Here is a 57,671-nt window from a genome sequence, read left to right as displayed (position 1 = left end):
GAAACAAGCTTGTTTGCTGTTACTGCGTTACTCGCAACTTGCTTTGTCTTAATTACGCGATTACAAAAACGCAGTTTTCCAAAAATGGAAACTGAAAATGTCTTACAAAGTCTGACTGATGGATTCCGTTTTATTTGGAAAACTAAAATTGTTTTATGGGCCATTTCTTTAGATCTGATTTCAGTTCTATTTGGTGGAGTGATTGCCCTGCTACCTATTTTTGCTGAAGAAATTTTAAAAGTTGGTCCTGAAGGTTTAGGCTATCTCAGAGCTGCACCATCAATTGGTGCACTGATTACCATGATCGTGCTTACCAAATTTCCACCGATGCATCACGCATGGCGTAATATGCTTTTAGCCGTTGCTGGTTTTGGTATTTTTACGATCTTATTTGCATTCTCAAATAACATGTGGCTATCACTTTTTGCACTTGCTATGACTGGTGCGTGTGATAGTGTTTCTGTTGTAGTTCGTCAAACTGTTTTACAAATTTTCCCTCCGGAGAATATGCGAGGTCGTGTCGCTGCAGTCAATGGCATGTTCGTTTCCTCAAGCAATGAACTCGGTGCTTTTGAGTCTGGTTTAGCAGCTAAATATATGGGAACCATAACTGCAACCATTTTTGGCGGATGCATGACCCTAGCTGTTGTAACCTATTGTTGGTTTAAAACCAGTGACCTATTTAAAGTAGATATCACCAAAGGGTCTGATCATTAGATAAATAATAAAGGGAAGATTAAACACTTCCCTTTATTTTAAAAAATACCTAAATACAGCACATACAAAGTTAAATATCGCCCACCTTTGGCAATCGTGATGATCAATAAGAATCGCCAAAAATTTTCTTTCATTAAGCCTGCGATTAAAGTAATCGGATCTCCGATTAAAGGTGTCCAACTTAATAGCAATGAGTAAAAGCCATATTTATGATAAATCTGTTGTGCTTGTACTAAACGCTGTTCAGAAACAGGAAACCATTTTTTATCTTTAAAATGTTCGATTTTCAGACCTAGCCACCAGTTCACACATGAACCAAGCACATTACCTAAAGTAGCGACGATAAGCAGATAAATAGGATTTGCCAAACCTTTTACAAGCAGAGCCATTAAAACTGCTTCTGACTGTAATGGTAATAAAGTTGCAGCCCCAAAAGCCGATATAAATAACAACCAATAACTCATGAGGCTTACACAGACATAGTAGAAAATTAGACTTGAATCGACAAAGCTTTTTGAATTGCAGGACGTGCTGTTAAACGCTCGATATAGTCTTGGACGTAAGGATAATCTTCAAGCTGAATCCCCTGCCATTCGTAACGCAGTGCCCAAGGTAGGATTGCCATATCTGCAATTGAATATTCACCAGCAACAAACTTCTGACCAATTAACTGTTTATTTAACACAGCATACAAGCGCTTAGTCTCATTCACATAGCGCTCTATTGCATAAGGAATATGTTCTTTAGCAAACTTATTAAAGTGATGATTCTGCCCTAGCATTGGACCAAAGCCCCCCATCTGCCACATCAACCACTGTTCAACTTCAACACGCTCTTGTTCATCAGTTGGATAAAATAAACCAGTTTTTCGACCTAAATATTGTAGGATCGCACCCGATTCAAAGACGGAGATTGGCTCTCCACGAGGGCCATTTTGATCCACAATCGCTGGAATTTTATTGTTTGGAGAGATTTTTAGAAAATCAGGTTGGAACTGATCATTTTCTAAAATATTGATGGGGAAAATTTTATATTCGAGTCCCATTTCTTCTAAAGCAATTGTTATTTTATGCCCATTGGGAGTGCCCCAATAATATAAGTCAATCATTTATGTTGCCCTATTCATCTTTATTTTGACTGTTGTTGCGTTATAGCACACTTCACTTATCACGATCAGTAAACAAGCACGAAAAGAAACAATAAAAATGTTCTTAAATAGCATGTTATGCAAATTACGCTTGGCTTTCCAAAAATGCTTTTGCTTTTTCTCCAACAAACCTACGCCCGAGATTATCGCCTTGAATCCATTCATCAACAGAAAACAATTCAAACATCCCAACTTTGAATAGCGTTGGGATTGCGAGTATGAGTTCATCCTCAACTTCACCACGAACACCAGTGTTATACAAATTGATATTGTGCAACATTGTTGCGACTGTACCCGTTTGCACACGACTACCATCTTTAAGTTTTACTTGAGGTAAAATCTCACCATCTTGAACAACTTTTTGATTAATTTCGGAGAGTTCAGTTGACCCTGTTATTACTGTCATTTATTTCTCCTTTCTAAAATAGTGTAATTATCAACTAATATTATCATATTTAGATTTGCTTTATTTTCTTTACTCACAAGACTTGCGAACATAAAAAAGCACCGCAATAGCGGTGCTTTTTTATTAAGAAAAAATTATTTTTTCTTTTTCGGACCAAGTAACATGCCCATTTGACGACCTTCCATCTTTGGTGCTTGTTCAACAACACCAAACTCAGCAACGTCAGCCTCAATTTTCTGTAATTGAGCCAAACCAAGCTGCTGATGCGCCATTTCACGACCACGGAAACGCAAGGTAATTTTCACCTTATTTCCTTCTTCAAGGAAACGTAAAATTGCACGCAATTTTACTTGGTAATCACCTACATCCGTTGCAGGACGTAATTTGATTTCTTTCACTTGCACTTGATGCTGTTTTTTCTTCGCATCTTTTTGCTTTTGTTTCAAGTCAAATAAGTGCTTGTTGTAGTCCATGATTTTACAAACAGGCGGTTCTGCATTAGCAACAATCTCAACAAGGTCAAGATTTGCCTCTTCAGCAGCACGTAATGCTTCATTTAATGAAACGACACCTTTTTGTTCTCCATCTGCAGCAACGAGGCGTACTTCTTTTGCACGGATCTCGTCGTTAATTGCAGGACGGTTACTTTTAGCACCTTGTTGTTGGTTACGGTCAGGCTGTTTAATCTTTATTACTCCACAATGTACCGGCCGCGTTCGGCAACGGCAGATTTCACTAGGTCAATAAATGCATCTACTGACATAGTACCTAAATTTTTTCCTGAGCGAGTACGCACATTGACTGTACCTTCTTCAACTTCTCGGTCACCAAGAACTAGAAGGTATGGAATACGCTCTAGAGTACGCTCACGAATCTTAAATCCGATTTTTTCATTTCTCAAGTCAGAAATAGCACGTAGACCATTTTCTTTGAGTTTTGCGACCACTTGCTCGCTTGCTTCAGCTTGTGAATCGGTAATGTTCATTACACAAGCTTGGATTGGTGCAAGCCAAGGTGGCATGAAGCCCGCATAGTGTTCAATTAGTATACCAATAAAACGCTCAAAACTGCCAAGAATTGCACGATGCAACATGACTGGTTGATCACGATCATTGTCTTCAGTGACATAAGAAGCATCTAAACGGATTGGCAAGTTGAAGTCACATTGGATCGTACCACACTGCCATACACGGCCTAAGCAGTCTTTCAATGAGAATTCAATCTTCGGTCCATAGAATGCACCTTCACCTGGTTGTAAGTCCCAAGCTAAGCCAGCATCGTCTAAAGCATCTGCCAAAGATTTTTCAGCCAAGTCCCAAAGTGCATCGTCACCTACACGTTTTTCTGGACGTGTAGAAAGTTTCATTTGCACTTCTTCAAAACCGAAATCTTTATAAACATCTAAAGTCAATTTAATGAAGTCAGCAACTTCTTTACCAATTTGTTCTTTAGTACAGAAAATATGCGCATCATCTTGTGTAAAGCCACGAACACGCATAATACCGTGTAAAGAACCTGATGGTTCGTTACGGTGACATGAACCAAACTCCGCTAAGCGAATTGGTAAATCACGGTATGATTTCAAACCTTGGTTAAAGACTTGCACGTGACAAGGACAGTTCATTGGCTTCACTGCATAGTTACGACTTTCTGAATGTGTCGTAAACATATTCTCAGCATAGTTTGCCGCATGTCCTGATTTTTCCCACAAAGTAAAATCAACAATTTGTGGTGTCTTAATTTCTTGATAACCATTATCTTGTTGAACTTTACGCATGTATTGTTCAAGTACTTGGTAAATCGTCCAACCATTCGCATGCCAGAACACCATACCCGGTGCTTCTTCTTGCATATGGAATAAGTCTAATGCTTTACCAATTTTACGGTGGTCACGCTTTTCAGCTTCTTCGATACGTTTGATATATGCTGCAAGCTGTTTCTTATCAGCCCAAGCAGTACCATAAATACGTTGTAACTGTTCATTCTTTGCATCACCACGCCAGTAAGCGCCAGAGATTTTTGTGAGCTTGAATGACTTTAAGAATTTAGTATTGGGTACGTGCGGACCACGGCACATATCCAAATAATCTTGATGGTAGTACAAGCCCATTTGAGTTTCCTCTGGCATGTCTGCAATCAAGCGTAGTTTGTATTCTTCTCCGCGCGCAGTAAATTCAGCAACCACTTCATCGCGAGGTGTCATCATTTTAATGACATCATAATCTTGATCGATGAGCTTTTTCATACGCTCTTCAATCGCTGCCATATCATCCAAAGTAAATGGACGAGGCATCCAGATGTCGTAATAGAAACCTTCTTCGATCACAGGACCGATCACCATTTTCGCTTCTGGGAACAATTGCTTAACTGCATGTCCTACCAAGTGCGCACAAGAGTGACGAATGATTTCTAAACCTTCTTCATCTTTAGGGGTAATAATCTGAACTGTTGCGTCTTCTGTGATTAAATCACAAGCATCCACCAAGCGATCATTGATACGACCTGCAACGGTATTTTTTGCAAGACCCGGACCAATGCTTTGAGCAAGTTCCATCACGGAAATCGGTTGATCAAACTGTTTTTGATCACCATTTGGTAAAGTAATGATTGGCATAATAAAATCCTTAAGGAGTGATGCCCCGCACAATGGAGCATATCACCGCGAGATTATGTATTGAGGAGAACCTCAAAAGATAAAAAACGGCGGATAAAAAAGTATCCAAGATTTTACACAGGTTTAGCTGAGGATGAAACCTCTGAATCAGAAAAACCCATATACAAGACTAAAGCCTAAATGATTTAGACTAAACGACACACTATGTTTATATAGATATAAAAGACAAGAACACAAATGGAGTTAACACATGGTTAGTGCATATGATGAGTTACCGCGGACACCCGCGAATTTTGTTGCCTTATCCCCATTACGTTATTTAGAACGTGCTGCTTATATTTACCCTAATCAAGCAGCGATCATTCATGGTCAACGACATCTTACATGGCAACAAACCTATCAGCGCTGCCGTCAATTTGCACATCAACTCTCTAATCTTGGCATAAAAAAGAACGATACGGTTTCCGTATTACTTCCAAATGTGCCTGCAATGATTGAAGCACACTTTGCTGTGCCGATGAGTGGTGCTGTTTTAAATACACTCAATACTCGCCTAGAAGCGAAAACGATTGCCTTCATGCTGCAACATGCAGAAACCAAAGTCCTGCTAGTCGACCCTGAGTTCAGAGCAATCGCAGAAGAAGCACTGACACTTGTCACGCGACAAATTATTGTGATTGATGTATTTGATCAAGAGTATGAAGGCGAACAGATTGCACTTGGACAATATGAGTATGAATCATGGTTAGCAGAAGGCAATCCAGAGTTTGATTGGTTATTACCTCAAGATGAATGGGATGCGATTAGTCTCAACTATACCTCAGGTACTACGGGCAACCCTAAAGGCGTGGTTTATCATCATCGTGGCGCTTATCTAAATGCAGCAAGTAATATCTTGGCCTGTGGCATGAAACCTCGTGCAGTTTACCTTTGGACATTACCATTATTTCATTGCAATGGTTGGTGCTTTGCATGGTCAATTGCAGCCAGTGGTGGAACCAACATTTGTTTGCGCCGTGTAGATCCAGCACTCATTTTCAAATATATCGCTGAACATAAAGTCGATTATTTCTGTGGTGCACCGATTGTGTTATCCATGCTAATCAATGCTCCGCAAGAACAAAAAATTGCTTTTGAACATCATGTTGAAGTCATGGTCGCTGGAGCTGCCCCACCCGTAGCAATCATTGAAGGTATGCGAAATATTGGTATTAACGTCAACCATGTTTATGGGTTAACTGAAACCTATGGCCCTTCTGCACTTTGCGCATCACAAGCTGGATGGAGTGATTTATCTATTCAAGAACAAGCGCAACTGCATTCTCGTCAAGGTGTCCCTTATCCATTACAAGACAGTATGCGCGTTCTTGATCCAGAGACTATGCAGCCAGTTCCAAATGATGGTGAAACCATGGGTGAAATTATGTTCCGCGGCAATATCGTGATGAAAGGTTATTTAAAAAACCCTCAAGCAACAGAAGATGCTTTTAAAGGTGGTTGGTTCCACACAGGTGATTTAGCCGTTTGCCACCCTGATGGTTATGCCAAAATCACAGATCGCTCTAAAGATATTATTATCTCAGGTGGCGAAAACATTTCATCATTAGAAGTTGAAGATGTACTGTATCGCCATCCAGCAGTTCTTACAGCAGCGGTTGTTGCAAAACCTGATGAACGCTGGCAAGAAGTGCCATGTGCATTTATTGAGTTAAAACAAGGTGCTTCTGCATCATCTGAGGAAATTATTGCACACTGCCAAAAAGAGCTTGCACGATTTAAAGTCCCAAAAGATGTTGTGATTACAGAGATTCCAAAAACATCGACAGGAAAATTGCAAAAATTTATTTTAAGAGAATGGGCAAAACAAAGAGCGACAGGCGAGTTTGGTCATTGATAGACAAAAAAAGAAGTTTCCTCGGAAACTTCTTTTTATTTAACCTTGATCAGAAAGTAATGCCACTTGCTGTACATAGTTCACAAATTTGAGCTTCGAAGCTGCAAGTTCTTCCTCACTCACTTCTTTTTTCATATCTCGATGAATACGCAATACATGCTGGCGTAAAGTATGGCGTTCAGAAGCATTAAATACTTTACTAAACTCATTAATTACAGGATCGCCTTGTTCGATCATGCGATCAACCCAACGCATCAATTGCATTTGCTTTTTTGCGCCTTGTTGCGGCGTTAGATAAGATAAAATCGTGCTTTCATCTTCATTACGCAATAGCTTGCCAACACGTTGAAACTGACGACGACGTGCTTCAAATGAACTGATTCTCTGCACTTCTAATAGTGCATCAATTAAACGCTCATCGACAGGAAGCTTTTGAATTTGCTTTGGATTAAGTTGAGCCAATTGCTCACCCAAAGCTGCCATGCGCTGTACTGCTTTTTTTTGCTCAGTTCTGCTCGCACGTCCTTCTAACGATTCAAAATCTTCATCGGTATAACGTTGTGTGCCACGTGCCACTATTTACTCTGCCTCATAAAATTTTGCTGCGAACAGCGTTTGAATTTCTTCCAATGCTTTATCTTCATCTGCACCGTCAATGACTAAACGAAGCGTTGTGCCCTTACCAGCACCTAACATCAACAAAGACATAATATTTTTTGCATCAACTAATTTATCGCCCTTACCAATTTGAATAGAAGAACGAAATTTGCTTGTCACCTCGATGAGTTTACCAGACGCACGAGCATGTAAGCCGAGTTTGTTAATTACATCAATTGTTGTGTCTATCATGACCAGTGCTTCATTTCTCTATGTAAGATTTGGACAGACCATTTTGCCTCAAGGGCCTGTTTGAGTCTATCCACAATATAAACCGAACGATGCTGACCACCTGTGCAACCGACAGAAATAGTCATGTAATGCCGATGCCCTTCTGCAAAAGCAGGTAACCATTTTTCCAAGAAAACATAAATATCCTCAAACATCTCATTGGTTTGTTGACTGCTTTCTAAAAACTGGCGTACAGGCTCATCTAAACCCGAAAAGCGGCGTAATTCTAAATCCCAATGTGGATTTGGTAAATGGCGTACATCAAAAACATAGTCCGCATCTAACGGAATGCCATGCTTATAGCCGAATGATTGTAAAATGACAATCAAATTATCAGACTGCCCAAGTTTAGACAGCAAGATATGTTTTAAATCATGGACACTTTTATCTGTTGTATCAATATGCACTGTGGAGCGAAATTGTATCGGAATTAAAAGCTGTTTTTCTTCCTGTATACATTGCAACAAGCTATTGAAACGACTTGCTAATGGATGAGGTCTTCGTGATGCACTAAAACGTGCAATCAAATCCTGATCCTGAGTAGTCAAATAGATAATATCGACTGAACCATGTTTTTTTAATTGCTCAAAAACTAGATCAAACTCTTGCATATCTGCACGGGTACTTCGAATATCGACCCCAAGTGCAAGTTGCTCAAGATTATTTTCATGATCCAGCTTTGCCACAATTTCAGGCAGCAACGCCAAAGGTAAGTTATCTATACAATAATAGCCCAAATCTTCAAGCACTTGTAACGCAGAGGATTTACCAGAGCCAGATTGTCCTGTCACGATAAGAATACGCTTCATGGCGTTTTGCCCTTTGTTTTTTATGTTTTAAAGTCAACTTCTAAATTATCAATTAAACGCGTTGAACCTAATTTTGCTGCAACAAATAAAACCAAATTTCGATCAAATTGTTCTACAGACTGCAAGTTAGGCTGACGCGCCTCCACATAATCCACAACAAAACCAGCTTGTGTCAATTGAGCAGAGATATTTGCTAACACTTCAGAAAGGGCTTTCCCCTCTTGCAATGATTGCTCTGCTTGCTTTAACAAACGGTAAATCGTTGGTGCAATCTCTCGTTGTTCAGCAGACAAATATCCATTGCGTGAACTAAGTGCTAAACCATCTTCAGCGCGTACAATTGGGACACCAATGACTTCAAGCGGAATATTTAAATCTTGTACGAACTGACGAATAACAGCAAGTTGCTGATAATCTTTCTGTCCAAAGAAGGCATAGTCAGGCTGTACAATATTAAATAATTTCGTCACCACCACAGCAACACCATCAAAATGCCCTGGACGAGACTTACCGCATAAATCATCAGTGATTTGACCCACACTGATATTGGTCAAACGTGGCTGTGAACCGTACATTTGCTCAACTGAAGGTGCAAAGATAATATCGCAACCTACATCAGCCAATAAACGGCTATCTTGCTCTAACGTTCGTGGATAGCTATCAAAGTCTTCACCAGCACCAAACTGAATTGGATTCACAAAAATACTCACCACGACGATGTCGCAGATCTTTTTCGCTGCACGCACTAAGGTTAAATGACCTTCATGCAAGTTACCCATTGTCGGTACAAAACCGATCATTTTTTTGGTATTACGTGCAGGTGCAAGCGAAGCAGTTAAGCCTTGTATCGTTGTTTCTGTTTTCATGAATTAAAGCTCAACTTGGAAAGTATGTTCTTTTGCTGGAAAAGACTGATCTTGCACCGCAGCATGATACGCTTTAATTGCATCTACAATTGCCGTTTCACCCGCTTGCTCTTTCATGAAATTACGAACAAAACGTGCAACTTTACCAAAGGTAAGACCTAACATGTCTTGGACAACGAGAACTTGGCCATCTGTTTCATGACCCGCACCAATTCCAATCACAGGTGTATTCGGGAATAACTCTGCAATTTCTTTACCTAATTGTGCTGGAACACATTCAAGCAAAAGTACTGCTGCACCCGCATCGACAACCGCTTGGCAATCAGCAATCAATTGATTTGCTGCTTCGCGAGTTCTCGCTTGAAGTTTATAACCGCCAAAAACATGTACAGATTGTGGTGTTAAACCTAAATGCACACATACAGGAATACCATTGCGAGTAAGGACTTGAATAAGATCACTTAACCAAGCACCACCTTCAATTTTTACCATTTGTGCGCCGACTTGCATGACGGCTTTAGCACTTTTTAAGCCATCTTCAACAGTTGCATAACTCATGAAAGGTAAATCGGTCATGATTAATGCATGTGCATTACCACGGCGAACCGCCGCAGTATGGTAAGCCATATCTTCTACCGTTACAGGAAGCGTCGAATCTCTTCCTTGGATCGCCATTCCTAGAGAGTCACCGATTAAAATCGTATCAATTTCAGCCAATTCCATAGCTTTAGCCATACTTGCATCGTAACAAGTGAGGCATGAGAACTTGCGTCCTTCGGCTTTAAACTTTCTTAAGTCACTTAGACTAATCATGATGATGTCCTCTACAGGCGTTTCCAGAACGAAACAGTCTTAAGCGGTTGCCCAAGACTGGTCTGCTATTACAGTCAAGTTTGCTTGCTGTACCAGTTCTAAATCTTTTAAAGAATGACCATTTAACTGTAAATGAGCATCTAAATCTAATAAGGGAATAATGACAAAGTCACGATCTAAAATACCAATATGCGGCACGGTAAGACGTTCATTTTGGATCTGCTCTTGACCATAGATCAATAAATCAAGATCTAAGGTTCTTTCGCCCCAACGTCGTAAACGAACACGTCCAGCGTCTTGCTCAAACTGCTGTAACTGATCTAACAATGCTAAAGGCTCAAGCATCGTATCTAATCGCACAACTGCATTTAAGTAATGTGGTTGATCTTGTGGCCCCATAGGAGGGCTTTGATACAGTCTAGACACCTGAACAGAACCCAATGTTGCCAATTTCTCAACTGCTTCTCGGAGAATTTGCTCAGAATAACCCAAGTTACTACCAAGACCGATATAACTACGAACCGTCATTGTGTTGGCCCAAAAATAACTTGGCTTAAATCACGTTGTACACGTTTACGCTTCAATATTGGATGATCAGCATTTATTTGCCCTGAATCTGCTGTTGCTTTTTCAATAAAACGGTTTGCTGATTCATCTACACGCACACGTTCTTTTTTCGCGCGACGACTTCTTGGCTCTGGTACATTGACCAAAGGTTCGATTTCAGTCGTTTTGGGTTCATCAGCTTCGACAGCTTTGCGACGACTCTTACTACGCTGACGATTATATTGACGAATTGCAGCTTCTTTTTGATCCATGGTCATTTCTTGGTAGTTTTCCCACCAAATGCCCATTCCGTCAGTGCTATTATCGCCAGATTTCTCACGCAATAGCAGAAAGTCAAATCCTGCACGGAAACGTGCATGCCCAGCGAGTGCTTCAATTTGCTGAGGTTTTGGATTGAGTAAGCGAGTTTGCATTTCCCAAACTTCACGAATAAAAGTTTCAGCGAACCGTGGAATGATGGTCCGCGTTGCTTGACGCTTTAATACATCCAGTCCAGCTTGCGCACGCGCTTCAGCGGGCACAACACCTTTGTTGAGATAAAAATCACAACGCTCTAAGAAAGGCTTCCACAATAACACTGCATAAAAGAATGCAGGGTTAATGGTTTTACCGACTTGAATACGTTGATCTGTATTTCTTGCAGCTCGATCGATAAATGCTGTGATCTCAGGACGAATTTCTGCAAATAATTGCTTCCAAACACCAAACTCAATCAACATTGGTAGCACACGACTGAGATGCCCCATCGTGAATAGCTTTTGAGATTCATCATATAAACGATGAGGAGAGACATCACGCAATAACTGCGTCATTTCAATATCAAAAACATCGAGAATAGATGGATCAATATCGAAGTTGAGTTTCGCAGCAAAACGTAAAGCACGTAACATTCGCACAGGATCTTCTTCAAAACGCTGTGCTGGCTCACCTAGAAAACGTAATGTGCGTGTTTTAATATCATCAACCGCATGACAGAAATCAAGCACCACACCTTTACGAGGTTGGTAATACAAAGTATTGATTGAAAAATCTCGACGAGCAAAATCCTGCTCTATCGTTCCCCAGTTATTATCACGCAGAATCATACCAGATGCGCTAGTGACTGCTTTTTTAGGGGGAGCACGGAAAGTTGCAACTTCAATTAACTCTCGACCAGAGTAAACATGGGCTAACTCGAAACGTCGTCCGATGATACGGCAACGTCGACCAAAAACCTCTTTGACTTGAGCTGGAGTTGCATTAGTTACAGCATCAAAGTCCTTAGGATTTAAACCTAACATCATATCGCGAACACCACCGCCCACAATATATGCCTCATAGCCGGCTTTAGTCAGGCTATCAATTACATCTAGAATAGAGGATGGAAGTTGAGTTGTGGACAAACCACATTTTGACGCGCGCAAAGTTTGCAAAAGACACTGTCTCCTACGTCAGGACGTAAATAACAATTTGTCGCTAATCATAGCTCTAACGCTCACAAAGGGCAATTTATTCTGTTGAAGTTTCAACAGATCAGCAGCGATGATTAGCAACGGCATTTCATTTTTTCTCTTATAAAATGAGTCGAGCTTTATTCTTTTCAAGCAATTTCGGCCCAATTCCTTTGACATTTACCAGCTCATCAATCGTTTTAAAACCACCATTCTTTTGGCGATATTCCATAATGGCTTGTGCCTTTTTTGCCCCAACCCCACTTAGACTTTGCAATTGTGCTAAGTTCGCTTGATTTAAACTAATTTTATCGCCTGAAATATTTACAGAAGATGAAAGTTGTTTATTTGTTTGCTGTTGGCTTGGTCTAGATAAATAATAATTATTGTTGGGTTGTTTTGCCAATTGCTGATCTCGTGCTTGCTGCTGTGCTTTCCACTTTTCATAGGATTGATCAAACTGTTGTGCATACACTTGAGAAAAACATCCCAACCATAAAACAATGATAAATAAAAAATTAGGTTTGCTGCGTAGCTGCGGCAAATTCATTCGATGTCCCCTGATGTTTTAATTGTACTTTTGCTTGCTCCCAAAGTTCATCCATCTCTGCCAAACTCATTTCTTGCAAGTCTTTATGTTGTCGTTGTGCTTGTTGTTCTATAAAAGCGAAACGGCTTCTAAATTTATGAATCGTTGCTAACAATGCGGTCTCACTCGACAGGCCAAGTTTACGTCCAACATTAATCAAAGAAAATAGGCAATCACCAAATTCTTCTTCGATTTCATCGGCTTTTTGTGTTTTTATCGCGTGCTGCAACTCACCCAACTCTTCATCTAACTTTCCATAAGCATCTTCTACTGTTTCAAAATCAAAACCCAGTTGCGCAGCTTTCTTTTGTATTTCCTGAGCTTGTACTAAGGCTGGCGCATGTTTGACTTCATCTAATCGAGATTGTGCTTTACCTTGTTTTTCTTGTTGCTTGATTTGCTTCCATAATTCACTGACTTGTTCGGGATTTAAATTTTGATATTGTTCTGCTTGGAAAACGTGAGGATGGCGGCGAATCAACTTTTCACTAATCGCCTCAACGACATCTTGAAAATTAAAAGCGCCCTGCTCACTATACATCTGAGATTGGAATACAACCTGTAAAAGTAAATCGCCCAATTCATTACGGATTTCATCGAGATCACCGACTCGAATCGCAGCCTCTACCTCATAAGCTTCCTCTATCGCATAACGCGTCAAACTACTTGGTGTTTGTTGTTGATCCCATGGACATTTCTGTCTTAACTCTTGCATGATATTTAACAATTTTTCCATGATCGACTCCAAACTAAAGCAAATTGTTGCAGCTTAAAGCCGCATATGCGTAATATACACGTACTCAAGAAGTATCAATATAAAGTAAGGGAAAGTAATGCAACATAGTGTTTTTATTAGTGGGGCTGCACAAGGAATTGGTGCTGAAATCGCGCGTTTATTTCACAAAAATGGCTATAAAGTAGGAATCTATGACATTAATGAGGAACAAGCCCAAGCCTTAGCAGCAGAACTCGGTACAGATGCAAAGGCAGGTTATCTTGATGTCAGTAATTATCGCCAGTGGCAGATTGCACTTCAGGAGTTTAAAAACTGGGCTGGTGAACTCAATATTTTAGTGAATAATGCAGGAATTTTATATTCAGGGCCATTTGAAAATACGACGATCCAATCTCATCACCGCACAGTAGATATTAATATCAAAGGTGTTTTAAATGGTTGTCATACAGCTTTAGCTCATCTGAAAGAAGCTAGTTTTGCACGAGTAATCAACCTCTCCTCAGCTTCTGCTATTTATGGCCAAGCAGATTTGGCTTCTTATTCCGCAAGCAAGTTTGCAGTGCGTGGTTTAACCGAAGCCCTTGATGTGGAATGGCAAAAACATCATATTCGTGTACTCGATGTTATGCCTTTATTTGTGCAAACCAATATGGTGAAAAATATGGATGCAGGGAGCATTCAAAATATTGGTGTGGATTTAACCCCTGCCGATGTGGCGAAGCAGGTGCTGCATTTGGCACAACAAAAAGATCATGCCCTGATTCCTACACATACCCCTGTAGGTATCAAAACTAAGCTGATGTATCAATTGTCGAGTATTAGTCCACAGTTCTTAAATCGACTCACCAATATTTTCTTATCGAAACGTTCTTAATAAAAAAAAGCTGCATTTACATGCAGCTTTTTTGTTAACTTCCCTGAACCAAGCGTCTTGCGCTAATAATTCCGGGTTGCTGTTCTAAACGAGCAAGCAAGCGAGATAATTGAGCCAAGCCTTTCACTTCGATCAACAATTTCATATTGGCAATCCCATCTGCTTCAGAAATGGTATTGACCTGACGGATATTAATTTGATCGGAGAAGATCACTTGCGTTAAGTCTTTGAGTAAGCCGCGACGATCATATGCTTCAACCACGATTTGTACACTCTGACCACGCGTTGGCTGCATTTCCCAATCCGCTTCAACAGCTCGCTCAGGTTCTTGTGTCGTCATACGAATATAATCAGGACAAGCAACTTTATGAATGCTTACACCACGATTCAACGTAATATAACCACCAATCGACTCACCATGTACTGGCTGACAACACTGAGCAATATGCAGTTCAACGTTATCCAAACCATCAATTAAGATGCCATGCGCAGATAACGTATGACTAGCACGAGGATTTAACGCAGGTTTTAAAACAAGTTCTGGCTCATCTTGATCCAAATGCATCTGACGATTAACTTGATTAATCAACGCATGCAGACTGATATCACCACTGACCAACGCAACTAAAATATCATCGCCAGATTTAAAATTAAAATGTGAGCAATAATCTTTTAGATCAATACTTTTTGGGTGAATCGCTAAACGAGCAAGTTCTTTGTTTAACAGCTCACGCCCAACTTCTATATTCTTACTGCGATCTTGTTGTCTGAACCAATGACGTAGCTTGTCACGTGCACGGGCTGTTTTAATATAACCTAAAGAATTTACCAACCAATCACGATTTGGCTCGCGATCTTTCTTGGTTAAAATCTCAACCTGCTCACCTGTTTTAAGCGTATAGGTTAATGGTACATAACGTTGGTTGACACGCGCAGCGTAACACTTATTACCCACTTCTGTATGCACATGATAGGCAAAATCAAGAACTGTCGAACCGCGTGGTAATTCTTTGATGTCACCATCACGGCTGAACACATAAATCTTTTCAAAATTTTCAAAATCTTGAATCTGATCTATACCATTTGACTCTTCATCTTCAGCATGTGGCGTCGTCTCTGTGCGTTCTTGATAATGTTCAAGAACTGCACGTAAAGAATGCAAACGATGGTTAAATGAATGGTCTGTATTTTTCTCACCTTCTTTATAATTAAAGTGAGAGCAAACGCCAAGCTCAGCCTCATCGTGCATCTCAAAAGTACGGATTTGTACTTCCAAAGATTTATTTTCAGCAATTACAGCCGTATGCAATGAACGATAGCCATTGGCTTTTGGATTGGTGACATAATCATCAAACTGGTTCGGAATATGACGCCAGATTTGGTGCACGATGCCCAAAGCATGATAACAATCAGGTACGTTTTTTACGAGCACGCGAACCGCACGAATATCATAGAGCTGATCAAAGCTCAGATTCTTGCTTTTCATTTTTCGATAAATCGAATAAATGTGCTTCACTCGTCCTGTTATTTCAGATTGGATGTCATTTTCACTTAATTCATTTTTAAGCTTATCAATCACAAACTGGATATATTGCTCACGCTCTAAACGCTTTTCATTAAGTAATGATGCAATTTCTTTATAACGTTCAGGCGCTAAATAGCGGAATGCAAGATCTTCAAGCTCCCACTTAAGTTGTGCAATGCCTAATCGATGCGCCAGTGGCGAGTAGATGGTCAGAATTTCACGCGCAACACGCTCTTGACGTTCTTTACTTGCTGTTGCAAGTTCACGCAGTGCATAGGTTCGTTCTGCCAATTTGATTAAAACAACGCGTACATCTTCTGTGACCGAAATCAGCATTTTATAAATGCCGCTTAAATGCTCTCGTTGATTATTATTGAAATGATCTTCTAATCGTTTGTTCTTTTCAATTAACTCAGACAGTTTACCCATCGCAAGCGTACCTTTTACAAGGCTTAAAACTTGCTCGCCAAAATGCGCTTGAATATCCTCTAAAGTAATGAACCCTTCACGCACACTACGATATAACACTGCCGCTGACAATGTGTCTTCATCGACGTGTAAATGCGCCAAAATATCTGCCATACCAATCCCTGTACTAAAGGTATTGGTACGATGATTAACCGTGGACTCCAACTCTCTTTCCAAGGTGAGCTGTGCAACTTTTTCAAGCTGTTTTAGCTCTGCCCCTTCCAAGATATCACGCACTCGATCTAGCCAAGACACTAGACCACTTTGCGCTTCAGCGGCATGTTCTACAGTCGTTTCCTCGGACAACTCATGGAGCGGTCCAGGTAACTGCTCACGTACTGTGACCATACCATTCTCCTCTGGATATGTAACTCATTTTCTAATCGTTTATCTCTTCGATCTTTTCAAGCTGCTCATTTTTTTCAAATAAGGCAATTGATTCAACATGTTCAGTATGCGTAAACATGTCCATCACTGCGGCTTTTTTGAGCTGATAGCCATATTGTGCCAGTACACCTGCATCCCTTGCCAGTGTAGATGGGTTACATGAAACATAAACGATTCTTTTCGCTCCAAAATTCGGTACATATTGCATAACCTCAAAAGCACCTGATCGTGGAGGATCAATTAATAATGCATCAAATCCTTGCTTCGCCCAAGAATGATGCGAAAAGTCTTTTGTTAAATCTTGTGAAAAGAACACGGCTTGAGTGTACTGGTTTGCTTTCGCATTCTCAGTTGCTCTATGTACCATCTCATCACTCGCCTCAACACCAACGACTTGACCAGTCTCACCAACACAACGTGCTAAAGGTAAAGAAAAATTACCTAATCCACAAAATAGATCAAGAACCCTTTCACCTTCTTGTAAATTAAGCAATTCACATGCCAAATGAACCATTCTTGCATTTACTTCACTATTTACCTGAGTAAAATCGAGTGGAGAGAACGCAAATTTGACTGCAAAATCGTCCAAACTGTAGTGCAAACGCATCTCAGCCTGAGAATCATCAACGCGATGTAAACTCTCTATACCTTTCGGTTGAAAGTATAACTGCCACCCTCTGAGTAACGAAAATTGACGCAATTGGTTGACATCCGACACATTTAATTCATCTAAGTGACGAATTAATAACGCAACCTCATGATCGCCCATGGCTAATTCTATATGACCAATATGCGCTTTGCCTGTTAGACTTTCGAGTAATTTTCGCAACTCTGGCAACGCATCAGACAAAGTTTGATCAAGTACTTTACACTGTTGAATTGCAGTTAAATGATTACTGTGATGTTCACGAAAACCCATCACCAATCGATTCTGTTTCGCGATATAACGAACACCAATTCTTGCACGACGACGATAGTCTGTTTTAGTTGCGCGAATAGGCTCTAACCAGTGTTCAGGTTGCAAACCTGCAAAATGCTGCAAATGCGACTGCAAAACATTTTGCTTTAAACGAATCTGCTCAGTTGGATCTATATGTTGCAAACTACAACCACCACAAGTCCCAAAATGCTGACAAATTGGGTCAATCCGTGAGACAGCTGGTTCACTTTCTAATTTCACCATCTCAGCTTCTTCAAGTCGACTGGTCTGATGTGTTACTTTCGCCTGAACCGTCTCACCGACTAAAGCATAGCGAATGAAAACTTTCTTACCATGCTTTTCTTTAGGATGATCAGGATGCGTACCATAATGCGCAATCCCTCGCCCCTCATGCGAAAAGGCTTCAATCTGAAAGGTATAAATAGGATTTTGGACTGGTCGATGTTTCGCTTTATGTTTCAAAAGATGAACCTAAATTTGGGGCGCAAAAGTTTGAGCGGTGAATACAGTATATTGCGATGTTTGTTGCCATACCTGTAAAAAATCTGATTGTTGCGTTTGAGTTTGTAAATAATCAATCGTTGCTTGCATAAGCTGTTGATGATCTTGTTGATTCAGTTGACCTTTCAGTAATAACCAACGTAAGTAAACCAACCATGTATTAAGCACATCACCCTCACAATAGCTCGTTAATTTTAACCATTGTTCAGTTCGTACATATTCAGGCACATGATAACCCGATTCACCACGCTTACCCGGAAAGCCCAGAAGACAAGCAATATCATCTAATTTTTGGAAATTACGGCCATTAAACATTGCCATCACATCCATCAAGTCAACATGACGATGATGATAACGATTTTGATAGTTATTGAAGCGCTTCTGGTTATCAATTTCACCTTGGTCAAAAAGACTCGGTGCTGACAGACCGTGATACATCGCTCTAAATAGAATCACAGGCAAATCAAATTGTGAACCGTTCCAACTGACGAGCGTTGGCTGCTTCTTATCAAAAATAGACAAGAACTTTGCCAGCATTTCAGCTTCAGAATTTTGCTCTTGGCTAAAAGAGAATAATCTAAATCCTTTTTCATCGATCCATAAACCTGAGATACAAACGATCTCATGTAATGGAAGACGCTGAAAATCCATCCCAGATTCTTGGCGACGAATTTTAGTCAGCGCTTGTTCAACATCAGCTTCAGGTAAATCAAGATGATATAAATGAGCGCCAGCTTTTAAATCAGTTAGCGTTTCAATATCAAAAACTAAAATTGGAAACCGTAAGCTCATATTAAAATCTCATTAAATCACTTCTGAGTAGCATTGCTACCCAAGCCCCCTTACAAAAGGAAGCAGCTCCCTCTTTTTCTCTTTATTAACGAGATGAGGAGAGATATAGCTCCACAAGGGAGATTCTAATCTTGTACGGAGAATAATCCCGTTGATAGATAACGATCACCACGATCACAAATGATACAAACAATGACCGCATCAGGATTTTCTTCCGCAATACGCAATGAAGCCCAAACCGCGCCACCAGAAGAAGTACCTGCGCTAATGCCTTCTTTACGCGCCAGTTGACGCATAGTACGTTCAGCTTCAATTTGCGGAATATCAATAATACGATCGACACGGCTGCGATCAAAAATCGTTGGTAAATATTCTTCAGGCCAACGGCGAATACCAGCAATACTTGAACCATCTGAAGGTTGCAAACCAACAATCTGAATCTCTGGATTTTGTTCTTTTAAGTATTTGGAAACACCCATGATTGTGCCCGTAGTTCCCATTGAACTCACAAAATGGGTAATCTTTCCGCCTGTTTGTTTCCAAATTTCAGGACCTGTAGTCAGATAATGAGCTTCTACATTGTCTGGATTACCAAACTGATTGAGCACATATCCTTTGCCTTCTGCTTGCATTTGCATGGCAAGGTCACGCGCACCTTCCATACCTTGTTGCTGCGTCACTTCTATTAATTCTGCGCCATAAGCCAACATTGCGTCTTTACGCTCTTGACTCATATTATTTGGCATAATCAATTTCATTTTATAGCCACGCATCGCTGCGACCATAGCGAGTGCAATCCCTGTATTACCACTGGTTGCTTCAATCAAGGTATCACCGGGCTGAATTTGACCACGCTTTTCGGCTTGAATAATCATGTTATACGCTGGACGATCTTTCACGGAACCAGCAGGGTTATTGCCTTCTAATTTTGCTAATACCGTTGCGCTTGTATGACTTGCTAAACGCTGTAAACGCACCAGTGGGCTTTTACCAACATAATAGTCGAGTAAAAATTCGTCTGCTAGAAAATCAGTTTGCGTATTCGTCATGATCGACACCGATATTAAGGTGGCGTCTATTGTATGAAAAAAACGGAAATACTGCACCTTTTCAATATGCTTTTTATTGGCTGCTAATGCCTCGCTGTTATTAAAGCGTGCTAAGATGTTTTGCAGAATGATAAATCTGACCGCACTATGTCCAATTTCAATAAAACTTTATCGAAACGATTACGGCTCAATCATGCTTACGGACAACTGATTGCACTTATTTTAGTGCCGATTGCTATTTTGACCAGCGTGGGGACACTTTGGGTTTTATCTGAAACAACAAATGCAGCAAAACAACAGCAACGTTCTGATGCTTCAGCAATTTTAGCGCGCTATCACCAAACGGCAATTGATTTACTCCGACTCGTGCAAGAACGCCCGGATCAATATGATCGTGCGCAAAACATTCTGCAAAAAATGTTTGATGAGAAGAATCTGCAACGTGCGGTTTTAATCGACAACAAAGGTCAAACTTATCTCAGTGTTGGTTATCAAAATAACCGCTTCTGGCCAAGCTTTCCAAACAACAGTAATTTCTTTGGGCCAATCAAACACAATCACAACAGTATCTACGGTTCAAAACTAGATATTGGCAATCCAAACTCTGTCTGGCTCATGATCGAGTTAGATAACCAACCGCTTGAGTTGGCACGCTATAAAATTTTACTTTCTTTAGTTGTGACAGGCTTAATCACACTTCTTATTTTATTATTTTGTTTAAATGTATTCTCACGTCGCTGGTTAGCACCGCTCTATGAAATTCGTATGCAAATGCAGCGCCTTAATGCAGATACTTTAGATCAACACATTGTCGTCAATAGCACAGGTGAGTTACGCCTACTGCAAAGAGATATTGCCAATGTCGTGAAGCGTCTGCACTTTAGCTTTTTAGAATTAAAAGAACATACAGAACAAACGGAAGAAGATTTACGCCGTACTTTAGATACCTTAGAAGTTCAGAACATTACTTATCGTCAAGCACGCGACCAAGCGATTTCATCAAACCAATCAAAATCAGTATTTTTGGCCAATATCAGCCATGAACTAAGAACACCACTGAACAGTATTGATGGCTTTATTCACTTATTATTGCGTCAACAAAATTTAAGTAATGAGCAAAATCTCTATCTACAAACGATTCGTAAATCCTCTGCTCACCTATTGGCATTGATCAATGATGTATTAGATTTTTCTAAAATTGATGCAGGAAAATTAGAACTCGAAACCGCACCTTTTGATCTTGAGGAAGCCATCTTTGATGTGATGGATATGCTCTCTCCTCTAGCAGCGCAGAAACATATCAACATGGCATTCTACTATGCTGAAAACATCCCTCAGCATGTGATTGGCGATGCGTTACGTTTTAAGCAAATTCTCACCAACCTTATTTCTAATGCCATCAAATTTACACCAGACGGCGAAATCATTGTTCGTGTCCGTATGGAAGATGATGACATTGGCCAATGTTTACTACATTTCAGCGTACAGGATAGTGGTATCGGTCTAAGTGGCACAGACCGCAAACGTTTATTTGAATCTTTCTCTCAAGGTGATGCTTCCGTCACTCGTCAATTCGGTGGAACAGGACTCGGCTTAGCTATTTCTAAGCAACTTGTACACTTAATGCATGGTCAAATTGGCTTCGAGGATAACCAAGATCGTGCGCCAACGGATAAAGGTTCAACTTTCTGGTTCACAGCCCTATTTAAAGTTGAAGAAGAGCATGACTTTGTAGAGCATCCACATTTTGATCATTTGCAAGTGGTGTCTTATTTGGCTCACCCTGCAACTGCGAGCGTACTACGTTCGTATTTAGAAAATTATCATGTCTCACATATCGAAACGCAGTCGATATTAGATTTATTTAGTCGATTAAATCATCTAAATCAACAAGAAAGCACTTGGCTAATCGTCGACCATAGTGGTGATACTGAAGCGTTACTCAAAGAAATCCGCCAACGTTATAGTGGCAATTTAGCAGTTTATGGCTATCAAATGAGTCTTGAGCCAAACATGCTGAATGAATACCGTGCCCGCCCACTGTATCAACCATTAAGCCGTCGTGAATTGGTACAGTTGTTGGGCAATCAACCCATCTTCGAACAAGAGCCAGAAGACTTTAATGGTCAAGGGTTACACATCCTTGCAGTAGATGATCATCTGCCAAACCTGATCGTACTCGAAGCGTTATTAGGTGAATTGAATGTCGCGACTACCAAAGCGCTGAGCGGTCAAAAAGCGATTGATATTATTCAAGAACGTATCGAACAAAATCTTCCGCCATTTGACTTAGTCTTTATGGATATTCAAATGCCAGTTATGTCTGGGATTGATACCACCCGTGCAATACGTTCATTAGAGTCGACTTTAGATACAGGCATGCAACTGCCAATTATTGCGCTTACAGCCCATGCACTTGCAGATGAGAAGCAAAAACTATTAAAAGTAGGCATGAATGATTATGTAACAAAACCAATCCAAATGGAGCAGATCATTCAAATTCTTACCCATTGGACTAAGAATAATTTTATCGCTCAACCCATCGCCACAGAGCAAAAACACCCAATCGAATCAATTGATCCACAAATTCTAAATTGGCAGCAAAGTGTCCAGCTTGCAGCAAATAAAGAAGACCTTGCTCAAGATTTATTACGAATGTTAGTTGACAGCTTTGAGGGTGAACTTACTGAAATGCAACAACTGATCGAACTTGAAGACTTCCCTCAATTAGAGCATGTACTACATCGCTTATATGGTGCTACTCGTTATGTCGGAACACCAACTTTGCAACGTGTTGCGGGTGAATTTGAGCAATTTGTTTCAACCTTACGCAAAGAACGCCGTAAAGCAGATGAGATATTCATTAATGAAACCAATCATCGTTTTAATGAGTTGAATTTTGCAATTGAACAAGTCAGACAGGCAGCAAATCTCGTTCTATATGCTAATGAAAATTAATGTGACTGATGTGTCATGTTTCGCTATTAGGACTCATGCTATGCTGCCTCATCAAACACAATAAGAGTAAGGCAGATGGCACTTTTACGCGTTGAAAAGAACAATGGAATCGCAACAGTCTCTTTAAATCGTCCAGATAAACGTAATGCAATGAGCTTTGCTTTACTGAAAGAACTGGTTGCGACTGCAAAGAAAATTGAAAAAGATCGTTCTATTCGTTGTGTCATTTTAACGGGTGAAGCAAATGTCTTTAGTGCTGGCATTGACCTTTCTGATTTAAACAATCCAAAAAATACAGCATTTGCTGCATGGGAACTGATCAAACCAGGACAAAGCTTATTCCAAAAAGCATTCTTGATTTGGCAGAACCTGCCGATTCCAGTGATTGCGGCAATCGAAGGCTATTGCTTTGGTGCGGGTATGCAACTCGCGCTTGCTGCTGATATTCGGATTGCAACACCGAGCACCCAAATGTCGATTATGGAAAGCCGTTGGGGCTTAGTGCCAGATATGGGCTTAACTCGTTCATTGAAGGGCCTTATTGGTGTTGACTTAGCCAAAGAACTTACGCTCACTGCACGTATCTTTGATGCTGAATACGCTAAAGAAATTGGTCTGGTGACGCATTTGGATAATGATCCATTAGCAAAAGCAAATACGATTGCTCAAGAAATGCTTCAACGCTCTCCAGATGCAATTATGGCAGCGAAACGTGTACTGGATGCAATGGAACACCAACCAGAGAAAGCTTTACGCTTAGAAAAGCTGTGGCAACTTAAACTGCTGTTAGGTAAAAATAGCGGACTTGCACGCAAAAAGGATAAAAACCCTGAAGTGCAATTTCTCCCACGCCAATACAAATAAACAAAAAATCCATTCCTATAAAAATAGGAATGGATTACCTAATATTCAACAGCTCACTTTTCCAAGCTAACCCTTAATTCAGTAAAGGTTGACTAGCAATAGCGCATCAACTCTGCGAGACTTCTTTAGGACAAGAACAAAGCATAGGCAAACAGCATGAAAATCGACCAACAAACCCCTATCGCCTTCTTAGGAATGGGCTTAATGGGCACAAGGATGACCAGTCGTCTTTTAAAAGCTGGCTATACTGTTGCTGTATGGAATCGTAGCCAACATGCTTGCGACCCGCTCATTCAAGAAGGTGCACTCGCACTCGAACTTGATGAAATCGCAAAATATCCCGTGATCTTGACCTGTCTTGCCGATGATAAAGCTGTACAAAGTGTTTTTGCCCAAATTGAATCTTACTTACAACCCAATCAAATCATTGTAGATTTTTCCAGTCTCTCCGTAGCGGCGACGCTCGAACTTGCTCAAGCAAGTCAAGAGCAAGAAGTCACATGGATTGACTCCCCTGTTTCAGGTGGAACACTCGGTGCAGAACAAGGCACTTTGGTGATCTTTGCGGGTGGAAATGCTGAGGCAATTCAACGTCTCAATCCAATTTACGATGTACTTTCCCAACGTGTCACTCGTATGGGTGAATCTGGAACTGGCCAAGCCACCAAAATTTGTAATCAGTTAATCGTAGCAGCAAATAGTACTTTAATTGCTGAAGCCGTTGCACTTGCCGATCAAGCTGGTGTCGACACCACATTACTTGCACCAGCACTTGCAGGCGGCTTCGCTGACTCAAAACCCTTTCAAATTCTTGCACCACGCATGGCAACTCATATCTTTGAACCCGTGCAATGGAAAGTACAAACCCTCTCTAAAGATTTAAATAATGCTGTTCAACTTGCAGAAGGCTTTAACTTAAACATTCCTGTTGCACAAAAAGCTCTACAACAGTTACAAGCCCACCAAGAAAATGGCTTTGCTGAGAATGATTTAGCTACTATCATTCAATATATAGAACAATAATTTATGAAATCAGGGAGTTTGAAAATGAGCCAACTTGCCATCAACTTATCCATGATTTTTACTGAAGTACCGTTAATTGAACGTTTTGCTTTAGCCCACGCACATGGATTCCAACACGTAGAAATACAGTTCCCCTATGAACTTGATATATCGGATATACGCACTCAACTCGAACAATATAATTTATCGCTTGGTTTAATAAACGTACCAGCAGGTGACCTCATGCAAGGTGGAAATGGACTAGCGGGTGTACCCGGAAGAGAGCTCGAGTTTCATCATGCTTTAGAGCTTGCAATCGAATACGCAAATGCACTCAATGTACCTCGTGTAAACATCCTCGCAGGCAAACAGCCCTTGGATGCTGATTTACTGCCTTGCCTAAATACGCTTTCAAACAACCTTAAACTTGCTTGCCATATGCTCACAGAACAAGGCATTGAACCTGTTATTGAAATGATCAATGGCACAGATATGCCCCGCTTTTTGGTACAAAATATTGCACAAGCTCAAGAAATGCTTGAAGCGGTTAATCATCCAAAACTAAAAATGCAATACGATTGCTACCATATGGCAATGATGGGTGAAGATGTTCTGACAGGTTTGCAAGAAAATTTGCATCAAATTGGGCATATTCAATTTGCAGATTGCCCAAATCGTAATGAGCCAGATACTGGAAATATCCCATACAAGCAGATCTTTGACTGGTTATTGCAAAGTGACTACCAAGGTCTAATCGCAGCCGAATACAGACCAAAAACTCAATCAGATCAATCTTTTGCATGGAAAAATAAGTATTTTTCAAATGATGTGAATACATAAACTGTTACTGCTGAAATTTGAATTCCATAGAGAAAAACGGTATATTTGACAATGAGCAATTGTCAGGAAAATATACCCTCTATGAATTTAGAACCATCGCCCAGCGCTTCTAATTCTCACGACCTAAAAATCAAAACATCCAACAAAGATGTACATGCTTGCTTAAAAGTTGTACATGAAGCCCTTACTGATGTAAAAGCCAAAGATATTTTAGAACTTGATGTAAGTTCTATTAGCAATGTTGCCGATGCGATTGTAATCGCAAGCGGTACTTCAACTCGTCATGTCAAAGCACTTGCTGATAATGTTGCTGATGAAGCACGTAAAGCAGGCTTCCGCCCACTCGGTGTCGAAGGTGAACGTGATGCAGAGTGGATCTTAATCGATCTAGGTTATGTCGTTGTACATGTAATGTTACCTACTGCGCGTAAGTTTTATGACTTAGAAAGCTTATGGCGTGCACCAGAATCTGTAGCTTAAAAATTAGCTCAAAAAAAGCGACCGAATCGGTCGCTTTTTTATGCCTACAAAAACTGTTTTACATCTACCTCAGGATAGCGTTGCTTGATATCATTTTTAATCAGCGCATAGAGCTGATCAGCTTTGATCGGACCATAAAAGTCACAATAGATTGCATAAAGTACGGTAATCATCGGTGCATAATTTTGTGGTGAGAACTGTTGCAAAGACTCTCTCTCAGAACCAACGACATACCAATACTCCGCAAGCGATCGATGCTTCTTCATTTTGAGCTGTATTTCTTCAACAAACTCTAGATAATCATTTCGAGCCACAGATTTTAAAATCGCCATGACAAAATCATAGAATGCCAGAAATGAGTCAACGACCTCCTCCCCTTGCTTTGGAACAGCAACGCTTTTGTCATTTTTAACTTTTAAGCGTTGCTGTTTTTCTACTACAGATATTTCATGTAATACTTGTCGTAACATATCTTTGCGCTGTAGACGCATCTCATCATTGGTGCAAATCTCACTCAGAAAACGATTTAAAACAAAAGAAGGTTGATTGCCATATTCACTTTCCCAATATTGCAAAACACGTTGTAAAACGGTATCAGGCATAAACTGAGCCAAGCCTTTCTCTACTGCTAATTTCTTTTGTTCAATGGTTAATTCAGCCATAACAAACGCCTCTTAGTGACGATGAGTAATATTGTCAGTTTCAAACGTTAAATCGCGCTGGAACTCTGGATAAGACAGCTCCGCATGCTCGGTATAGTCTAAACCGCGTTGTTCATGCTGTTGTGATACTCGGAGTCCACCGAGAACTTTATCCAGTACTTTGAACATGATAAATGCAACTCCAAAACCCCAAATAAATGCCGCACCAACACCCAGTGCTTGTACACCGATTACATTCAAATTAAATGGATTACTTTCCAAGAAAATCCCCGCAGCAATGGTTCCCCATGCGCCACAAACACCATGAACGGCGACTGCATCCACCACATCATCTAGCTGCATTTTTTCCAAAAGTTGCGGAACAAACGTAATCAATAAACCCGCAAAAGCCCCTGTAATCACTGCATACAATGGAGACATGGTTGCGCATCCAGCCGTGATCGCAACCAATCCAGCTAATGATGCATTAATGGTGTAACGAATCAGTACGGCTTTAGATTGAATTAATGCAAGAATCATATAAGTCGCAGCAGCAGCACAGGCAGCCAGATGTGTATTCAAAGCAATTCGCCCAATACTAACACTTGCAGAAACAGTCGAAGCTGCATTAAAACCAAACCAAGCAAACCATAAAATAAATCCACCAAGCGCAACTAAAGGTAAGTTATGCCCCGCTAAAAAGTGGCTTTGTCCCTTACGTCCAAATCTTCCTAGGCGTGGCCCTAAGATAATAATTCCAGCCAATGCCACCCAACCACCGATAGAATGAACAACCGTTGAACCTGCAAAATCAATAAAACCGAGTGCTTTTAACCAACCATCACCACCAAACAAGCCACCCCAAGCCCAACTACCGAATATTGGATAAATCACACCACTCACAATAATTGCACTTACCACATAAGCCATGAAATGAATGCGTTCAGCCATCGCACCACTCGCAATCGTTGTCGCTGTAGCCGCAAACATCATTTGGAAAAACAGAAGATTCCAATGCCAATCATCTAAGGCATCAGGCATAAAATGACTTAAGCCGACCCAACCCGTTTGATTAAGCCCAAACATCAAACCAAAACCAAACAGCCAAAAAACCAACCCACCAATGCACATGTCCATATAGTTTTTCATGAGCACATTCACGGTGTTTTTACTACGTACAGACCCACTTTCAATCAGAGCAAATCCAGCTTGCATAAAAAAGACTAGTATCCCCCCAACAACCACCCAAACACTGTCTAATGAAATGCGAATTTCCTGAATATTTTGCACAGGTTGTGCTGAAACCTGCGATGAGAGAAATAATAAAAATGGCAAAATTAAAATTATACTTTTCATAGAATTCCCCTAGAAAGATCAAGCAATTCAATGCAAAGAGAATGCCAAAATCAAAATCACTTCTTTCTAAAAATTCATTGATTTATTTTTATTCATCATAAAAAAAGCATTGAAAGCACATGTTGATTATTAAAGGATTTTATCTAACTTATTTAACCATCTATCCACTTGCAATAAATTTTGACATGACAAATTGTCAAAATTAACGCACTATAGAACCGTTTTGGAACTCGACGAATAAAAAGTATCTCAGGAGTAAAAAATGAAAGTGCTAATTACAGGTGCAAACACGGGTATTGGGTTTGCCACCGCTGAGCAATTAGTGAAACAAGGACAGCATGTCATCCTCGCTTGTCGCAATACAGAAAAAGCGAAAGCAGCACAAAATCGCCTTCTTGCATTAGGACAAGGTAAAGTTGATACTGTTCAACTCGACCTCAATAGTCTCGATGCAACAGCCCAAGCAGCAGATGAAATCGCCGACCGTTATGGTAGCTTAGATGTTTTGATTAATAATGCAGGACTCTTCGCCAAGACCAAACAGTTCACCCAAGATGGCTTTGAACAACAGTTCGGCGTAAATTATCTTGGACATTTTTTGCTTACACACAAATTGATTCCTACTTTAGAGCAAGCGCCAAAAGCTCGAATTGTACATCTAGCATCAATTGCTCACTGGGCTGGTTCAATTAAACCTAATAAGTTCCGCGCAGAAGGTTTTTACAATCCGCTGTTTTATTATGGTCAATCTAAACTTGCTAACCTACTATTCAGCAATGCACTTGCGGAACGCTTAGCCAATAGCACAATCACCAATAATGCACTGCATCCTGGTGGTGTTGCGTCAGATATTTATCGTGAATTACCAAAGCCTGTTTATGAAATCATGAAATTAGGTTTAGTCCCAACCTCTGTTCCAGCAAAGCTCATTACAGAAATGGCGATTGGTGATTCTTGGGCAAACCGAAATGGTGAATATGCGAGCGCTCATATGCCTGACTGGAAATCATCTCATGCTAAAAATCAACAACTCGCTCAAGATCTTTATGAGGAATCAATGAACCTAGTAGAAAAATATCTTTAAATTATCTGCAATAAAAAAGCCACCCAAGGGTGGCTTCTTCAATCCTGATAGGAAGTCAGATTAGTGACCACCACCATTGATTGCTTTAGTCATATCTTCCACAACTTTCTTCGCATCACCGAAGATCATCATAGTTTTTTCATTGTAGAACAAGTCATTGTCTAAGCCAGCATAACCTGTTGCCATAGAACGTTTGATCACCATGATTGTACGAGCTTTATGGGCTTCAAGAATCGGCATACCATAGATTGGTGAGCTTGGATCATCTTTTGCCGCTGGATTAACAACGTCATTCGCACCGATTACAAGTACTACATCAGTTGCAGGGAAATCAGAGTTGATCTCATCCATTTCCAAGATGTCTTCATACGCAACATCAGCTTCAGCAAGTAATACGTTCATGTGACCAGGCATACGACCTGCAACTGGGTGAATCGCGAAGCGTACTTTTACACCTTGCTCTTTCAAGATTTCACATAATTCTTTTACCGCATTCTGTGCACGACCTTGCGCCATACCATAACCTGGTACGATCACAACGCTGTCTGCATTTGACATCAAGAAGCCTGCGTCATCTGCTGAACCAGAACGGTGATTACGTTGAACTTGAGCACCCTTGTCCGCTGTTGCAACTGCAGCACCACCCATCGCACCACCAAACAATACGTTGATGATTGAACGGTTCATTGCCTTACACATAATGTAAGAAAGAATTGCACCCGAAGAACCTACTAGTGAACCCGCAACGATCAACATATTGTTTTCAAGTGTGAAACCAATACCTGCCGCAGCCCAACCAGAGAATGAGTTAAGAAGCGATACCACAACTGGCATATCACCACCACCTACTGGTGCAATCCAAACCCAACCGAATACAAGTGCAAGCGCTGTCATTGCCCAGAATGCAGTCATGTTACCTGTCGTGAAGAAGTAGAAACCACATGCAAGCATTGCGATGAAAATCGTTGCTTGAACAGGTTTAACCCATGCACCAGAAATCGTTTTTGCCCATTTTTTCGCAGCAAGTTTACCGTAAGCAAATACAGATGCTGTAAAGGTAATCGCACCAACGAAACAGCCGACAAACAATTCAAATAAATGAACCGCACTCATGTGAGCATGCTGAACACCAGCAGCACTTAAAGCAGCTTCGTTTTGTTCAAACAATACTGTTAATTGGTTGTTATGCAGAATTGCAGCAATCGCGATCAATACCGCAGCCAAACCAACTAATGAGTGCATCAACGCAACTGTTTCAGGCATTTGCGTCATTGGAACCGTTCTCGCACGCGCGATACCAACAATACCACCCAACACCATCGCACCAACGATCATCCAAACAACAGGATGTTCTGCAACGAAGAATGTCGTGATTACCGCAATAGTCATTGCGATCATACCGTAACGGTTACCTTGAATCGCAGTCTTAGGACCTGACAAACCACGCAATGTTAAGATAAAGAGGACTGCACCAACAAGGTAGAACCAATCCGCATAGTCTCGAATAAATTCCATCAATTAGCCCTCTTTTTTCTTTTGCTTCGGCTTGAACATTTCAAGCATACGAGCAGTTACAGCAAAGCCACCAAAAATGTTGATACTTGCCAAAAACACAGCAACTGCACCCAAAATGCTTACAACGTTTACGCTTTGGAAAGCAACGTTTGCATCAACACCAATCGCAGGCATACCTACAGTTTGAATCATTGCTCCAACGATAATGATTGAAGACAATGCATTCGTAACCGCCATTAATGGCGTATGCAATGCAGGTGTTACACCCCAAACAACGTAATAACCTACGAAGATGGCAAGGACGAAAATTGTAATCGTTTCAACCATGAGAACTCTCCTTAACCGCGCTTGAGCAGTACTTGACCGCCATGAGTCACGAGTAACGCTTTTTGGATTTCATCTTCTTGATTGAGTACAAAACCTTTTTCTTTGTCGAATAATGTCTCAACAAAGTTAAATACGTTACGTGCGTACAATGCAGATGCTTCAGTTGCAACTGTGCCTGGAATGTTTGGAATACCCAAAATCTTCACGCCATTTTCAGTTGTAACGGTCTCGCCTTCTTTAGAGCCTTCAACGTTACCGCCAGTTTCAACTGCCATATCTAAAATGACAGAACCTGGTTTCATCTTGGCAACAGTTTCAGCTTTGATTAAACGTGGCGCATTACGACCTGGAATCAATGCAGTCGTGATCACGATATCTGCATTTGATACCGCTTTATCTACAATCGCAGCTTGATCCTTGATGTATTGCTCACCCGGCTGCCAACCATATCCGCTTTTCGCAGCTTCGGCAGCACGTTGCTTCTCTTCATCGGACATTGGCACGTCTAACCATTTGCCACCTAAAGACTCAACCTGCTCTTTTGCTGTTGGACGTAAGTCAGTTGCTTCAACAACCGCACCAAGGCGTTTTGCTGTTGCAATTGCTTGCAGACCAGCAACACCAACACCCATGATCACAACACGTGCAGGTTTTACAGTACCCGCAGCCGTCATTAACATTGGGAACATACGTTGATATTCAGCCGCAGCAAGCAATACAGATTTATAACCTGCCAAGTTTGCTTGAGATGAAAGTACGTCCATGTTTTGCGCGCGTGAAAGCGTACGAGGAAGTAATTCCAAAGCAAAAGCATTCACTTGCTGAGCAGCGAATTGGTCTAATTCTGAATTGCGGTAAGGGTCAAACATTGCTACTACAGTAGTATTCGCCGCAAGCTTTTGAATTTCTTCGCCTTTAGGAGCGCGTACTTTCAAAATAATTTGGCTACCTGTATATGCATCGTCCGTAATGGTTGCGCCAACTTGTTCATAAGCACTGTCAATATACGCAGCTTTAACACCAGCACCACGTTCAATGACAACGCTATGACCTGCGTTAATCAACTTTTTAACTGTCTCTGGTGTAGCAGCTACGCGGCTTTCACCTGCGACAGTTTCGGTTGGGATTCCGATCTGCATGAGCGTTCCTCAAGCTAGTTGTTCTTAAGTAAACATCGCGACTCGCAATGTTTCCCCCAGGAGTATTCTTTGTAGAAATTTGGATTCTAATGGAACTTTTTTAAAATTCCACCCAATATTTATTTAATAAATACCTATATTTTGAACTGATGATTCACTTTTCTTATTCAAACTTGTATGATCCGCAGGTTTGCCTTTTGATCAGCAAAACCAATTCATTCATATTGTCTTAATATGAAATTCTGATCATTCTCGATATCGATCCATGCATCGTTCTACTCTTTTCTTTCCAGCAAGAAAGATCCAAGTGACATTTATTAAATAAACCTTTATTTCATCTGTATTGAAGATACTTTCAAACTAAATCCTTCTATTTTGTCTTTAGCTGGTCGTTTGCATCGCAACAGATTCAAGGGCTGTTTTCGCATCATAATCATGCAGTTGTTAGGAGGGATTGGCTTATTTGAACTTTTATTGGTCTTTTCGGCGACATAGAGCTAAGCATTTCTTATTAATAAATCGAGCTACTATTTAAGGTAGAGTTATCTTTGCCCATACTTTCAGTCGAATCCAAATAAAAAGTAAAAAAGAAATGTAAAAACTTAAAATGGCATTTTTTCAAGTGATATTTGTATGATTTCGTCCAACAAAACCAAGATAAATGCACAATATTGGTGCGTATTTTTTATTCTCTATTCAACTTCTTCTTTCTTTTGATTGAGCATAAATAAAATTTCTTGAAAATGTGCTCCCATTGCCTCCTCTGCTAAACAGTCATCAGGATTTCTCAGTGGACATTGATCTAAAGAAAGACAGCCACATCCAATACATTGATCGAGCTGCTGGCGAAGTTGTAACAACATCATAATCTGTTGATCAAGTTGTCCCTGCCATTGCTGTGACATCTGCTGCCAGTCTTTTTTCGTCGCAACCTGCTGTTTAGGCAAGGAACTAAACGTGGTTTTTATCTGTTGTAGACTAATACCAACCTGTTGTGCTGCTTTCACGATTGCGATTCGTCTCAGCATCGCTCGTTGATAACGGCGCTGATTGCCAGCTGTTCGTATTCCCCAAATCAATTGTTTTTCTTCATAAAAACGAATTGTCGGTACACTGACGCCGCTACGTTTTGCAAGTTCACCAATCGTCAGCCAAGCCTGAGGATGTTCTTTTTTCAAAATATGCTTGACCTCTAGTTAACTTGAGCTTTGATACTAACATAACTCAGATTTCAAAATGATGTAGAGCTATGAATCAAGCATTTAAAATCACAAATCCAAGTGAACTCTATGATCCACGTAGCAACGGTTATAGCCATATTGCAGTTGTACCCCCCAATCAGCGTATCATTCATATTGCAGGTCAAGGCGGTGAAAATAAAAATGGTGTTCTTTCTGAAAATTTTGACCAACAGGTACAACAAGTCTTTTATAATATCCAACATGCACTTAGCTCAGTTCAAGCAAAACATACCGATATTGCCGTTTTACGCATTTTAATTGTTGATCATAATTTTGAAAAACATCAGACCTTGATTCAAATTATGCAAAGCTTGTGGAAGCATCATGCCTTCCCTGTTTGCACGCTCATCCCTGTCTCACGTTTAGCATTAGACGGTATGCTGATTGAAATCGAAGCAACTGCATATACCGCATAAATCAGTTATAGAGAAAATTTATGTCTGCTCCTGAAGATATTAGTCAAAATAAAGCCTTGCTTTGGTTTATGGCGGCAGCATGTGGTTTATGTGCTGGTGCCAACTATTATAGTCAACCTTTGATTCACTCAATCCAACAGTATTTTTCTGTGACCGAAGGTCAAGCAGCTCTCACCGTGACTTTTGCACAAGTCTCCTATGCACTCGGACTATTATTTATCGTACCGATGGGTGATGTGGTGAATAAAACCAAATTTATTCCATTGCTTATGGCTTTGTGTGCAGTTGGTCTATTCATTAGTGCATTCTCTGTGAATCTTCCAATGCTGTGGGTTGGTACAATCATGGCAGGATTATTTTCTGTTGCAGCACAGGTGCTCATCCCGCTTGCAACCATGACCGTGCAACCTGAAAAAACAGGTGAAGTGGTTGGCTTTCTCATGAGTGGCTTACTGGTCGGTATTTTACTTTCTACAAGTCTAGCAGGGCTTTTCTCAAATTTATTTCATTGGAAAGTCATTTATGTGGTGAGTGGAATACTCATGTTGATTTTGGCCTATGCACTGAAAAGCCGCCTTCCTTATGTAATGCGCATGAAGCTGAACTATGGTCAAGTGTTTGTTTCTATGGCTCAGCTATTGAAACAAGAAAAGCGCCTAGTGTTACGCGCACTTGCAGGTGGATTCGCTTTTGCAGCAGTCAGCATATTATATTCTACGATTGCGTTATTACTGAGTTCGGCACATCACCTACCTGATTTGCTGATTGGTATGGTGACTTTAGTCGGTATTTTTGGTGCGCTTTCAACTCAATATATTGGTAAATATGCAGATCAAGGTTATACCAAAAATTTAACTTGGATCGGTTGCGCATTATTTATTTTGAGTTGGATCTTTTTCTACTACGGTCAAACATTCCTTATCAGTTATATTCTTGGTTTTGCACTGATTCAATTAGCATTAGCACTGGTTCATACCAGCAACCAAAGTATTATTTTCCGTTTACGTCCTGATGCCAAATCACGTATCAATGCCATTTATATGACAGCGTATTTCACAGGTGGTGCATGCGGTTCTGCTTTAGGTATTTTTGCTTGGAATCACGGCGGTTGGAGCATGACATGCCTAGCGGGGATTAGCCTCGTGTTTGCTTGTATGTTATTTAGCTTTTTAGATAGTTATTTCATTGTGCCGAAAGCCATCACCGAGTAAATAAAAAGCCAAGTCCTGAGACTTGGCTTTTTTGACTTAAAGTTCTAAGTTATTGGGTTGAATAGCGTCTATATCCTCTCTGGCTGCAATAAACTCAGGTCGAGGCTTAATGCCGCCTAAAGGTTGTTGCAATTGATTGTCAATACTATTGTAAACAAAGAAAATATTGCTCCGAGAGAATGGCGTAATATTGCTATTTGAACCATGCATAAGGTTGCAATCGAAGAACACAACGCTTCCAGCTAATCCTGTGCAAGAGTGAATACCCCCCATATCAGCCAGATACTCTAATAAACTGCCATCTGGCACACCATATTCTTGCTTCTTCAAAGACTTTTTATAGTGCTCATCAGGTGTTTCACCTTGGCAAGAAATATAATGCTTGTGCGATCCCGGGATCACCAATAACGGCCCATTATGTTCGCTATTATCTGTCAATAAAATCGAACAACTCAACGCGCGCATTCTTGGCATACCATCTTCACTATGCCAAGTTTCAAAGTCAGAATGCCAAAAGAACTCTTTGCCGTGCAGACCCGGCTTATAGTTGATACGAGACTGATGCACATAAACTTCGCTACCAAGCAATGATCGTGCAACATTCAGTACACGTTCATCTGAAACTAAGTTTTTAAATACTTCATTCAAACGATGTACGTTAAAGATTGAACGTACTTCTTGGCTTTCTCTTTCGATAATAGCTTCTGGACGTTGCTGCACCGCAAAATCTTGCCGCATTTGATGCAATTCATCGAGCAAATATTTCACTTCTTCTGCACTAAACAAGTGATCTATCTGTAAGAAACCATTTTTGGCATAGTCTTGCTTTTGCTGCTCGGATACACCTTGTGTAATGCTTTCTTCATAAACCACAGGATCAACACGCGCTACAATTGCAGCCGAATCATTTCGTCGAGTTAGATAAGGATTACTCATTTGCATGATTAAGCCTCCTCCTCCACTTGTTTCATCATTTGTTCAGGTGTTGCATAAACACCATCTTTGTCGTGAACTTCTGTTCCAACCAATGCAGGATTAAAGGTACACACCAACACTAAATCGGTTTTTGCACGTAAATAGTGATTGTCATTTTTGTTCAAGGCATACAATGTTCCCGGTGTAATTTTATAGACTTCACCAGAAGGGATCAGTTCGACCTCACCCTCACCTTGTACGCAATACACCGCCTCCAAATGATTTTTGTACCAAATATGGGTTTGTGTACCCGCAAAAATCGTTGTTTCATGCATTGAAAAACCCATACCATCTTCTTGTAGCAATAGGCGGCGGCTTGCCCAAGTTTCTGTTTGCACATCACGCTCAGTATTTAAGATATCTTGTAGTTGACGTACGATCATGAAACAGCTCCTTGTAATTTATTCATAGATTTGCTTTGAGTACTCAAAGTTTTAGCGTGAGTATCATCTTGCACAACTTGCTCAATCGCCTGAGTTAGCAGGTCGATCCCTTTTTCTAAGGTCTCATTCTCAATGGTCAATGGTGGAAGCAATTTCACCACTTCGCCACGACTACCTGATGTTTCAATCACTAAGCCTAGATTGAACGCTTGTGTTGTCACCTCATCAGCCAAATCAGGATTTCTAAAGGCAACACCTTGCATCAACCCACGACCACGATGTGTCAGTTCAGCTTCAGGAAATTTTTGCACGATGTGTCTTAGGCGGCTGCTCACCAACTCAGACTTTTGCGCCAATTCTGTTTGGAATTTTTGATCTGCCCAGAATTTTTGAATAGCTGTTGTTGCAGTGACAAATGCTAGATTATTACCGCGGAAAGTTCCGTTATGTTGCCCCGATTTCCAAATATCTAAAGATGGCTTAAACAACACCAAAGACATCGGCAAACCAAAGCCTGACAGTGATTTAGATAAAGTCACAATATCAGGGTAAATCTCAGCTTTTTCAAAACTAAAGAAACTTCCAGAACGACCACATCCTGCTTGAATATCATCCACAATCAATAATATTTTGTGCTGCTTACACAAGGTCGAAAGTTTTTTAAGCCATTGCATACTTGCTGTATTTAGCCCCCCTTCACCTTGCACGCATTCCACAATAATCGCAGCAGGTAAATCCACACCACTGCTTCGATCTGTGAGCAACTTATCAAGCATCGCAATGGTATCAACGTCATCACCAAAATAGCCTGCATAAGCAGCATGATGAACATTGCCTAACTCAACACCAGCAGCTTCACGAAACTTCTGATTACCCGTGAGTGAAAGTGCACCTAAGCTGACACCATGAAAGCCATTGGTGAAAGCAATAATATTGTGTCGCTTGGTTACGTTACGTGCGAGTTTGATCGCAGCTTCAACAGCATTAGTCCCTGTTGGACCAGTAAATTGCAACTTATAATCCAAAGCTCTTGGCTTTAAAATGTATTGCTCAAAAGTCTCAATAAACGCTTTCTTTGCAGACGTTGCCATATCCAAACCATGCACAATCCCATCTTGCATCAGATAGTCAATCGCAGCCTGCTTTAAGACTGGATTATTATGTCCATAGTTTAATGTGCCTGCACCCGCCAAAAAGTCGATGTAGTGCTTATTTTTCTCGTCCACTAAAACTGCATTTTTTGCAGTTTTAAATACTGTAGGAAAAGAATGGATATAGCCGCGTACTTCAGACTCTAATCGGCTGAAAATATTCATGAATCACTCCGAGTGAATGTAAAACAACAAGATCAACGCTTTAAAGGTTGATCAATTCCAATCCCAACGCCCCAATGTGTAGAGATCTTCAGGTTCATGTTGTGTTTCAAAAGGTTCTGGTTCTAAGGGTTGCAACGCCTGTTTTGATAAAAATGGACTGACTTTGCAATCAACATCAAAACGGGAAGCGAAACTGCGGAAAAGATTTTGAGAGGCTTTGTTGCTTGGTGAAATTGTTGTTTTTAATCGTTTTAATTGGCGGGGTTCTAGGCATTGTTCTCTAACATTATCAAGGAGTAAGGAGCCTATGCCTTTTCCTTGTACCGTGGGCGAGACCGCAATCTGCCACAAGAAGTAAGTATCTGGCTCTTCAGGGCAAATATATCCCGTGACAGCACCACAAATTTGTCCCTTATGATCATAAGCAACAAAACAAGTGTCCGTATGATGCTCAGCAAGTAATGCATAAGCGTAGAGTGAGTTTAAATCCAAAGATGGGCAAGATTGAATCAAGGCATGAACTTCACGCACATCTTGTGGCTGAAAGTTACGCACATTGTATTGATTCAATTGATGAATAATTGATTGTTTGGTCGAACGTATCGACTGTCTTGATAAAGCTTCCACGCTATCTCCTTTTGTATTTCCATACTCGGCATACTCAAGTTAAGTGTGCTATCAGAAAAGCTTTTGGGCTGTTAGAAATTAATCACATCTTTATCTGTATTATCTTGCTTTTTACTGGCTTTAATTTGGAACTTTTGCCTCTAATAACTGGGCAAATTGCTCTAACGAAATAACGAGACTTTGACGTTCATCATTGGTTAAAGCTTGCAAAGCCAGTGAAAAACCTTCTGGTAATGCAGATGGTGATTGATCGAGTAATTGCTCACCTTTTGAAGTCAGGCTGACACGTACATGTCGACGGTCTTGTGTATCCCTCATACGCAATACCAACCCTTTTTCTTCTAGGCGATCAACGATTCCAACAACCGTACTTGGACTAACAAAAATTGCTTTCCCTATCGCAGACATACTGCAAGGCCCAATTTTTGCAATCGTCATCAGAGCAACTAATTGTGGTGTGGTGATATGGTGAAGTTGAGACAATCGTTTGGAATAAAGCTCCACACATTGTTCTATCCGCCGAACACTTTGCAAAACACGTACAGCATCATCCATCTCAATCACGCACAAAAAAAGCTAAACACACTATTTTAGTACGTTGTACATGATGTTGTCTGTATTTTAATGGAAAATTACCACGCTATTTATCGCTCTGAATATCTAAGCCAAATACTTTTCTTCCTGATCCCATGAGTGAAAATCATTATAGGGAGCGAATATTTTTTCTTCAAATTGATTGAGATGAAATAGTTTGAATTGAAATTATTATTGTATAAAATAATTAAATTTAATCATAAAAATCAATGTTATATAATTTGTGTAATTTTATGTAATGGATTGAAATGCAAATTTGAGCAAATATTAATCTATTCAATATTCATGCCAGTATTGAAATTTTTGCTAAATTCTAGCATTCCAGTATAATTCAGCTCCTGCTTTTTAATCTGTTTTCAGAATTTTCTGATTTATCGCAGTCACTTGAATTGATGTATGAGAAATGTTCTTAGAGCTCATATATTCAGCACATAAAGTTGATGGGTAATATACAGATCTGACTCTCCTCTCTTATTGATTCTATTGGTGTTCAAATGTCTGATATTCAAAATAATGTAATCAAAGAAATACATCCTAGAATATCCGTTGCACCGATGATGGATTGGACAACGAAAGATTATCGTTTTTTTGCTCGCTTGTTTAATCCAAATGTCGTGCTGTATACCGAAATGGTCACCACAGGTGCAATCATCTATGGTGGTGCAAATCGACATTTAGATTTCAATAAACAAGAACATCCTATTGTGTTACAACTCGGTGGTTCTAACCCACAAGAGTTAGCAACTTGTACCAAAATGGCGCAAGACTGGGGCTATGATGAAGTCAATTTGAATGTAGGTTGCCCAAGTGACCGTGTTCAGAATAACAAGATCGGTGCTTGTTTAATGGCTGAACCCAATTTGGTGGCGGACTGTATTTACAGCATGCAAAAAGCAGTTTCAATTCCAGTAACGGTGAAACATCGTATCGGTATCGATGACATGCAGTCTTATGAAGAGATGCTGCATTTCGTAGATACTGTTGCAGCAACAGGTTGTACTCATTTCATCGTACATGCCCGTATTGCGATCTTGCAGGGATTATCTCCAAAAGAAAACAGAGACGTTCCCCCGCTACGTTATGAAGACGTGTATCGACTCAAACAAGAGCGTCCGCATTTGACTATTGAAATCAATGGGGGGATCAAAAGCTTTGACGAAACTCAACAGCATTTACAACATGTTGATGGCGTTATGATTGGACGTGAAGCCTACCACAATCCATATTTGTTGGCTGAGTTAGGTCAAATTTGGAGTTTGGAAGCACCGAATCGTTTTGAAATCATGCAACAAATGATGCCGTATATTCATCAACGTGTGGCCGAAGGCGCACCACTTTCAATTATCACACGCCATATTCTAGGCTTATTTCAAAACTTGCCAGGCGCACGTAAATGGCGTCAGGCATTAAGTGGTGGAAATGCCAAAACCATTCAGGACATCGAAACTGCAATGAGTAACATTCAGGCGGCAATGCAACGTACAGAAGACTATCTTCGAGAGCATCAAACTGATTAAATCCCCATCAAATCTAAAGTGCCAACTTCATCACAGCGTGAAATATGATTTTACAAATCTTTAAATGCTGTGTTGCTGGCACTTAACCTCCTAATTATTAGAATATTATTCATCTGATTCTAGGTGTTCTATAACGGTGCAAACCGCATATCGTTATATTATTACATTAACTTTAAGATTTTTTCAGATTTATCGCTTACCATCTGTTTCGCCATAGATATGGTGCTCATTTGGTTTTAAAGATGCGATAGAGATTGTAGATGATTTACGATGTACCCTCAGTTGATCACAGCATGGTTCACACACCAACCCACATGATTGTGACCGCCCAAGACTCACCGAAACAACCATCAATCAATGTAAATAAGTTTTCTAAAAAACTGGTACATCGAGCATCGTATCGTAGTTCATCTCAATGTGCGAAGTATGTGCGTATTGCTTTACAAGCTGCTGGCGCAAAAATCACACAACATCCAATCGCAGCAGCGGATTGGGGTAAAACGCTACAAGAAATCGGCTACCAAAAAATCAAACCTGCTTTTGATAATCCTCAAGTTGGTGATATTTATATTATCAATCGTACTCAAAAACATCGTTACGGTCATATCGCAGGATTTACTGGATCACAGTGGGTTTCAGACTTTATGCAAACTAGTTATGACGTATATAAAGACAAAAATGTCACTTATACCTACTATCGTTTAGATCAATCCATTTAAGAAACCCAAAAATATATTGAGCATAGGTTTATAGCGCCAGTCCACACTGGCGTTTTTTTTGCATGAAAAATAACTAACTTTATGTGCAAATCAATAATATGAAAAAAATGATCTTAAGCTTTATTACTTTAGCAATAACAACGTCTACAATTGCGACGCCTTATACAGAAACCACTTCAGTATTTAAACAAGTTCCATCGAAACGAATATATCAACCTGACTATTTCATTAAAAAAACAGACCAATCACAGGTGACCATTCACATTCAAAGAAAGAAATATTTGAATGGAATCATCGACTGCCCATCCTTAATTTACTTTGATAAAAAGAAAATTATTTCTCTACATTCATTTGAAGAAACGACCTTATTTCTAAATCCAGATCGTTACTATATTAAATATGCGATTAATAATAGCGGTTGTATCAATCTTGAGTTTTATCAAAACGTGCAGCCTGAAATAGATATCATGACCCAAGAGCGACTTATGCTCGGAGAGCATGTTTATGAGTTTTCTATAGGCGAAGAAACTAAACCGAAGTAAGCGTTTTTTTAGTATCAAGCTTTTTAAGGACTTCTGCTACGGCGACCATCGCAAAACTAGAAGTAACCACGACAGCCGACCCATACCCGCCACAACGTAGTCCCGCACTTGGGCAAACATCTGCACTTGAAAATGGATTATCAATGGAATAAACACAGGTAATTCCAAATTTCTCTTTCGGTTTTTTACAAATACCTTTCGAGCGAAGTTGTGCTCTCAGCTTCGCAAGCATTGGATCTTGTTCAGTTTTAGATAAATCCGCAACACGAATTTTCAAAGGATCAAGCTTACCGCCAGCTCCACCTGATACGATCAATGGAATCTTGTTAAAGCGACAATGCAGCATCAATGCAAGCTTGGCTTTAACATCGTCAATACAGTCTAAAATGATATCAGGTACAACATTCAGTATGTCCTTCACGTTGTCTGGTGTTAGATAATCATCAATCACATTGACTTTAATTCTTGGGTTAATCTGACGACAACGCTCAGCCATCACCTCAATTTTTTCTTGTCCGAGTGTCGAGCTCATCGCAGGTAATTGGCGATTAATATTCGATGCAGCAACGACATCCATATCAACTAAGGTCAACTCCCCGATTCCTGTCCGAGCAAGCGATTCAACAGCCCAACTGCCCACACCACCAATTCCAATCACCATGACATGACTTTTCTCATAATGCACAAATGAGTCTTCTCCATAAATCTTGGCTACACCCGCAAAACGGCGGTCATATTCATCATTTTGAAGATCAGTCATCACAGGAAATTCTATAGCTTGAGTCAAACCACTATTTTAACGTGTTTATCATCATTTGGGCTATAACGATGATGCATTCGCTTGGCTGTGCTGTTGCTTTTTACTCAATACCATCAAAACGACTAACACAATAAATGTAAGTGATAACGCGAGTAAATTGGCATTGCTCCAGCCGAAACGGGTTAAAATCGGCGCAGGTAAAAATGCGCCTAATGTTGCAAATAAAGCAATTATTGTCTCATTCAATCCTTGTACATGATGTTTCTGTTGCTCATCTAAACCAGCGAGCAAAGTTGAAGCCCCTGAATATGCAAAATTCCATCCAATACCGAGTACGATTAACGCAATATTAATATAGACTCCAGCTTGCCCTAACATTGGAATAAAAGATGACAACATCAATAAGCCAAAACCAATATAAATTATCGTATTGATCCCAAAACGTTGAATCAGTTTAGAGACAAAAAAAGAAGGGATAAACATCGCTAAAACATGCAACTGAATCGAAATCGAAGCATAATGAAAAGAATGGTGTTCTTTTAAATGTAAAGACGACATGATCATCATGACATTCATAATGTAGAAGGCAAATGCGCCACTCATGATCGCGATCACAATCCTATTGAATGGTAGTTTTGCTCGTTGAACAGATGCTATTACGCTTTGTTGGGCCTGTGGTTGTTTCTGTTTGTTATTCCAAAAATAAAGTATCGGCGATAATATCACTGCCAATATACTGAAAATTAAGTAGATAAAGGTAAAATCTGGTAAGCCACTTACCTGTTGAAACTGAATCGCTAAAACTGGTGCAATCAATGCAGCGACTACCCCACCTGAGATCACCATTGCAGTCGCCTTAGGAATTAATTCAGGTGACAAACGATCTGAAGCAGCAAAACGATAAAAGTTAGCGGTAGAAATAAATAAACCTAAGCAAAAATGGCTTAGACAAAGCAAATAAAATTGTTCATTCGTTAGCGCAAAATAACCCAAGACTCCCGCACCAAATAAACACAAGACACCGAGCTGAAATACTAAATGACGACCTAATTTTTTCATCAAAAAAGAAAAGATAAAGGTTGTTAATAAAATGGCTAAAAACTGTAAACCATAAGGAATCGTTGCCAAAGCTTGTGTCGGGGCAAGTTTAAGTCCAACAATCGCTGAAACAGTCACGGAAAGTACCGCTGCAATCAAGTTAAATGCTTGAGCAACGAGTAAAAAATACACATATTTAGGTAAATGATTCAAAATGATCATTCCATTTCATTAAGCATCAATACATTAATCTGAAAATAAATCAATTGATATAAAAAAAGATGAAAGTCTAACTTTTATCTTTTAAACCTTTTTTAAAATTCTAGCTACCCTCGCACATTCATTAAGATAGAATATTAACCCGTAATCAATTTAATCAGAAAAATCCAATTCGACATATTTACTCTAACTATCAATTTATGTTGATCAATTACCCCCATAAATAAATACTGAATTTAAAAAAAGTATAATATATGATAAGAAAATAATTCATTTGAAAATATTATTATGAGCAAATTAAATCAGCAGAACATTATTTTATGCATTCCTGGTATCTGGCAAAATCACCAAGCCTTATTACATGCTCTACTTACTCATGAAACAGGATATATTTATGCAGGCTTAATCGTAAAATCCTTAACAAGTGAATATTATGCTGAAATTGAAGAGTATAAAAATGATCCTAATGTGAGCCAAACATTTAGACAGCAAAGTATGAATCGTTTTTCAGAACGAGAATTACAAGAAATCGAGCAACATAATATGGTCATTTATGTTATTTGCAAAGCTGGATCAATAGCGTTAGCACAACAAGCTTTATTACTAGGTCAGGCACTACTCAAAGCAGGAGGGTTAGCCATTAAGATTGAAACTTCTGGACTTACTCATCTTCGATCTGATTGGCTAAACTTCGATGCACATAATCCGATTGATATATATAAAGCATTTATTCCAATTGTTTCAGATCAGAAGCTAATTTATTCTTGTGGTATGCACCAATTCGGTAAAGCTGATGGGTGTATAAATTTAAAAGTAGAACATGCATCATTTATTTTGAATCAGTTTTTGCTCTATCTTCTTATAGAAAGCCCAACACTTATAGAGAAACAAACTTTTTCTGCGGAAGAAGGCGCAGAAAAATTAGAACTTTACAAAAAAGAATCGAGAGACTTCTTCGATGAAGACTCACTATATTTTAATCAGTTGGATGTTTGGATGTTGAAACCAACCTTTAGCTTCAAGAAGTTATTCAACTTTAGCTAGATTATTATTTGAAAAGCCCTATAAATTTATAGGGCTTTTCAATCTAAGCAGCAATTAAATTCCGCAAGACATAATGTAAAATACCGCCTGCTTTGAAGTATTCAACTTCGTTTAAAGTATCGATTCGGCAAAGCACTTTAAACTCAGCTTGGCTACCGTCCTCCCGAACGACACTGACATTTAGAGTTTGATGCGGTTGAATATCATCAGAAAGACCATGTATAGAAAGTGTTTCACGCCCCGTTAAGTTTAAAGACTGACGCGTTTGACCATCAATAAACTGTAGTGGAAGTACGCCCATTCCAACCAAGTTAGAGCGATGGATTCGTTCAAAACTCTCAGCAATCACCGCTTTGATCCCAAGTAGATTGGTACCTTTTGCAGCCCAGTCGCGAGATGAACCCGTACCATACTCTTTACCCGCAACAATCACTAAAGGTGTATTTTCTTGCTGATAACGCATAGATGCATCATAAATGGCAAGCTTTTCGCCACTTGGAATGTGAATGGTATTGCCACCTTCTTCACCACCCAACATTTCATTTTTAATTCGAATGTTGGCAAAAGTACCACGCATCATTACTTCATGATTTCCACGGCGAGAACCATATGAGTTAAAGTCTTTCGGTGTTACGCCTTGATCTTGCAAATAGCGCCCAGCTGGACTGTCTTTTTTAATATTCCCTGCGGGAGAAATATGGTCTGTTGTTACGGAATCACCCAACACCGCGAGGATACGAGCCTGATCAATATTAGCAATCGCTTTTGGTGGTTGATTAATTTCCTCAAAGAATGGTGGATGACGAATGTAAGTTGAGTCACTTTGCCATGCATAAGTCTGACTTTTCGGGATTTGAATCGCTTGCCATGTGGCATCGCCATCAAATACCGCGGCATATTCCTTATGGAACATTGAGGTATTCACTTGTTGTAACACTTGATCGATTTCAGCCTGTGTTGGCCAAATATCTTTCAGGTAAATATTCTGTCCATCTTTGCCTTGTCCAAGTGGTTCAGAGGTCAGATCCGTTCGAATGTTTCCAGCCAATCCATAAGCAACCACCAAAGGCGGTGAAGCAAGCCAGTTGGTTTTCACTAATGGATGAACACGACCTTCAAAATTACGATTTCCAGACAGTACCGATGCGACATTTAAATCATGACATTGAATGGCTTCTTCAATTGGGTCAGGTAAAGGCCCTGAGTTACCAATACAGGTGGTACATCCATAACCCACAAGGTTATATCCCAATTGATCTAAATATGGGGTCAATCCCGCAGCTGCAAGATAATCTGTGACAACCTTAGAACCGGGTGCAAGTGAGCTTTTTACCCAAGGTTTCCGTTGTAAACCTTTTTCAATCGCTTTTTTCGCCAGTAACCCTGCCGCTAACATCACACTTGGATTTGAGGTATTGGTACATGAGGTAATCGCCGAAATCACCACATCGCCATGATTTAATGGATAAGATTTTCCATCAATCATACAAGATGGGCTTTCATGTGGCAGATTGGCTTTTTCAGCAGCAACGGCTGTTCCACCACCGCCCTCATTTTCCAACTGCTCTTTTTGTTCTTTAGCAGGTTTAAGTGCAAGCTCCATTAATGAACTAAAGGTTTTAGGAACATCGGAAAGTAAAACACGATCCTGAGGACGTTTTGGCCCCGCTAAACTTGCTTGTACCGTACCCATATCTAGACTCAACGTATCGGTAAAAATCGGTTCATCACCAAGATTTCGCCACAAGCCTTGCTCTTTACTATACGCCTCAACTAAGTCAATACGTTCTTGTTCACGACCCGTTAATGCAAGATAACCAAGGGTTACTTCATCAATCGGGAAAAAGCCACACGTTGCGCCATATTCAGGTGCCATATTGGCAATCGTTGCACGGTCAGCCAGCGGTAGATCAGCCAGACCATCACCATAGAATTCAACAAATTTACCCACCACGCCTTTTTGGCGCAGCATTTGAGTAATGGTCAAAACCAAATCTGTCGCAGTAATGCCTTCTTTTAATTTCCCTGTTAATTTGAAACCAATCACTTCGGGAATCAGCATAGAGACCGGTTGCCCCAACATCGCTGCTTCGGCTTCAATCCCACCAACACCCCAACCTAATACCCCAAGACCATTGATCATTGTGGTATGTGAGTCTGTTCCTACCAAGGTATCTGGAAAGGCAAAGCTTTCACCGTCATCATCCCCAAGCCACACTGCTTGAGCCAAATACTCTAAATTGACTTGGTGACAAATCCCTGTTCCCGGCGGAACGACACTAAAATTATTAAATGCAGATTGTCCCCAACGTAGGAATTGATAACGCTCGCCATTACGTTGCATTTCAATCTCGACATTTTCGGCAAATGCATTTTCATTGGCAAAGTGATCCACCATCACTGAATGGTCAATCACCAAGTCCACAGGTGATAATGGATTAATCAGATTCGGATCACCACCCGCTTGTGCCATTGCTGCACGCATCGCAGCAAGATCAACAACTGCTGGCACACCTGTAAAATCCTGCATCAGTACACGAGCGGGACGATATTGAATTTCTTGGTCTGAAGTACGCCGTTTCTGCCAATCAACCAGTGCTTTTATATGCTCTACTTTTACACTTTTTTGATCTTCAAAACGGAGTAAATTTTCTAGCAAAACCTTTAATGACTTAGGAAGTTGATCGATATTACCTAAGCTTTGAGCGGCTCGAGATAAACTGTAGATTTGATAAGACTTTGAGCCGACAGTAAGTGTTTTTAATGCATTGAAACTATTGATTTTGCTATATCTGGCCATAAGGTTGCCCTCCCAGTATTGGCGCGTTTGTTTATTATGAATGTCTTATTTAATGTAACCTTGTTTAGAAAAGCATGTGTTCCCTTTTAGTATCTTATTTTTATCACGATTATTTTCTTATTATCTTAAAAATCTAATTTCAACGCGCTTAATGAATTTTGCCATAATTGTTCAGCCAACGCGTCAATCGGATGATCGAGTGTTTGCGCGAGTGCTTCCAATACATAAGGTAAATTAACCGGTGTATTGCGTGTTCTTTCTTCTGTTGAGGTTTGACAGCATAACGGCGTCATATCGGGACAATCGGTTTCAATGACCAAGTTTTCATGACCAATCGCTTGAACAACTTGATGTAATTTCTTGGCATTTGGATTGGTGATTTGTCCCGTCACGCCGATTTTAAACCCTAGTTTTACCAGTGCTTTGGCTTCTTCTACACCACCACTAAAGGCATGGGCAATGCCACCCAACTTAAATTTCTGAGCTTTCAAAATCGCAAGCGTTTCAGCATGGGCTTTGCGAATATGCAATAAAACAGGTTTCTGATACTGAGTTGCTAACTCAAGTTGAGCATTAAAATAGTCTTGCTGTTTAGCAAATATATCAGACTGTTTATGTTGCTTTAAGAACGTGTCTAAGCCAATTTCACCCACAGCAACACAATCATACCGCTGCAAGACTTGCTCAAGTCGTTGCAAATGCTCAGTCTGATGTTGCTCGATATAAAATGGATGTAAACCTGGTGCAAGATAAGATTGAGGAACAGCATCCCAAGCTTGGAGCTGTTGATGTGTTTGGATCAAATCATCAAAACGAGACGCCAAGAAACCAATTAAAACCAATGACTCCACACCTGCACGTTTGGCTTGTACTGCCAACTGCTGCCGATCATGATCAAAATCGGCAACATCAAAATGGGTATGGGTATCAAAGAGTTTCATCATTGTTGCGTCTCATTTCACCCTTGTGATCGCTAAATCACACTTAAAAGCTTAAGTTGCTGTACTTGCAGCAGGTGTCGATACGGCTGGCGCTTCAACCTGAGGTAAATATTCAGGTTTTAACACCCCTTTTAACTGATCAAAAGGAATGACTAGACGAGGTAAACCCACCACATAAGGGCCAATTTCATATTCGCCATACTGTAAAATAAGCCCCTGCTCGCCTAATAAGAAATTATCTGTCACTTGGAATGGCCAAGCTTCCTCATATTCTTTCGGATCATTGGCAAGTTTAGAATCAACAATCCAAACTTTAAATGCGTCATGTGCCAATTTATCCAAAGTCGCTTTCTGTTTTGGCAACAATAAATCGTTTAGCTGAATCTGTTTTTGATTCTTCAAATCAAAATTGTAATAGTGTTGAGCTGTTGCGCCATGCGCACCACCTAAATAGCTACTGCTGTTAAGTACGACAGTCGCCAATGATCCTTTTGACTGTAAAATTTTTGGCTTGATCATTAAACTGATTTGATGACTGCTGCTCAGTGCTTTGAGTTCTTCATCAATTTTAATAAATGCATTGGCATACATCTGTGTTTGCGCATCAAGATTCGGCTTTTGCTCTGTACTTTGTACAGTCGATGATGCTTTATCCGCATCAACAACTTCTAACATATGACTGAGTTGATTTAAAACTTGCTGATCAATCAATTGATCAATAAACGAGAAATTACTCTCTAAGCGTTCAACTGTAAAATCAGGACACGCATTACCACTGCACTCAGGTAAAGTGACTTGTACTTTTACAGTTTCACCACGCAAAGTCGGCTCAACTTGCTGTTGTTCAACAACTGGCTCTTGCTGTTTATCCTGTGTCTCTTTAGGATCAGATTTCGGTTGGCAGGCAGCGAGCAGAACTGCACACGCAAGAACGCTAAATTTATAAAATGTTTTCATCTGAAACCCATTACCGTTGTTATTCCACAAGATTTTGAAATGCTATCGAACTCAATTCAAAACCACCATAAGCACATGCAATTTCTATACGTATCTAACTAATATTAAAACATTTGCTGATAAATTTCAGGTTGCAGCATTTGTTTAGTTTGTTCAGTTGTTAGATAAATATCAAGCTGTGGCGCATCTTTGCTAATTTCATTGGCACGATAATGCAATCCAATCCCTTCACCATCAAAGAACCAATCTGCTTGCCCCCAATATAATTTCTTGGGAACTTGCTTTTTCACCTCTAATGACTGTTTCTCCACCCATTTTTGATAATGTGCTTGAACAATATCATTCAATGCCAACTGCTTATTTTTCTGAATCACATCCAACACACTAATACTCTTTTGCTGCTTACGATCTGCAACAAAGAAATAATAGCGATCTTTTACTGCAATATCCTCTTGCTTAGAGTTTACACCGATTTGGAGCAACACATATTGATTGCGCTGTGAAGCCATACGGGTATTTACATGCAATTCATAGGCCTTATTTTGAGAATATTTATCTTTCCATTCATCTGACTTTTTCACATAGGCATTAATTGCTTGCTGTAGGCTTAGATTCAGATTCTGATCAATTTGCTGTTGAATGACCATGGATTGGTTTTTCGCAATCCAACTATCCAACCATTTATCTTGTGTTTTAATGGTCTGAATATCGATATCAATACAGTTTTTCTTTTCACAAAAAGGCAGCGCATACTCTGCTTTGGCTTCTTTAATATTTAAATACGGTAAAACTTCTGCTTTCTCACTTGGCTCAGCCTGCTGTTCAGCTGATGAACTATCCATCTCATTTTTCTTCTGATGATCACATGCTGTTAAACCTAGTATGGCAACCATTAAGCTCAGACTTAGCAATGGTTTTAAATTCTTCATGTCATCATCCTTTATTTTTAGACTGCTCAATGAAAAACAGCCTCTAAATTAGAAGCTGTTTTGGATTATTCTTAGTGTTCTCGCGTATTGCGGAACTCAATATCAGGCCAACGTTCTTGCATTAATTGCAAATTTACACGGCTCGGCGCGAGATAGGTTAAGTGACCACCACCATCTACTGATAATTGATCATGAGCTTTTTTCTTGAATTCATTCAAGATTTTTTCATCATCACAATGAATCCAGCGTACTGTATGTACACTTACAGGCTCATAAATACAATCTACTTTATATTCTTCTTTTAGACGGTAGGCAACCACATCAAACTGTAACACACCCACTGCACCAACGATCAGATCATTACTGATTTGAGGCATAAATACCTGAGTTGCACCTTCTTCAGATAACTCTTTCAGACCTTTTTGCAACTGCTTCGATTTCAAAGGATCTTTTAAGCGTACACGACGGAACATTTCAGGCGCAAAATGTGGAATACCTGTGAAATGTAAGTCTTCACCACTGGTAAATGTATCACCAATTTGAATCGTACCGTGGTTGTGCAAACCAATGATATCACCTGCCCACGCTTCCTCTAGGTGTTCACGCTCACCTGCCAAGAATGTTAAAGCATCCGAAATACGTACATCTTTACCGATACGTACATGATTCATTTTCAGGCCTTTTTCATATTTTCCTGAACAAATACGCATAAAGGCAATACGGTCACGATGCTTAGGATCCATATTGGCTTGAATCTTAAAAACGAAACCAGAGAATTTCTCTTCCGTCGCTTCTACAGTACGTTCTTGTGTTGGATGTGCTTTTGGCTCAGGCGCCCAATCAATAAACGCATCAAGCACATGATCAACTGCGAAGTTACCCAAAGCAGTACCGAACAATACAGGTGTTTGCTTACCTTGTAAGAATAGCTCGCGATCTAATGGCTCATTTGCCATTTGTACTAGCTCAAGAGATTCTTCAAATGATGCCCAAGCCAACTCACCTACTTTTTCACGAATGTCAGCATGGTCATAGCCATCACGGATTTCAATATCTGTGATCGTCGAGCCAAAACCAGCTTTATAGACGTAAAGTTTATTTTCAAGGATATTATAAACCCCTGCAAAATCACGTCCCATGCCCAGTGGCCATGTGATCGGAACACAACGAATTTTTAAGACATTTTCAATTTCGTCAAGCAACTCTAAAGGCTCGCGAATCTCACGGTCCATTTTGTTAACGAATGAAATAATCGGTGTATCGCGCATACGACACACTTCCATCAGTTTAATAGTTCGTTCTTCGACACCTTTTGCACCATCGATTACCATCAATGCAGAGTCAACAGCGGTTAAAGTACGGTAAGTATCTTCCGAAAAGTCTTCATGTCCCGGAGTATCGAGTAAGTTGATGGTGTGCTTTTTATAAGGGAACTGCATCACCGATGTCGTAATCGAGATACCACGTTCTTTTTCCATTTCCATCCAGTCGGATGTCGCAGAACGATCAGATTTACGGCTTTTCACCATACCTGCAACCTGAATCGCCTTACCCCATAACAACAGTTTTTCTGTCATTGTGGTTTTACCCGCATCGGGGTGGGAAATGATGGCAAAAGTGCGTCGTTGGGCAACCTGTGCCGCTAATTCGTCTTTAAAACTCATGAGAAAATCTACAATTTTGTGCACCCACGTATCTTTGTAAATCGAGACAAAGAAAGATGGCATGCGAAAGAATTTGAAATTGGCGCAATTGTAGCAGATTTCTGAGATAGGTTTGTGATTGTTGATATGTCTTGATTTATCCACAACGTAAGACATGAACCAAGGTAAAATAGCGTTCAATCAGATGTAATTGTTCCGCAACGCTTTTAGGGCACATAAATATTTTTAAGCTTTTAAAGCAATTCAATATAACCACGCTCAAAATCAATTCTTTGAAGTCGATCACAAAAACTTCACTCTTTAAGCCGTATAAATAATCAGAGTCTTATTTTGATCAAGCAACTCAAGAAAACTATAAGGCTAAAAACAAAAAATGAAACTACAAAGATTTAAAAATATCAAGGAGATACAAAATGGACTCTCGTCTACTTCTAGCAATTATGCTGAGTAGTTTTAGTGTAGCCGCGTCTGCTTCCAGTCATCGTGAAGCACCATCAATCACTAAAATGCCAAAAGTCGATGCAACGGATTTCTATATGTTCAAAAGTTACGAACCTAACCGTAGTAATTTCGTGACCATACTCGCCAACTATCAACCTTTACAGGATGCTTACGGAGGACCTAATTACTTTTCATTAGATCCGAAAGCCTTGTATGAAATACATATCGATAATAATGGTGATGCGCAAGAGGACATCACATTTCAATTCAAATTTGATCAGGAGTTAAAAGACTTACAAGTCCCTGTTGGTGGTAAAAATATCTCGGTTCCATTATCAAATATTGGAAAAATTACCAATGATAGTAGTTCAGCACAAAATACCGCTGAAACATACACCGTTACAATGATCAAAGGTGATCGCCGCAAAGGAGATCGAAGCGTTCTCGGCTCTTTCAAAAAACCATTCGATAACGTTGGTGCAAAATCAATTCCAAACTATCAAAGCTATGCCAATAGCTTTGTTCAAAACATTAACTTTGGAAGTTGTGGCACGGGTAAAGTTTTTGTCGGTCAACGCCAAGACCCTTTTGCCGTTAACTTAGGTGAAGTCTTTGATCTGGTAAATATTAAAATTCCTGCGACTCAACTCGCGCCTTCGGGAGTAAATGCAGAAGATCAAGGATTAAATACCATTGCTAATAAAAATGTCACAACAATTGCTTTGGAAGTCCCTCAATCTTGTTTAGTCGCATCTAACGACACTGTTATCGGAGCTTGGACCACGGCAAGTCTGCCTCAAGCCACCTTGTTGAACCCCAATCCTGAAAGCAATCTCACCAGTGCAAGCAAAGTTGGTGGCGCTTGGACACAAGTTTCACGTTTAGGTATGCCTTTGGTCAATGAAGTCGTGATTGGTCTTAAAGATAAAGATAAATTCAATGCGAGTAAGCCTGTAAATGATGGCCAATTTGCAGACTATGTAACCAATCCTACTCTACCAACCCTCATAGAAGTTCTATTTAAAGATGCAACAGGCGGTGCTGTTGTTGCGCCAACAAATTTCCCAAGAACAGATTTAGTTAATGCATTCCTGCTCGGCATTCCTGGCTTAAACCAACCGAAGAATGTCAAAGCATCTGAGATGCTACGTCTGAATACCGCGATTGGTGCTGCAACAAAAGATCAGCAAAATCGATTGGGTGTTATTGGTGGCGATGCGGCTGGATTCCCAAATGGTCGTCGACCTGGCGATGATGTGGTGGATATCGAACTGAGAGTTGCGATGGGGTTACTCTGCACAATTGATGGAGTAAATACTGCGGTTGGCTGTAAAGCAACTGATGCTAAAGCTGGAGGCATTGGCTTTACGGATGGCGCATTACAATCACCTCAACAGTTTGGCACAACATTCCCCTACTTAAATACTCCAGTCGCTGGCTCTCCATTCAATACAGCTAGTAAATAATGAGGAGTAGTCACCATGAGAAAATTTATTTTGTTGTTCATGGTTGGTATCGGATTAAGTGGATGTGGCGGTGATGATAATAATTCCAAGCCGAATAATAACAACCAATCTAAAAATGACCCCGTACTAAAAGAGACGTTGTCATTGACCAATCAACCTCAAAGAAACTTTGAACAGGCTGAACCTAAAAGTCTTGGCGAGATTTCAGAATCTCCTATAGATAACAAAGCAGAGCCTATTTCAGTGAAATTTTAAGATGAAGGCCCTTGGCAATTTTTTGCTAAGGGTCTTTATGGGAGTTATAAATGTTAATTCGCCAGCTAACCATTTCCACGATTGCGGTATTTTACTTGAGCACGGCTTTAGCTCATCCAAAGCATCATCATGAACACGCATCGGACACATCAGAAGATTCAAATTATTCTGTCTTATTGAAAAATAATCACAACGATGAACTTAGAAATCAGATTGTTAATGTGCTGCTAGAAAAAGCATATTCAAAAGGTGATGGCGCTTTTCTAGAGCAAGCTGAAGAGCTTATGAAATCGAGTCACAACCCTTCAGACATTGAAAATCAATTACTGCAAACTCGGCTTGCACAAGCAAACCATGAGTTTAGTCGTGCAGAAACGATATTAAATAAAATTCTGGAAAAAGACCCTAAAAATTACGATGCTATTTTGCAGCTTGCAAACATCTACAGATTACAAGGGCAATTTAATCAATCTCTAAAATTATGTAATCAATTAAATCAACAAGATGTAAAACTTTATCAAGTTGGTTGTCAGCTACAAGTCGACGCCATGACAAAGAATATTACTGAAATCCAACCGAGAATCGATGAACTTCTTCAGTTAGCGCAACGACTGAATAAAAATGACCAACAGTGGTTAGGCAATATCATGCTTGAAGTAGCCACTCGGTTTAATGATCAAACTCTCGCTAGCCAATCGCTTCAACTACTTACTGTAGATAATTTACCCAATACACTCGCCAAATCTAATTGGTATATTGCTCAACAAGAATATCCAACCGCAATCAAAATTCTCACGCCTTATCGTTATCACGATGGTGCATTGTATCGAATCATCCTAAGCAAACAAAAACTGAATGATCCGCTTGCAAAAAATGATCTCCATGAACTGACACAACGCGTTCAAAGCTTGCTCGACCATAAGGATCACATTCATCTCAGAGAACAAGCTCAATATCTATGGATCTCCAAAAAATATGATGAAGGCTTAGATATCGCGGCAAAAAACTGGAATATGCAAAAAGAAAATGATGATTTTGAAGTCTATGCGGCCCTTGCTCTCGCCAGCAACAATCGTGCAAGCACTGAAAAATTATTAAATTGGAGCGATGCAACAGGCTATCAAAATCCCACCTATATTCAAAAATTAAAACAGATGTTAAAGCAACTATGAATCTAAATTCGATAAATAACTGAAAGCATAAACTTATCGTATTTTGATGTTCTAGAAATAAAGACAATTTATAAAATATATGGAATAAAAATGAAAAAAAGAATTTTGTATTGTTTGTTGATCAGTAGTAGTCATTTCTATTTGAGCCAAATAACGCATGCTGGCGGTGAACTGACATCAACGCTTCCAACTATTAAAATCACAGCATCATCAAATGCTGATAGTTCCTTTGGCGTGGCATTTACTTCATCTCAAGGAACAATATCAAAAGAACAAATTGAAACTCGACCTTTATCACGTCCAGCAGAGGTTCTTGAGACGATTCCCGGGGTTATTGTGACTCAGCACAGTGGCAGTGGTAAGGCAAATCAATACTTTTTAAGGGGATTTAACTTAGATCATGGAACTGACTTTGCTACATCGTTTGATGAGCAACCAATTAATATGGTGAGTCATGCACATGGTCAAGGTTACACAGACTTAAATTTCCTGATTCCAGAACTGATTGAATCGATTCAATATCACAAAGGAGCTGTGTCGATTGATGATGGTGATTTTGCATCAGCAGGTACAGCAAAAATTTCGAGTATCCATTCTCTAGATAACCCCTATGCACAAGTGACTATAGGTAATCACAATTTACTTAGATTTTTAGCCGCTGGAAACTTAGTTCTTAATGATTGGGAATTAATTGGTGCAGTTGAAAATATCAATAGTGACGGACCATGGGTGAATCCTGAAAATCTGTCAAAACAAAATGTATTCTTAAAATATTTCACGGGTGATCATAATAAAAATCAATCAATCGGTTTCCAACATTATCAAGCACGATGGGATGCCACTGATCAAATTCCAGAACGGCTTATTCAAAATGGCGAACTTAATCGTTTTGATAGCTTAAATCACAGTGATGGGGGTAAATCTTCTCGTACTGCGCTTTGGTATAATGCTAAAAATTATGAAAAAACCAAGTACTCTACACTTTCCTCTTATGCCATATACAACAAGTTAAATCTGTTTTCTGATTTTAGTTATTTTCTAAATGATCCTATCCGTGGTGATCAGTTTGAACAGGCAGAAGAGCGAACCATGCTTGGACTTAAATTTCAAAAAGGCTTATTGAGTGAGTTATCAAATAAAGAACTTTTGAACTCGTTTGGAGCATCTATAAGATATGATTATATTAATAACCTAGGTCTTTACCAGACAGAAAATCGGCAGCGTTTCAATACCATCAGAAATGATGATGTTCGCCAATGGTCTATTGGCTTATGGGGACAAAATCAAACGACATGGCAACCTTGGTTAAAAACGATTTTAGGCGTTCGTGGCGACTTCTACTCTTTCGATGTAAATTCTGATAATAAAGAAAATAGTGGTCATAAAACTGATCATATTTTCAGTCCTAAAATGAGTATCATCTTAGGGCCATGGGATAATATTGAGTATTACATTAATTATGCCTATGGCTTTCATAGCAATGATGCAAGAGGAACAACAACTCGCCTAAACATTGACCCTCGAGATAGTAACTATTTAAGCCCTACTCTTCCCGTTTCACCATTAGTAAGAACAATCAACTCAGAGTTAGGATTAAGAGCAAAAACTATACCCGAACTCACATCAACCATCGCTTTATGGCAACTTGATTCCGATTCAGAGCTGGTTTTTATCGGCGATGCAGGTACAACAGAAGCCAGTCGACCGAGTAAACGACAAGGTATTGAGATTTCACAATTCTATCAACCAACAGATGCTTGGATAATCGATCTAGATGTCGCTTGGTCAAAAGCAAGGTTTAAAAATAAAAGCGCTGAAGGAGATCACATTCCTGGTGCGATAGAAAAAACGATAGCCGCTGGATTTACTTATAAACTAAATGATCAATTTAATTTTGGCGGTCGCCTACGTTACTTTGGCTCACGCCCTCTGATTGAAGATAATTCAGTTCGTTCAAATTCATCAACCTTGGTCAACTTGCAGGGCAGCTATCAGTTTAATAAAAACTTCCTAGCACAACTCGAACTATTCAATGTATTTGACCAAAAAACCAATGATATCGAATATTACTATGCATCATGTACTCGCCAAGATCTCAGTGATTCAGCATGCTCACCAAATGCGAGCGACCGTGAGGGTATTTATGACAAGCATATTCACCCCACTGAGGGAAGAAACCTCAGAATGACCTTACGCTATTTATTCTGATCGGTGCAATAAATGCTA

General features: G+C 39.9%; 55 protein-coding genes (1 of these 55 only partly in view). 19 read left to right on the top strand and 36 right to left on the bottom strand.

Annotated features, from left to right (window positions below; all coding sequences use genetic code 11):
- Positions 1-717, top strand: the 3' portion of a protein-coding gene (locus tag F959_RS15205) for an MFS transporter (protein WP_004881787.1). Its footprint begins 537 nt before the window's first position; 717 of the gene's 1,254 nt are visible here — the last part of the coding sequence; its start codon lies beyond the left edge, outside the window; its stop codon occupies positions 715-717.
- Between the two features lie 38 nt (positions 718-755).
- Here F959_RS15205 and F959_RS15200 read toward each other — a convergent pair whose 3' ends face one another.
- From F959_RS15200 to thrS, 5 genes are all read right to left on the bottom strand, one after another.
- Entirely contained in the window at positions 756-1,181 is a 426-nt protein-coding gene (locus F959_RS15200; RefSeq protein ID WP_004881786.1) for a YqaA family protein, read from the bottom strand.
- A gap of 26 nt (positions 1,182-1,207) precedes the next feature.
- On the bottom strand, positions 1,208-1,825 hold the full coding sequence (locus F959_RS15195) for a glutathione S-transferase N-terminal domain-containing protein (protein WP_004881785.1): 618 nt from the start codon (positions 1,823-1,825) through the stop codon (positions 1,208-1,210).
- Positions 1,826-1,949: 124 nt separating this feature from the next.
- A complete protein-coding gene (locus F959_RS15190) occupies positions 1,950-2,270 on the bottom strand; it encodes a DUF7709 family protein (RefSeq protein WP_004881784.1) in 321 nt (106 codons plus the stop codon).
- A gap of 134 nt (positions 2,271-2,404) precedes the next feature.
- The gene (gene infC / locus F959_RS16605; protein ID WP_079281829.1) at positions 2,405-2,956 is read right to left on the bottom strand and encodes a translation initiation factor IF-3; all 552 of its coding nucleotides are present in this window, start codon (positions 2,954-2,956) and stop codon (positions 2,405-2,407) included.
- Between the two features lie 5 nt (positions 2,957-2,961).
- Positions 2,962-4,884, bottom strand: a complete 1,923-nt coding sequence (gene thrS, locus F959_RS15180) for a threonine--tRNA ligase (protein WP_004881783.1) — start codon at positions 4,882-4,884, stop codon at positions 2,962-2,964.
- 250 nt (positions 4,885-5,134) lie between these two features.
- On the opposite strand from thrS, the gene F959_RS15175 reads away from it, so the two are divergent.
- Positions 5,135-6,778, top strand: coding sequence for an acyl-CoA synthetase (locus tag F959_RS15175; RefSeq protein WP_004881782.1), 1,644 nt, complete (start codon positions 5,135-5,137; stop codon positions 6,776-6,778).
- Between the two features lie 39 nt (positions 6,779-6,817).
- On the opposite strand, the gene yjgA is transcribed toward F959_RS15175, so the two are convergent.
- The 9 genes from yjgA to mazG all read right to left on the bottom strand — a co-directional run bounded on the left by yjgA (position 6,818) and on the right by mazG (position 13,476).
- Positions 6,818-7,354, bottom strand: a complete 537-nt coding sequence (gene yjgA, locus F959_RS15170) for a ribosome biogenesis factor YjgA (protein ID WP_004881780.1) — start codon at positions 7,352-7,354, stop codon at positions 6,818-6,820.
- A gap of 3 nt (positions 7,355-7,357) precedes the next feature.
- Complete coding sequence (locus F959_RS15165) at positions 7,358-7,627, bottom strand: HPr family phosphocarrier protein (RefSeq protein WP_004881777.1); 270 nt, start codon at positions 7,625-7,627, stop codon at positions 7,358-7,360.
- Positions 7,624-8,475 (bottom strand): RNase adapter RapZ, encoded by an 852-nt coding sequence (gene rapZ / locus F959_RS15160; RefSeq protein WP_004881775.1) that lies wholly within the window; start codon positions 8,473-8,475, stop codon positions 7,624-7,626. Before rapZ ends, F959_RS15165 begins: the two co-directional genes overlap by 4 nt.
- A 20-nt stretch (positions 8,476-8,495) precedes the next feature.
- On the bottom strand, positions 8,496-9,341 hold the full coding sequence (gene panC / locus F959_RS15155) for a pantoate--beta-alanine ligase (RefSeq protein ID WP_004881771.1): 846 nt from the start codon (positions 9,339-9,341) through the stop codon (positions 8,496-8,498).
- A gap of 3 nt (positions 9,342-9,344) precedes the next feature.
- Positions 9,345-10,154 (bottom strand): 3-methyl-2-oxobutanoate hydroxymethyltransferase, encoded by an 810-nt coding sequence (gene panB / locus F959_RS15150; protein ID WP_004881770.1) that lies wholly within the window; start codon positions 10,152-10,154, stop codon positions 9,345-9,347.
- A 39-nt stretch (positions 10,155-10,193) separates the two neighbouring features.
- Entirely contained in the window at positions 10,194-10,682 is a 489-nt protein-coding gene (folK, locus tag F959_RS15145) for a 2-amino-4-hydroxy-6-hydroxymethyldihydropteridine diphosphokinase (protein ID WP_004881768.1), read from the bottom strand.
- Positions 10,679-12,133 (bottom strand): polynucleotide adenylyltransferase PcnB, encoded by a 1,455-nt coding sequence (gene pcnB, locus F959_RS15140; protein ID WP_004881765.1) that lies wholly within the window; start codon positions 12,131-12,133, stop codon positions 10,679-10,681. The genes folK and pcnB overlap by 4 nt, the downstream gene beginning before the upstream one ends.
- Positions 12,134-12,272: 139 nt before the next feature.
- Positions 12,273-12,701, bottom strand: a complete 429-nt coding sequence (locus tag F959_RS15135; RefSeq protein ID WP_004881764.1) for a ComEA family DNA-binding protein — start codon at positions 12,699-12,701, stop codon at positions 12,273-12,275.
- Complete coding sequence (mazG, locus tag F959_RS15130) at positions 12,670-13,476, bottom strand: nucleoside triphosphate pyrophosphohydrolase (protein ID WP_004881762.1); 807 nt, start codon at positions 13,474-13,476, stop codon at positions 12,670-12,672. The genes F959_RS15135 and mazG overlap by 32 nt, the downstream gene beginning before the upstream one ends.
- A 97-nt stretch (positions 13,477-13,573) precedes the next feature.
- Between mazG and F959_RS15125 the strand changes: the two genes are divergently transcribed.
- Positions 13,574-14,350: an SDR family oxidoreductase gene (locus F959_RS15125; protein WP_004881760.1), complete on the top strand. Its 777-nt coding sequence runs from the start codon at positions 13,574-13,576 to the stop codon at positions 14,348-14,350.
- Positions 14,351-14,384: 34 nt separating this feature from the next.
- On the opposite strand, the gene F959_RS15120 is transcribed toward F959_RS15125, so the two are convergent.
- The 4 genes from F959_RS15120 to cysM form a co-directional block, all read right to left on the bottom strand.
- A complete protein-coding gene (locus F959_RS15120; RefSeq protein ID WP_004881758.1) occupies positions 14,385-16,691 on the bottom strand; it encodes a RelA/SpoT family protein in 2,307 nt (768 codons plus the stop codon).
- Between the two features lie 31 nt (positions 16,692-16,722).
- Positions 16,723-18,132 carry a 23S rRNA (uracil(1939)-C(5))-methyltransferase RlmD gene (gene rlmD / locus F959_RS15115; protein ID WP_004881756.1) on the bottom strand — a complete coding sequence of 470 codons (1,410 nt, stop codon included), beginning with the start codon at positions 18,130-18,132 and terminating at the stop codon, positions 16,723-16,725.
- Positions 18,133-18,141: 9 nt separating this feature from the next.
- Positions 18,142-18,963: a 3'-5' exonuclease gene (locus F959_RS15110; RefSeq protein WP_004881755.1), complete on the bottom strand. Its 822-nt coding sequence runs from the start codon at positions 18,961-18,963 to the stop codon at positions 18,142-18,144.
- Between the two features lie 125 nt (positions 18,964-19,088).
- On the bottom strand, positions 19,089-20,012 hold the full coding sequence (gene cysM / locus F959_RS15105) for a cysteine synthase CysM (protein WP_004881753.1): 924 nt from the start codon (positions 20,010-20,012) through the stop codon (positions 19,089-19,091).
- A gap of 147 nt (positions 20,013-20,159) precedes the next feature.
- On the opposite strand from cysM, the gene F959_RS15100 reads away from it, so the two are divergent.
- The 5 genes from F959_RS15100 (at position 20,160) to rsfS (ending at position 26,156) form a co-directional block, all read left to right on the top strand.
- Positions 20,160-22,970: a GacS-like sensor histidine kinase gene (locus tag F959_RS15100; RefSeq protein WP_004881749.1), complete on the top strand. Its 2,811-nt coding sequence runs from the start codon at positions 20,160-20,162 to the stop codon at positions 22,968-22,970.
- Between the two features lie 75 nt (positions 22,971-23,045).
- Entirely contained in the window at positions 23,046-23,834 is a 789-nt protein-coding gene (locus F959_RS15095; RefSeq protein WP_004881747.1) for a crotonase/enoyl-CoA hydratase family protein, read from the top strand.
- 156 nt (positions 23,835-23,990) lie between these two features.
- Positions 23,991-24,857 (top strand): NAD(P)-dependent oxidoreductase, encoded by an 867-nt coding sequence (locus F959_RS15090; RefSeq protein ID WP_004881745.1) that lies wholly within the window; start codon positions 23,991-23,993, stop codon positions 24,855-24,857.
- A 24-nt stretch (positions 24,858-24,881) separates the two neighbouring features.
- Positions 24,882-25,676, top strand: a complete 795-nt coding sequence (locus tag F959_RS15085) for a hydroxypyruvate isomerase family protein (protein ID WP_004881744.1) — start codon at positions 24,882-24,884, stop codon at positions 25,674-25,676.
- A gap of 81 nt (positions 25,677-25,757) precedes the next feature.
- Positions 25,758-26,156, top strand: a complete 399-nt coding sequence (gene rsfS, locus F959_RS15080) for a ribosome silencing factor (RefSeq protein ID WP_004881741.1) — start codon at positions 25,758-25,760, stop codon at positions 26,154-26,156.
- A 44-nt stretch (positions 26,157-26,200) separates the two neighbouring features.
- Here the strand turns inward: rsfS and F959_RS15075 are convergent, their stop codons facing one another.
- The gene (locus F959_RS15075; RefSeq protein ID WP_004881739.1) at positions 26,201-26,818 is read right to left on the bottom strand and encodes a hypothetical protein; all 618 of its coding nucleotides are present in this window, start codon (positions 26,816-26,818) and stop codon (positions 26,201-26,203) included.
- Between the two features lie 12 nt (positions 26,819-26,830).
- The gene (locus F959_RS15070; protein ID WP_004881738.1) at positions 26,831-28,153 is read right to left on the bottom strand and encodes an ammonium transporter; all 1,323 of its coding nucleotides are present in this window, start codon (positions 28,151-28,153) and stop codon (positions 26,831-26,833) included.
- A gap of 262 nt (positions 28,154-28,415) precedes the next feature.
- Here F959_RS15070 and F959_RS15065 point away from each other — a divergent pair, with 262 nt between their 5' ends.
- Positions 28,416-29,237: an SDR family NAD(P)-dependent oxidoreductase gene (locus F959_RS15065; protein WP_004881737.1), complete on the top strand. Its 822-nt coding sequence runs from the start codon at positions 28,416-28,418 to the stop codon at positions 29,235-29,237.
- A gap of 60 nt (positions 29,238-29,297) precedes the next feature.
- On the opposite strand, the gene F959_RS15060 is transcribed toward F959_RS15065, so the two are convergent.
- The 4 genes from F959_RS15060 to soxR form a co-directional block, all read right to left on the bottom strand.
- Positions 29,298-30,752, bottom strand: coding sequence for an NAD(P)(+) transhydrogenase (Re/Si-specific) subunit beta (locus F959_RS15060; RefSeq protein WP_004881736.1), 1,455 nt, complete (start codon positions 30,750-30,752; stop codon positions 29,298-29,300).
- A 3-nt stretch (positions 30,753-30,755) separates the two neighbouring features.
- Positions 30,756-31,079, bottom strand: coding sequence for a proton-translocating transhydrogenase family protein (locus F959_RS15055; RefSeq protein ID WP_004881735.1), 324 nt, complete (start codon positions 31,077-31,079; stop codon positions 30,756-30,758).
- Positions 31,080-31,090: 11 nt separating this feature from the next.
- Positions 31,091-32,218, bottom strand: coding sequence for a Re/Si-specific NAD(P)(+) transhydrogenase subunit alpha (locus tag F959_RS15050; protein WP_004881734.1), 1,128 nt, complete (start codon positions 32,216-32,218; stop codon positions 31,091-31,093).
- A gap of 692 nt (positions 32,219-32,910) precedes the next feature.
- Positions 32,911-33,396 (bottom strand): redox-sensitive transcriptional activator SoxR, encoded by a 486-nt coding sequence (gene soxR, locus F959_RS15045; protein WP_004881733.1) that lies wholly within the window; start codon positions 33,394-33,396, stop codon positions 32,911-32,913.
- 71 nt (positions 33,397-33,467) lie between these two features.
- Between soxR and F959_RS15040 the strand changes: the two genes are divergently transcribed.
- On the top strand, positions 33,468-33,875 hold the full coding sequence (locus tag F959_RS15040; protein ID WP_004881732.1) for a RidA family protein: 408 nt from the start codon (positions 33,468-33,470) through the stop codon (positions 33,873-33,875).
- A 20-nt stretch (positions 33,876-33,895) separates the two neighbouring features.
- The gene (locus F959_RS15035) at positions 33,896-35,086 is read left to right on the top strand and encodes an MFS transporter (RefSeq protein WP_004881731.1); all 1,191 of its coding nucleotides are present in this window, start codon (positions 33,896-33,898) and stop codon (positions 35,084-35,086) included.
- A gap of 36 nt (positions 35,087-35,122) precedes the next feature.
- On the opposite strand, the gene thpD is transcribed toward F959_RS15035, so the two are convergent.
- From thpD to F959_RS15010, 5 genes are all read right to left on the bottom strand, one after another.
- Positions 35,123-36,028, bottom strand: coding sequence for an ectoine hydroxylase (gene thpD, locus F959_RS15030; RefSeq protein WP_004881730.1), 906 nt, complete (start codon positions 36,026-36,028; stop codon positions 35,123-35,125).
- 2 nt (positions 36,029-36,030) lie between these two features.
- Positions 36,031-36,444, bottom strand: coding sequence for an ectoine synthase (locus tag F959_RS15025; protein ID WP_004881729.1), 414 nt, complete (start codon positions 36,442-36,444; stop codon positions 36,031-36,033).
- Positions 36,441-37,760 (bottom strand): diaminobutyrate--2-oxoglutarate transaminase, encoded by a 1,320-nt coding sequence (gene ectB / locus F959_RS15020; RefSeq protein WP_004881728.1) that lies wholly within the window; start codon positions 37,758-37,760, stop codon positions 36,441-36,443. The genes F959_RS15025 and ectB overlap by 4 nt, the downstream gene beginning before the upstream one ends.
- A gap of 51 nt (positions 37,761-37,811) precedes the next feature.
- Positions 37,812-38,387 (bottom strand): diaminobutyrate acetyltransferase, encoded by a 576-nt coding sequence (ectA, locus tag F959_RS15015; RefSeq protein ID WP_004881727.1) that lies wholly within the window; start codon positions 38,385-38,387, stop codon positions 37,812-37,814.
- A 120-nt stretch (positions 38,388-38,507) separates the two neighbouring features.
- On the bottom strand, positions 38,508-38,942 hold the full coding sequence (locus F959_RS15010) for a MarR family winged helix-turn-helix transcriptional regulator (protein WP_004881726.1): 435 nt from the start codon (positions 38,940-38,942) through the stop codon (positions 38,508-38,510).
- Between the two features lie 533 nt (positions 38,943-39,475).
- On the opposite strand from F959_RS15010, the gene dusA reads away from it, so the two are divergent.
- The 3 genes from dusA (at position 39,476) to F959_RS14995 (ending at position 41,759) form a co-directional block, all read left to right on the top strand.
- The gene (gene dusA / locus F959_RS15005) at positions 39,476-40,498 is read left to right on the top strand and encodes a tRNA dihydrouridine(20/20a) synthase DusA (protein ID WP_004881725.1); all 1,023 of its coding nucleotides are present in this window, start codon (positions 39,476-39,478) and stop codon (positions 40,496-40,498) included.
- 260 nt (positions 40,499-40,758) lie between these two features.
- Complete coding sequence (locus F959_RS15000; RefSeq protein WP_004881724.1) at positions 40,759-41,217, top strand: CHAP domain-containing protein; 459 nt, start codon at positions 40,759-40,761, stop codon at positions 41,215-41,217.
- Between the two features lie 98 nt (positions 41,218-41,315).
- A complete protein-coding gene (locus F959_RS14995; protein WP_004881723.1) occupies positions 41,316-41,759 on the top strand; it encodes a hypothetical protein in 444 nt (147 codons plus the stop codon).
- Here the strand turns inward: F959_RS14995 and F959_RS14990 are convergent.
- On the bottom strand, positions 41,746-42,519 hold the full coding sequence (locus F959_RS14990) for a tRNA threonylcarbamoyladenosine dehydratase (RefSeq protein ID WP_004881722.1): 774 nt from the start codon (positions 42,517-42,519) through the stop codon (positions 41,746-41,748). The genes F959_RS14995 and F959_RS14990 overlap by 14 nt on opposite strands.
- A gap of 60 nt (positions 42,520-42,579) precedes the next feature.
- A complete protein-coding gene (locus F959_RS14985; protein WP_004881721.1) occupies positions 42,580-43,779 on the bottom strand; it encodes an MFS transporter in 1,200 nt (399 codons plus the stop codon).
- 285 nt (positions 43,780-44,064) lie between these two features.
- Between F959_RS14985 and F959_RS14980 the strand changes: the two genes are divergently transcribed.
- Entirely contained in the window at positions 44,065-44,820 is a 756-nt protein-coding gene (locus F959_RS14980; RefSeq protein ID WP_004881717.1) for a hypothetical protein, read from the top strand.
- A gap of 43 nt (positions 44,821-44,863) precedes the next feature.
- Here F959_RS14980 and acnA read toward each other — a convergent pair whose 3' ends face one another.
- From acnA to F959_RS14955, 5 genes are all read right to left on the bottom strand, one after another.
- Positions 44,864-47,620: an aconitate hydratase AcnA gene (gene acnA / locus F959_RS14975; RefSeq protein WP_004881716.1), complete on the bottom strand. Its 2,757-nt coding sequence runs from the start codon at positions 47,618-47,620 to the stop codon at positions 44,864-44,866.
- A 125-nt stretch (positions 47,621-47,745) separates the two neighbouring features.
- Positions 47,746-48,561: a TatD family hydrolase gene (locus F959_RS14970; RefSeq protein WP_029424910.1), complete on the bottom strand. Its 816-nt coding sequence runs from the start codon at positions 48,559-48,561 to the stop codon at positions 47,746-47,748.
- Positions 48,562-48,612: 51 nt separating this feature from the next.
- Positions 48,613-49,518: an RsiV family protein gene (locus tag F959_RS14965; protein ID WP_004881710.1), complete on the bottom strand. Its 906-nt coding sequence runs from the start codon at positions 49,516-49,518 to the stop codon at positions 48,613-48,615.
- 104 nt (positions 49,519-49,622) lie between these two features.
- On the bottom strand, positions 49,623-50,447 hold the full coding sequence (locus F959_RS14960; protein ID WP_004881709.1) for an ACT domain-containing protein: 825 nt from the start codon (positions 50,445-50,447) through the stop codon (positions 49,623-49,625).
- Positions 50,448-50,518: 71 nt separating this feature from the next.
- Positions 50,519-52,111, bottom strand: coding sequence for a peptide chain release factor 3 (locus tag F959_RS14955; protein WP_007479426.1), 1,593 nt, complete (start codon positions 52,109-52,111; stop codon positions 50,519-50,521).
- Positions 52,112-52,524: 413 nt separating this feature from the next.
- On the opposite strand from F959_RS14955, the gene F959_RS14950 reads away from it, so the two are divergent.
- From F959_RS14950 to F959_RS14935, 4 genes are all read left to right on the top strand, one after another.
- Positions 52,525-54,018: a DUF4331 domain-containing protein gene (locus F959_RS14950; RefSeq protein ID WP_004881705.1), complete on the top strand. Its 1,494-nt coding sequence runs from the start codon at positions 52,525-52,527 to the stop codon at positions 54,016-54,018.
- Between the two features lie 15 nt (positions 54,019-54,033).
- Positions 54,034-54,273, top strand: a complete 240-nt coding sequence (locus F959_RS14945; protein WP_004881702.1) for a hypothetical protein — start codon at positions 54,034-54,036, stop codon at positions 54,271-54,273.
- A 50-nt stretch (positions 54,274-54,323) separates the two neighbouring features.
- The gene (locus F959_RS14940; RefSeq protein ID WP_004881700.1) at positions 54,324-55,445 is read left to right on the top strand and encodes a tetratricopeptide repeat protein; all 1,122 of its coding nucleotides are present in this window, start codon (positions 54,324-54,326) and stop codon (positions 55,443-55,445) included.
- 90 nt (positions 55,446-55,535) lie between these two features.
- A complete protein-coding gene (locus F959_RS14935; protein WP_004881698.1) occupies positions 55,536-57,653 on the top strand; it encodes a TonB-dependent receptor in 2,118 nt (705 codons plus the stop codon).
- Positions 57,654-57,671 lie beyond the last annotated feature (18 nt).

It is taken from the genome of Acinetobacter venetianus RAG-1 = CIP 110063 (assembly GCF_000368585.1).
Lineage (GTDB): Bacteria > Pseudomonadota > Gammaproteobacteria > Pseudomonadales > Moraxellaceae > Acinetobacter > Acinetobacter venetianus.
The sequence above is the reverse complement of the archived record's forward strand: the minus strand, read 5'-3'. Positions and strand labels throughout refer to the sequence as shown.

Bases quoted from the DNA above. Each gene is read 5' to 3' on its own strand.
- F959_RS15200 (WP_004881786.1), bottom strand. From the start codon at position 1,181: ATGAGTTATTGGTTGTTATTTATATCGGCTTTTGGGGCTGCAACTTTA.
- F959_RS15195 (WP_004881785.1), bottom strand. From the start codon at position 1,825: ATGATTGACTTATATTATTGGGGCACTCCCAATGGGCATAAAATAACA.
- F959_RS15190 (WP_004881784.1), bottom strand. From the start codon at position 2,270: ATGACAGTAATAACAGGGTCAACTGAACTCTCCGAAATTAATCAAAAA.
- thrS (WP_004881783.1), bottom strand. From the start codon at position 4,884: ATGCCAATCATTACTTTACCAAATGGTGATCAAAAACAGTTTGATCAA.
- F959_RS15175 (WP_004881782.1), top strand. From the start codon at position 5,135: ATGGTTAGTGCATATGATGAGTTACCGCGGACACCCGCGAATTTTGTT.
- F959_RS15165 (WP_004881777.1), bottom strand. From the start codon at position 7,627: ATGATAGACACAACAATTGATGTAATTAACAAACTCGGCTTACATGCT.
- rapZ (WP_004881775.1), bottom strand. From the start codon at position 8,475: ATGAAGCGTATTCTTATCGTGACAGGACAATCTGGCTCTGGTAAATCC.
- panC (WP_004881771.1), bottom strand. From the start codon at position 9,341: ATGAAAACAGAAACAACGATACAAGGCTTAACTGCTTCGCTTGCACCT.
- panB (WP_004881770.1), bottom strand. From the start codon at position 10,154: ATGATTAGTCTAAGTGACTTAAGAAAGTTTAAAGCCGAAGGACGCAAG.
- folK (WP_004881768.1), bottom strand. From the start codon at position 10,682: ATGACGGTTCGTAGTTATATCGGTCTTGGTAGTAACTTGGGTTATTCT.
- F959_RS15135 (WP_004881764.1), bottom strand. From the start codon at position 12,701: ATGAATTTGCCGCAGCTACGCAGCAAACCTAATTTTTTATTTATCATT.
- mazG (WP_004881762.1), bottom strand. From the start codon at position 13,476: ATGGAAAAATTGTTAAATATCATGCAAGAGTTAAGACAGAAATGTCCA.
- F959_RS15125 (WP_004881760.1), top strand. From the start codon at position 13,574: ATGCAACATAGTGTTTTTATTAGTGGGGCTGCACAAGGAATTGGTGCT.
- F959_RS15120 (WP_004881758.1), bottom strand. From the start codon at position 16,691: ATGGTCACAGTACGTGAGCAGTTACCTGGACCGCTCCATGAGTTGTCC.
- F959_RS15110 (WP_004881755.1), bottom strand. From the start codon at position 18,963: ATGAGCTTACGGTTTCCAATTTTAGTTTTTGATATTGAAACGCTAACT.
- cysM (WP_004881753.1), bottom strand. From the start codon at position 20,012: ATGACGAATACGCAAACTGATTTTCTAGCAGACGAATTTTTACTCGAC.
- F959_RS15100 (WP_004881749.1), top strand. From the start codon at position 20,160: ATGTCCAATTTCAATAAAACTTTATCGAAACGATTACGGCTCAATCAT.
- F959_RS15095 (WP_004881747.1), top strand. From the start codon at position 23,046: ATGGCACTTTTACGCGTTGAAAAGAACAATGGAATCGCAACAGTCTCT.
- F959_RS15090 (WP_004881745.1), top strand. From the start codon at position 23,991: ATGAAAATCGACCAACAAACCCCTATCGCCTTCTTAGGAATGGGCTTA.
- F959_RS15085 (WP_004881744.1), top strand. From the start codon at position 24,882: ATGAGCCAACTTGCCATCAACTTATCCATGATTTTTACTGAAGTACCG.
- rsfS (WP_004881741.1), top strand. From the start codon at position 25,758: ATGAATTTAGAACCATCGCCCAGCGCTTCTAATTCTCACGACCTAAAA.
- F959_RS15075 (WP_004881739.1), bottom strand. From the start codon at position 26,818: ATGGCTGAATTAACCATTGAACAAAAGAAATTAGCAGTAGAGAAAGGC.
- F959_RS15070 (WP_004881738.1), bottom strand. From the start codon at position 28,153: ATGAAAAGTATAATTTTAATTTTGCCATTTTTATTATTTCTCTCATCG.
- F959_RS15065 (WP_004881737.1), top strand. From the start codon at position 28,416: ATGAAAGTGCTAATTACAGGTGCAAACACGGGTATTGGGTTTGCCACC.
- F959_RS15060 (WP_004881736.1), bottom strand. From the start codon at position 30,752: ATGGAATTTATTCGAGACTATGCGGATTGGTTCTACCTTGTTGGTGCA.
- F959_RS15055 (WP_004881735.1), bottom strand. From the start codon at position 31,079: ATGGTTGAAACGATTACAATTTTCGTCCTTGCCATCTTCGTAGGTTAT.
- F959_RS15050 (WP_004881734.1), bottom strand. From the start codon at position 32,218: ATGCAGATCGGAATCCCAACCGAAACTGTCGCAGGTGAAAGCCGCGTA.
- F959_RS15040 (WP_004881732.1), top strand. From the start codon at position 33,468: ATGAATCAAGCATTTAAAATCACAAATCCAAGTGAACTCTATGATCCA.
- F959_RS15035 (WP_004881731.1), top strand. From the start codon at position 33,896: ATGTCTGCTCCTGAAGATATTAGTCAAAATAAAGCCTTGCTTTGGTTT.
- thpD (WP_004881730.1), bottom strand. From the start codon at position 36,028: ATGCAAATGAGTAATCCTTATCTAACTCGACGAAATGATTCGGCTGCA.
- F959_RS15025 (WP_004881729.1), bottom strand. From the start codon at position 36,444: ATGATCGTACGTCAACTACAAGATATCTTAAATACTGAGCGTGATGTG.
- ectB (WP_004881728.1), bottom strand. From the start codon at position 37,760: ATGAATATTTTCAGCCGATTAGAGTCTGAAGTACGCGGCTATATCCAT.
- F959_RS15010 (WP_004881726.1), bottom strand. From the start codon at position 38,942: ATGGATGATGCTGTACGTGTTTTGCAAAGTGTTCGGCGGATAGAACAA.
- dusA (WP_004881725.1), top strand. From the start codon at position 39,476: ATGTCTGATATTCAAAATAATGTAATCAAAGAAATACATCCTAGAATA.
- F959_RS15000 (WP_004881724.1), top strand. From the start codon at position 40,759: ATGATTTACGATGTACCCTCAGTTGATCACAGCATGGTTCACACACCA.
- F959_RS14995 (WP_004881723.1), top strand. From the start codon at position 41,316: ATGAAAAAAATGATCTTAAGCTTTATTACTTTAGCAATAACAACGTCT.
- F959_RS14990 (WP_004881722.1), bottom strand. From the start codon at position 42,519: ATGACTGATCTTCAAAATGATGAATATGACCGCCGTTTTGCGGGTGTA.
- F959_RS14985 (WP_004881721.1), bottom strand. From the start codon at position 43,779: ATGATCATTTTGAATCATTTACCTAAATATGTGTATTTTTTACTCGTT.
- F959_RS14980 (WP_004881717.1), top strand. From the start codon at position 44,065: ATGAGCAAATTAAATCAGCAGAACATTATTTTATGCATTCCTGGTATC.
- acnA (WP_004881716.1), bottom strand. From the start codon at position 47,620: ATGGCCAGATATAGCAAAATCAATAGTTTCAATGCATTAAAAACACTT.
- F959_RS14970 (WP_029424910.1), bottom strand. From the start codon at position 48,561: ATGAAACTCTTTGATACCCATACCCATTTTGATGTTGCCGATTTTGAT.
- F959_RS14965 (WP_004881710.1), bottom strand. From the start codon at position 49,518: ATGAAAACATTTTATAAATTTAGCGTTCTTGCGTGTGCAGTTCTGCTC.
- F959_RS14960 (WP_004881709.1), bottom strand. From the start codon at position 50,447: ATGAAGAATTTAAAACCATTGCTAAGTCTGAGCTTAATGGTTGCCATA.
- F959_RS14955 (WP_007479426.1), bottom strand. From the start codon at position 52,111: ATGAGTTTTAAAGACGAATTAGCGGCACAGGTTGCCCAACGACGCACT.
- F959_RS14950 (WP_004881705.1), top strand. From the start codon at position 52,525: ATGGACTCTCGTCTACTTCTAGCAATTATGCTGAGTAGTTTTAGTGTA.
- F959_RS14945 (WP_004881702.1), top strand. From the start codon at position 54,034: ATGAGAAAATTTATTTTGTTGTTCATGGTTGGTATCGGATTAAGTGGA.
- F959_RS14940 (WP_004881700.1), top strand. From the start codon at position 54,324: ATGTTAATTCGCCAGCTAACCATTTCCACGATTGCGGTATTTTACTTG.
- F959_RS14935 (WP_004881698.1), top strand. From the start codon at position 55,536: ATGAAAAAAAGAATTTTGTATTGTTTGTTGATCAGTAGTAGTCATTTC.